The following is a 48,562-nucleotide window of genomic DNA, read 5'->3' as shown; positions in this document are numbered from 1 at the left end:
GTTGCGTGGCGATACGTTGACGTTTGCTCAGGCGCTCGCGATGGGCGATGCGGTGGAGGATTTGGGGTTCGCGGCCGGGTCGGTGCGTCAGGCGACGGATCGCATCATGGCGGTCGTGGCTGCGGCGCAGTCGTTTCGGTCCGACTCGGGTGGTCGTGGGGTGGGGTTCGCACGTGCGCGTGGGCATCGCAATGCGGTCGCGATGGTGGAGAAACAGGCGGGGGTGTCTGGGCCGGAGGCGCGTCGTCTCCTTGAGCTTGGTGAGACGCTCGCGGATGCGGAGCGGGCGGCGAAGGCTGCTGAGGAGGCGGCGCGTGAGGCGGCCGAGTCTTCGAGTCCACCCGATCCACACGACCGTGACGTCAACGGGAGCGATGGCAGCCCGAGCGAGAGTGACCAGCCTGATGTCGGCGGCGACGTCGGGTCTGATGGTTCTCTCTTTTCCACCGGCGACGCTCCCGCTGCTCCCGGACCCTCGCAGCATCCCGTCGCACCCGCACCCGCACCGCGGCCGGCGCCGTCGGGTCCGGTGTTTGCGCATGTGGCGGCCGCGTCGGCTGCCGGACAGTTAGGTGCGGAGGCGGCGACGGCGATCACCAGGATGCTGCGTAGCGTCGCCGATCGCGCGGACGTGGGTCTCATGGTCGAGGCTGAGAAGGATTTGGTGTTCAAGGCCCGTCACATGACGTCCTACCGGCTGGGGCAGGTCATCAGCCGGTGGAGGGATCGTCTCGACGCCGAGCATCTGGAGGAGCTCGCCGCCGGGCGACGTCAACGCAGGTTCTTGAATATCGGTGAGAACGCGGACGGGATGATCCGTATCAACGGGCAACTTGATCCTGAGAACGGTGCCCCCTTGGTAGCGGTCATGGATGCCATGGTCAATCAGCACTTTCGCACCAAGAAACGCGCCCAGGACGCCGAAAGACAAGGCTTCGTGGTGACGATTGATGAACGCACCCCGGGACAGGTGTGTGCCGATGCGATGGGAGAGTTCGCCCGCCACCTGTCCGGCTGCAACGTCAAGAATCTTCCCCATGCCAGTGCCAAAGTCATTGTGACGATGGACTACGACACGATGCTCGCTGCCGCGAACGGTGACAGCGTCCTGGGTGCCACGATCGAGGGGCTCTCGACCACGCCGGACGCGGGAGAGCTTCGCCGCATGATGGCTCGCGCCGGTCTAGTGCCCGTGGTCTTGGGGAAGCGTTCACGCAAACTTGATGTGGGCTACAGTGGCCGCTATTTCAACCCCGGACAGCGCACCGCGATGTTGATCCGTGATGGCGGATGCGCGAAATGCTCGCTGCCGGTGTCGGCAGACGACGGCCACCACATCGTCCCCAACGAGTTCGGCGGAAAGTCGGAGACGAACAACGGTGTCACGTTGTGTGTGAGGTGTCACCACGACGTCCACCGTGAAGGCTGGATCATCGTCGCCACCCACACTGAGGTGTGGTTTATCCCGCCCGCGCACTTGGACCCGGAACGCACACCCCAACCCGGAGGCCGGCGTCTGTTCGACGCGACCGCCGTGTACGGCGACCATCTGCCCGACCCCGCCGACGTCATCGCCCGCACCCCCATCGCCGCCACCACAGTCGGTGACCACAGGCGACGACGGACGTCTCCGACGGGACCAGAGCCGGACCGGCCGTCCACGGGTCGGGCATCAGGCACCTCAGCATGTGCCATGGCTCCCGACCCCAGGAGCCGCGTACTCGTTGAGTCCGTGATCGCCGCAAGCGAGCGTGAAGGGAGCGCGACTTCCCGCCACGAGCGCGGTGCCGATGACTCAAGCTGCGTGACTGGTGCGATGAGCCGGGCGCTCGGCGTCGCTCGCCGCCAACCGCCCCACGCTCGAGCCGAGTGTCATACGGGTCCGCGCGGACGACATCCGAGCATTCGAGATCAGTCAGTGCCGCACGGCTTGAGACTCAGTTCCGCCGTGCTCGCTCGTGGACCCGGGTGAGCGGGACGAAGACGACGGAAATGGTGTGCGAGCGGAGTGAGGGCTTCGGAGGGGCGGTCATACGCCCGAACGGGCTCTCTAGCGCATCCTGAGTGCGACAACGCCGGAAAGAGCCTGTCGAAGCCCGGCGGAGTCCTGCAACAGCGGTTAGAGGATGCTCGAGGCTCGCTCGAAGAAGGCCGCCGTGGCCTCGCGCGTCACATCGGCCGAGGGGCGGAAGGTGCCGTCCGAGAAGCCCGTGGTGATGCCCGTGCTGCGCAGCCACACCACCTCGCGGTAGAACTGGTCGCCCGTGCTCATGTCCTTGAACGGAGAGCGGTTCGGAACCGAGATCTTCGGCTCTCCCGAGTACCGGTACAGGAACGCCGCCATCGCCTCACGGGAGATCTCCTGCTTGGGGCGGAACGTGCCATCCGACCAGCCGGTCGTCATGCCCGTCGAAGCCAGCCACGAGATCTCCTTGTAGAACTGCGACGACGACGGCACGTCCTTGAACGGCGAACGGCTCGGGGCCGTGAACCGAGGCTCTCCCGCGTAGCGGTAGAGGAAGGCCGCAAAGGCCTCGCGGGTCACGTCGTTCGACGGACGGAACGTGCCATCCGAGTAGCCGGTAGTGATCTCCTCGGTGGCCAGCCACTCGATCTCGTCGTGGAACTGGTGGCTCGCCGGCACGTCCCAGAACATCGAGCCAGCGGCCGACGTGGAGGCGGTGTAGCGGCCGAAGTCCTGCACGGCCCACACGCAGTCGCGACCCGAGTCATACGCGACACCGATGCCGATGTCGGTGAAGGTCGAGCGCAGCATGTTGGCCCGGTGGCCCGAGGAGTTCTTCCAGCCTTTGATGATCGCGTCCACGTTGGCGTTCACGCCGCCGTAGCCGCACGCGTAGCCCACGTTCTCGCCCCAGCTCGACAGGCCCCGCTGCGGCATCTGCGAACCGAACTTGGGGTTGTGGGCCAGGGTCCGAGTGGAGCGCATGTGCTCCGCCCACGTCTGAGCGACAGAGTCCACGCCGCCGTTGCGGCCCAGGTCGTCGACACCGTGGGAGGCGCGGTAGGCGTTCGTCGCGGTCTCGATACGGTCGTCGCCGCTCGTCGCCGCGGTGGCGGGAACAGCGGCGCCCACCGTAAGGGTGGCGACAAATGCGAGTGCGATCGTGGCGCGGGTGAGAACTGCCTTCATGAGGCGTGAAGTTATCCGCGCGCGACACGCGAAGGGAATCTGGTGTGAACAATCCCACTTCTGCTCAGGTATTTCCGGAATGTGCCGACGCTACCGTCGCGGCTCCCGGTCGCGAGGGGGGAATGGCGTCCCCCGACGAGTGGAACTGGCTTCCCGCGGCTAGCGGAACACGATGGTGCGGTGCCCGTCCAAGAGCACCCGGTGCTCGGCATGCCAGCGCACCGCCCGGGCGAGCGCGCGGCGCTCCACATCGGCGCCCACGGCGGTCAGCGACTCAGGGGTGTGCGAGTGGTCCACCCGCTCCACCTCCTGCTCGATGATCGGTCCCTCGTCGAGGTCGCTCGTGACGTAGTGAGCCGTCGCGCCAATCAGCTTCACCCCGCGGTCGTGCGCCTGAAAGTACGGCCTCGCCCCCTTGAAGGACGGCAGGAACGAGTGGTGGATGTTGATCGCGCGCCCGCGCAGAGCCTCGGACAGCTCGGGGGAGAGGATCTGCATGTAGCGCGCGAGCACCACGAGCTCAACATCGAGTTCATCGACGAGGGCCAACAACCGAGCCTCCGCATCGGCCTTGGTGTCTGCCGTCACCGGCACGTGGTGGAACTGCTTGCCGTAGAACGACGCGAGCGGCTCAAGTGTGGTGTGATTGCCCGCCATCGCCACGATGTCGATGGGCAGCGTCTTGGCGCGCTCACGGAACAGCAGGTCGTTGGCACAGTGTGCGGCCTTCGACACCAGCACCAGGGTCCGCATACGGCGTCCCGCAACGTCGAGGTTCCAGGTCATCCCGAAGCGTGCCGCAAGGCCAGCGACCGCACTCTCCATGACGGGGCGCTCTGCGGGGCTCGTGACCTCGACGCGCATGAAAAACAGTCCCGTGTCCGGGTCCCCGAACTGCTGGGATTCCGTGATGTTGCCGTCAAGCTCGGCCAGGGCGCCGGAGACGGCGTGCACGATGCCGGGGCCGTCGGGGCAGGACAGGCTCAGCACATAGCGGGTGTCGGTCTGCGTCATGGCGCCCAGCGTACTGACGCCTAGCGCACTGATCTGAACGGCCGCAATTCCGACGTGAGACATCGGCGCCGTCGGATTCCTCTCACCCCCTTGACGCAGAGTTCACAGGTGTCACACTAGTCACTTGTGTCACGAAGTGGACTTGGTGTGAGCGAGAACGTAGCAATGGCAATGACCCCCCGTGCCGTCAAGCGGAGAGGCCTCGCGGCAGCCTTTGTCGCCGTCATGGGCGTCGCGCTGACCCTCCTCGTGGCGCCCGCGACCCCCGCGACCGCGGCGACCACGTTTTCCGACGTGCCTGCTACCCACCAGTTCGCCAAAGAAATCTCCTGGCTGGCGGGCGAGGGCATTACGACGGGCTACGCCGACGGCACGTTCAAGCCCAAGGCCGAGGTCTCTCGCGAGGCCTTTGCGGCATTCCTCTACCGCCTGAGCGGGCGTCCGTCGGTGTCGCTTCCCTCGAAGTCGCCCTTTATGGACGTGCCGACGAGCTCGCAGTTCTATAGGGAGATCGTCTGGCTGTCCAAGCAGGGGATCACCACGGGCTGGGCGGACGGCACCTTCCGCCCTAAGAACACCATCGACCGTGACGCGATGGCGGCTTTCCTGTACCGCTACGAGGGCAGCCCCTCGTTCAGCTCCCCGAAGACGTCGCCGTTCAAGGACATGTCCACCTCCTCGAAGTTCTACAAGGAGGTCACGTGGCTGCGCTCAACGGGCATCACCACCGGCTACGCGGACGGCACCTTCCGCCCCAAGTCGGGCGTCTCGCGCGAGGCCACGGCGGCCTTCCTCTACCGTCTGAGCGGCAGTCCGAGCGTCAAGCCGCTGATCCCGACGAGCTTCACGGTCAAGGGCGCCGGCTACGGCCACGGCGTCGGTATGTCCCAGTATGGCGCGCAGGCGATGGCTCTCGACGGCAAGAGCGCGAGCGACATCCTGAAGTACTACTACAAGGGCACCTCGGTGTCTCAGGTCGAGGCATCCAAGGACCTCGCCGTACAGGTGTACGGCAAGGGCACCGACTGGACCAGTTCGGTGACGCTCGTGGTGCGCTCGCCCGGCTCGGACACCACCGACGACGGTCAGTGGGTCATGCGTTTCTACAATTCGGGTAGCTCCAGCCCGCACACCACATGGACCGGCAAGAACAACGAGTACCTTCACATCACGCGATCGGGCACCTCGATCACCGTCGAGCGCGACGGCGGCCAGAAGGTCACCGCGACGAAGGACATCTCCCTTCAGTGGGAGAGCACCTCGTACTACCAGTCCGGATCCTCCGAAGACGTGTACGTCGACATCTACAAGGGCACCGGCGCCTCCAAGATCCCCGCCACGCACGGCACGTACCGCCACGGGAAGATGCTGATCTCGGTGCCCGCGAGCCGGCTGAACATCGTCAACGTCCTCGATCTCAACACGGAGTACATGTACGGGATCGCCGAGATGCCCTCGTCGTGGGACACGGACGCCCTCCAGGCTCAGGCCATCGTCGCGCGTGGCTACGCGGTGCGGGCCCTCAACGGCGGCATCGATTCGTCGTGCGACTGCAACATCGTCGATGACACGAGCGACCAGAACTTCGCCGGCTGGAGCAAGGAGAACGAGGGCACCAACGCGTACTACGGCAAGCGCTGGGTGAGCGCAGTCAACGCGACGGTGAGCGGCACCAAGGGCAAGGTGCTCACCAGTGGCGGCTCCATCGCGCGGACCTACTACTTCTCATCGTCGGGCGGGCAGACCGAGAACAGCGAGGACATCTGGAGCGCGACGCTGTCGTATCTGCGCTCCACGGATGACCCCTGGTCCGAGACCTCGATCAACCCCAACCGCTCCTGGACCCAAACGCTCAGCCAGACCACCGCGAAGTCGGTGTTTGGGCTATCGGACGTGGTGTCGATCAAGGTCACCGGCCGCACCGCCGGCGGCTCGGACGCGGCCGCGACCAAGGTGACCGCGACATCGTCCGCCGGCAAGACCTCGACGATCACGGGCGCCGAAAGCATCCGCAGCAAGCTTGCCAACGGCAAGTCGCCGTGGCTGTGGTCGTTTACCGCGAACTACTAGGGACGGCCGATGCCGTGGCCGGCCTAGGAGGCCGGCGGCGCCTTGAGCTGTGCCGAGGTGAGGATCGCCAACGTGTGGCCGGCGATGACGAACGGCGCCGCGACGAGGAGCACCGCGACAGCGACGGCCACGCCGTTGAAACCCGCGAGGGTGCCGACGATCGCGAAGGCGAGCATCACGAGGGTCTGCTCGACCGAGTGATACGCGCGGTGAATGGGCACCAGGTTCGCCGCGCGGCGTGCACGGGCGACCCAGCCGACCGTGGGCACCTTGATGCCGGTGTCCTCCTTGGCCAGCGGTAGCCCGCCCTGGACCCGCGCCAAACGCGACCCGTCGTTGAGCGACTTGTTCCACAACACCAGCATGCCGAGCAGCGCGCCGGCGAAGGCCCACCGCCAGTCGACGGGGGCGGACTCGAGCGCAATGCGCAGGCCCGCCGCCATGGGTACGAGGGACTCCGTGGTGGTGTGAGCGATACGGTCAAGGAAGATGCCGCGCGGGCCCATCTTGCGGGTCCAGCGCGCGACCTCGCCGTCAGAGGCGTCCAGGAGCATCTGGCCCATCGCCAAGACGGCGGCCAGCAGGGGACCCCACCAGCCGGGAATGAGCAGAGCCGCGGCCGCCGCCCAACCGCACAGAATCATGCCGACGGTCACCGCGTTCGCGCTGAGTCCCGCGCTCACGAAGAAGCGCGTCAGGTAGGGCGAGAGGGACCGGGTGAAGACGTCGCCGGTCCAGTGCTCGGAGTTCTTGCGGCCGCGAATCTCGGGCGGCTGGCAGACCTCGCGGATCTGCTCGATGGTGGGGTGCGACGGGCGATCGTCAGGACGGTGCATGACCGGATTGTTTCACGGCCCGTTCACGGTCCCGCTGCGCGGCGGCCTCGCGGCACTCGCGCACAAACGCTTCCGTCGCCTGCGCCGCATCGAATCCGCCCAGGTAATGCTCCGCGAGCGATGCGATGGTGGCGAGGTGCTCGGGGTCCGCGACGGTCTGGCGCACCAGTTCGCCGGTGCCGTGCGCCTGGTCCGCCGTGATGCGCGGCACCTGCGCGTGAAGGCGAGACGGGCCGGCCGGAACCGCCTGCGGTGTCACCGGCACGGTGACGAGCAGCGGCTTGCGCTGGCCCAGCCAATCGGAACTCATGGCCGAGATATCGGTGACCAACACATCGGCCCGTTGCATCGCGTCGGTCTGATCGGCCGTGACGTCGACCTCGCCGCGCTCGCCGGCGGCCGTGACGATGGCACGCACGGCCTGGTCGGCCTCGCGGTAGCGGCGGTCGGAGACTCCCAGGCGCGGGTGCGGGCGGTACAGCACCGTGTAGCCGGCCGCGAGGAGCGACCGCACGATGGCCTCGCCGTGTGAACTCACCGAGGAATAGGCGTTGGTCTCCTGCGATCCCTCCCAGGTGGGGGCGTACAGGACCACGCGGGCCTCGTCTCGCGAGACCCGCGACGGCAGCTGGGGGCGCCCCACCACGCGCAGGTGGCGTTCGGCGTCGAAGAACAGCACCTCGGCCGCGTAGCGTTCGATCGCGGCCGGGCCCGCCACAAACGTGTAGTCGAAGCCCTTGACCTGGTTGGACACCGAGACGGACTTATCGGAGTCACCGTGCGCAAGGAAGATGTGCGCGAGGCCGGTCGAGCGCAGTCCCACCATGTTGTTATTGGCGTGGCCCACATAGATCGCGATCTTGGCGTTGCCGCGGTCCACCAGCCCGGCAAAGGTCCGGTTGCGCGCGACCACGAGCACCTCGAAGTCGGTCTCGTCGCGCACCGCGCGTGCCGTACGGCTGTCCTGGGTGACGACGCTGACGCCGCCGAACTTGTCGAGCTCCGCGAGGGCGCCGTACCACTGGCGCAACTGGTATAGGTTTTCCGGCGGGTCGGGGAAAAAGACCAGCGACTCGGAGCGAATGACGTAGTCGCCGAGCTTGTCGTCGTCGCCGCGCCCGTCCGGCACCCCGCCGGGCAGCAGGCCAAGGCGACGAATCGCGGCCCCGGCGAGCGAGCGCAACGGCGCTAGCAACGCCCACCGCGTTCGACGGTGAATTGGGCTGACAGGGACGCCGGGTAGAGGGGACGCACCAGGCAAGCGTACCCGGCAGGCGTGCGCGGTCCCGGGCCCGCGCGTCATGGCTGTGGTCGCGCAGCCTTCCGTGCCAGGATGGACGCATGGCTGAGACCGAGAGCGTCCGCATCGATGTCGTGGGAACCGACCACGCCGGCGAACTGTTGACTGTGCGACGTGCCGCCTTTGTCACGGAAGCGCAGTTGTACGGCGACCCCCACATTCCGGCGCTGACGCAGACGCTCGAGGAGCTCATCGTCGACCTGGAGTCGGAGGATGTCGTCACTCTGGGGGCTTGGGAGGGCCACCGCCTCATCGGGTCCATCCGTGTGGGGCTCGAGGGCGACAAGGCGACCATTGGGCGCCTCGCGGTGGTGCCCGACCAGCAGGGTCACGGCATCGGCACGCAGTTGCTGTTCGCGGTGCTCGGGTACCTGCCCGACACCACGCGTGAGGTCTGGGTCTTTACCGGCCAGAACTCCAAGCACAACATCTCGCTGTACAACAAGGCGGGCTACGAGCACCAGTTCGACCAGGTCAACGGCGATCTCACCTACGCCTATCTGCGCAAGGTGCTCGAGTCGGGGGCCATCGTCGACGACGATGCCGACCCCGGCGTGGTGAGGGGCGATAACTAGCCCTCCCTTCGTCAACGTCGGCCACCTGAGAATTTCCACAGATTCGGGCGATTGACAATGAAGGAATGATGAACACCGCTACTCCGGCGCGCCCGCAGGCGTCCGGAAATCCGGCGCCGTCGAGGGATCGCTCCATCGATACGGCCGTGGGGCTCCTGATCGTCCTGGTGGTCTGGGGGCACGCGATCGCGCCCCTGTCGGGCCCCTACGCCGAGACTCTCGAGCAGTGGCTGTACATGTTCCACATGCCGGCGTTCGTGTTCCTGTCCGGGTACCTCACGCGCAAGTCATCCCACTGGTCGCCGGGCAAGATTGCGGCGCGGCTGCTGTTTCCCTACGTGGTGTTTCAGGTCTTGCATGCGGTGGTGCAGTCCGCGGTGACGGGCACGTGGCACTGGCCCAGCCTGGTCCAGCCGGCCTGGACCACGTGGTACCTGCTGTCCCTGCTGGTGTGGCGCCTGGCCGCCCCATGGCTCGAGCGTGTGCGCTACCTGGTGCCCATCACGTTCGCGGTGGCGCTGGGAGCGGGGGTCATCGCCGTCATCGGCCCCGACCTCTCGCTCGCCCGCACCCTGGGCTTCCTGCCCTTCTTCGCGCTGGGCCTGACCTGGAAGGACGAGTGGTTCGCGCGGCTGCGCCACCTCCCCGTGCGCCTCGTGGCCTTCGCGGCCTTCGTCGCCGCCGGCGTCTACGCGTTCATCACCGAGGACCATGTCAGCCGGCGCATCTTCTTCCTGCACGAGGACTACGCGGACCTCGACTACTCGGACACCGACGGGATCCTGGTGCGCGCCGGGGTTCTTGCGGCGGGATTCATTCTCACCCTGGCGTTCGTGTCGCTCACGGGCTGGACGCGCGGATGGCTGGCACAGGCCGGGGCGGCCTCGCTCGTGATCTATCTCCTGCACCCGCTGGTGCTCTACCCCGGGCGCGAGTACGGCTACTCCACGGTGATCGGCGAGGGAGCCTGGCTCCTCATCATGACGATCGCCGCGCCCCTCTTCGCGTATGCGGTGTCGCGGCCGGCGGTGATCCGCGCCACGCGGCCGCTCATGGACTACCGGTTCTGGGTGGGGCGCGGTCACGTCAAAGGCGGCCGCCACGCCGGTGGCGACCGCTAGAGCCACTCACTGCTAGAGCCACTCCCTGATGCGCGACGCCAGGCGCTCGGTGGCGCCGCCGTCGTCATGCCCGTTGTAGCGCGTCCTCCACGTCTCGTAGCGCGGTGACACAGCGGCCCGCTCTCGCCACGCGCGCCGCACCTCATAGGCCAACTGGCTTTCGCGGCGCACCACGGGACCCGGGGCGGTGGATTCCAGGTCGAAGTACACCCCGCGCCCGTCCTGAGCGTAGGCATCCATGTCCGGCGTGAAGAACACGACGGGGCGACCAGTCGCGGTGAAGTCGAACATCACGGACGAGTAGTCGGTGACGAGGACATCGGCGACGGCAAGGATGTGCGAGGACTCCGGGTACGTGCTGACGTCGAGCGCGTGAGATCCGTGGTGGTGCGTGCCGGGACGTAGGGCGGCGCTGTGGCCGCGCACGAGCAACTGGAAGCCGGGACCTAGTGCGCGGCCCAAGGCCTCCACGTCGCAAAACACGCTGCGCCCCTGTTGCGACTCGCGAAACGTCGGGGCGTAGACCACCACCACCGTGTCCGCGGCGATGCCGAGCGACGCGCGCACCCGGGAGCGCACGCCATCGTCTGCAACCAGAACGTCGTTGCGGGGGTAGCCCACTTGGGCGATCTCACCGTCATAGGTGTAGGCGCGGCGCAGAATCTCCGTCGAGTAGTCGTTGGGGGAGACCAGCAGGTCCCACTTCGAGCTTCCCCACCTGAAGCTCTGCGGCGTGGAGGGCCTGCCCTCGTGCTGCGAGCGGTCATAGCCCAGCTTCTTCAGCGGGGTGCCGTGCCAGGTCTGGACCACCTTCTGCCCGGGCCTGCGCTTGAACTCCTTGGGTGTCCAGCTGTTGTCGACCACCACGCGGGCGGAGGTCATGGCTTCCCACCATGCCCGCGAGCCAACGATGACCGGAGTGACGTGGTCGGGCACCTCGACCGAGAAGTCGCGCACGCCGACGAGCACCTCCCGGCAGTGATGGCGAAGCGCGTCCGCCAGGGGAGCGGGGCTGTCGGAAAAGGTCTTACCAAACCACGACTGTAGGAAGACGGCGTCCTTCACCACAGGGGTGGGCCTCTTGACGGAGGTGACAGCAGCGCGGCCCTGGACACCCGATTCTTCGGATGTGAGGGGTGGGGCAAGCGTCACCGTGATCTGGCCCAGCGCCGCGCGGCCCACCTTGATGTGCGCGAAGGGTGCCTGGTGCTTGATCGGCAGCGTCTGTCGCAGGCTCGCCGGTGCCACTACCATGCGCGCCGCCGAGCGGCCGTCGTCCACCTGGATCACGTAGGTGCCGCAGGGGACTACCCGGTCCTGGCCCAACCAACCCTCGGCATGCAGGGGCAGGCGGCATTCGAAGCGGCTGTCCTCGAGCATGGTGAGGTCCGCGCGGGTGTCGACCCGCGCGCCGCGCAGCACCAAAGCGCGGGGTGTCCGGCCTCGCCACCGGCCCTCGATGACGAGCGCGCGTTCGCCCTCACTGATGCTGATCGAGTCGATGGCGCAGCGGCCCTCGACCCGCGTCATGGAACGCCGGCCGGCCGGGTCGCGTGAGACGACGAGGTCGGCGCCGGGGACCCGCGGCGCCCGCAGGTCCGCCACGCGCAGCGCGCGCCTCGCCGCTCGCCGGTCCATCCGAGCCGTCATGCGCCCGCGCAAGGCACGGGCCCTCAGCCTCGGGTTCATCAACGGCGGCACATCCTCAGCGCTTCGCGGCAACATCATCGGCGTTTGGGGCCACATCGTACTGGGGTCGTGCGCGGCGATCCCCATTGACCACGACGCGCCGCTTCGTGGACCATGCGGTGAACCCGTGCCGATGGTGGCCGCGGCCCGACAGCGCAAGGAGGGCGGATGCCCGGCTCCACCGCCGTGCCCGGGATGGGGGACCGTGATCGTCGCCTCGATTCGCTCGCGGGCGTGCTGATCGTGCTCGTCGTCTACGGCCACGTGATGCTGCTCGTACCGGGCGAGGGTGCCCGTGCGGTCGAGCTTTTCATCTACCTGTTCCACATGCCGGCCTTCGTGTGGCTCAGCGGCTACCTCACGCGCATGTCGCGCACGTGGTCGGTGGGGCGCTTGGTGGCGCGGCTGCTCTTCCCGTTCCTGGTGTTTCAGATCCTGCACCGGGTGCTGATTGCGCACCTGACCGACAACGCCTTCTCGCTCGGCTTTCCGGGAGTCAGTTGGACCCTCTGGTACCTGCTGGCCCTCTTCGTGTGGCGCATGGCCGCGATCCTGCTGGCGCGCTCGCCGTGGTCGATCGCGATTGCTGTCCTCCTGGCGCTCGCGGCGGGGGCGGCTCCGTTCATTGGCTATGACTACTCGCTGTCGCGCATCCTCGGCTTTTTGCCGTTCTTCGTGGCGGGGCTGTTCTGGAAGCAGGAGTGGCTCGAGCGGCTCGCGCGGTGGTGGTGGGCCGGGGCCGCGCTTCTCCTGGCGGCGGCCGCCTGGGCCGTCGCCGTGGTGGGCGAGCAAAGTATCCGGCCTTTCCACATGGCGCGTTCGTACGACAGGCTCGGTCTGGAGACGGTCGAGGGGGTCGTGGGACGCGCCGTCATCCTTGCCGCCTCCGCGGTCCTGGTACTTGCCGTGATCGCGCTGTCGTATCGGCACCTTCCCGTGCTCGACTCGATCGGACGCGGCACCCTCACGGTGTATCTCCTGCACCCGATCGTGCTGATGCCCTGGTACGTCGCCGGTGACGGCATCGGCGTGACGGGGCTGGCGGCGGCCGCGCTTGGAGCCCTTGGAGCCCTCGGCTTCGCGTACCTCGCGTCGAGGCCCGTCGTCGCCACCACGCTCGCGCCGCTGACGGATTTCACGTGGTGGTCGAGCCGCTGGCGCATCGGTTCGCCTCGTGAGCGCGAGTGGACCTGGAGGTAGGTCGCGAAGGTGCCACGGCATCGGCCCGTTGCTAGACTGGCGCGCGTCGCGACTGGCGCAGTGGGTCACCACGAGGGAGCGGCACGCATTCGCCGACTGTTGGTCGTACGCCTGGGCCAAGGTCACCGGACAACCGGCGGCCCCGCGCCGCCCTGACGTTAAGGGAATGACATGACGACCGACTCCAGCGCCACGCACGAGGTCATGAACGCCTCGCTGCAGGATTTCGACCCCGAGATCGCCCAGGTCCTCGACCGCGAGCTTGGTCGCCAGCGCACCTACCTCGAGATGATCGCCTCGGAGAACTTCGTTCCCCGCGCCGTCCTCCAGGCGCAGGGCTCCGTCCTCACCAACAAGTACGCCGAGGGCTACCCCGGGCGCCGCTACTACGGCGGCTGCGAGGAGGTCGACGTCGCCGAGACCATCGCGATCGAGCGCGCCAAGAGCCTCTTCGGCGCCGAGTACGCCAACGTCCAGCCCCACTCCGGCGCGACCGCCAATGCCGCCGTGCTGCACGCCCTCGTCAACGCCGGCGACAAGATCATGGGCCTCTCGCTCGCCCATGGCGGTCACCTCACGCACGGCATGAAGCTGAACTTCTCGGGCAAGCTCTACGAGGTCGCCGCGTACGGGCTCGACGAGACCACCCACCGCATCGAGATGGACCAGGTCCGCGAGCAGGCACTCGCCGAGCGTCCCGATGTGATCATCGCCGGCTGGTCCGCCTACCCCCGCCACCTCGACTTCGAGGCCTTCCGCTCGATCGCCGACGAGGTCGGCGCCGCGCTGTGGACCGACATGGCGCACTTCGCCGGGCTCGTCGCCGCGGGCCTGCACCCCAGCCCCGTGCCGCACTCGGACGTCGTGTCCACGACGATTCACAAGACCATCGGCGGCCCCCGCTCGGGCATGATCCTCTCGCGCGACACCGTGCTCGCCAAGAAGCTCAACTCCGCGGTCTTCCCCGGCCAGCAGGGCGGCCCGCTCATGCACGTGATCGCCGCCAAGGCTGTGGCTCTGAAGGCCGCAGCCCAGGACGAGTTCAAGGAGCGCCAGGCGCGCGTCTTGGAAGGCGCTCGCATCATCGCGGAGCGCCTCACGGCCGCCGACGCGATCGAGGCCGGGGTCAACGTCGTCACCGGTGGCACCGACGTGCACCTGGTGCTCGCCGACCTGCGCCACTCCGAGCTCACCGGTCAGGACGCCGAGGACCTGCTGCACGAGGTTGGCATCACCGTCAACCGCAATGCGGTGCCCTTCGACCCCCGTCCCCCGATGGTCACCTCCGGGCTGCGCATCGGCACCCCGGCGCTCGCGAGCCGCGGCTTCGGCGCCGAGAAGTTCACCGAGGTTGCCGAGGTCATCGCCCAGGCACTCATCGGCGGCAAGACGGCCGACCTCGAGGGCCTGCGCGCGCGCGTCAAGCGCCTCGCGGACGACTTCCCGCTGTACGAGGGCCTCGCCCAGTAATGGCTCCCCAGAAGCTCGACGGCACCGCCACCGCAGCGGCCATCAAGGCCGAGCTCACCGAGAGGGTCGCCGCGCTCGCCGAGCGCGGCGTCGCCCCCGGTCTGGGCACGCTGCTCGTGGGCGAGGACCCGGGGTCCACCTGGTATGTGGCCGGTAAGCACCGCGACTGTGCGGAGGTGGGCATCGCCTCGATCCGCGAGGATCTTCCCGAGACCGCGACGCAAGAGGAGATCGAGGCCGCCGTCGCGCGCCTCAACGAGGACCCCGCGTGCACCGGATTCATCGTCCAGCTGCCGCTGCCGAAGGGCATCGACACCCACCGGGTGCTCGAGCTCATCGACCCCGACAAGGACGCCGACGGACTGCACCCGACCAACCTGGGCCGCCTGGTGCTGCGCATCGCCGAGCCCGTCGAGTCGAGCCTCCCGTGCACGCCCAAGGGCATCATCGAGCTCATCGAGCGCCACGGGATCGACCTGAATGGCAAGCACGTCGTCGTGGTGGGCCGCGGTACGACCGTGGGCCGGAGCATCGGCCTGCTGCTCACCCGCAAGGACGTCAACGCCACCGTGACGCTGTGCCACACCGGCACCGCGGATCTGGCATCGCACACGCGCGAGGCCGACGTCATCGTCGCCGCCGCCGGCGTCCCGGGCATCATCGCGGGCGACATGGTCAAGGACGGCGCCGTGCTGATCGACGTGGGCGTGTCCCGCGTGACCGACCCCGAGACGGGCAAGTCCAAGGTGGCGGGCGATATTGCGGCCGATGCCGTGGCCACGTCGTCGTGGTTCTCGCCTAACCCCGGGGGCGTGGGCCCCATGACGCGGGCCATGCTGCTCGCGAACGTCGTCGAAGCAAGCGAGAGGAAGGCGGGGATTCGCTGATGCGGATCGTGTCGGTCAACGTCAACGGGGTGCGCGCCGCCCTGCGCAAGGGCATGCTGCCGTGGCTCGACGAGGTCGGGGCGGACGTGGTGTGCCTGCAAGAGGTGCGCGCACCGCAGGACCTGCTGGCCGGCGAACTGGGCGAGGCCTGGCACGTGGCCGACCACATCTCGGAGCAGAAGGGGCGCAACGGCGTCGCGATCCTGTCGCGCGCCGCGCTGTCGGATGTGCACGTGGGCGCGGCGGCGCTCGGCGAGTCCGCCACCGCCGCCACGCACACGGGTCGGTGGGTCGAGGCGACCGTGCCGTCACCTGCGGGTGACGTGCGGATCGTGTCGGTGTATGTCCACTCGGGCAACGTCGACAAGCCCGAGTCGATGGCCGACAAGTACGCCTTCCTTGAGCTCATGACCGCGCGGCTTGAGGCGCTCGCGGGCGCCCATGAGCGGGTCGTGGTGATGGGTGACATCAATATCGCCCACACCAACAACGACATCAAGAACTGGAAGGGCAATCTCAAGTCCGCGGGGTTCCTGCCCGAGGAGCGCGCCTACATCGACCGCTGGATCGAGGCAGGCTGGGTGGACGTGCACCGCGTGCACGCCGGCGATCGACCCGGCCCGTACACGTGGTGGTCGCAGCGCGGCAAGGCCTTCGACAACGACGCGGGCTGGCGGATCGACTACCAGCTCACCTCGCCCGCGCTTGCGGCCGCGGTGACGGACGTGCGCGTGGACCGCGCGCCGTCGTACGACACGCGGTGGTCGGACCACGCGCCGCTCATCGTCGACTACGACCTGTAGCTCTTCGTCGCGCGGGCGGTCAGACCAGGGCGAAGCTGGGCTCCGGGTCGCCCGCGCTGAGCAGCGTCTCGCGGATGCGTTCCGCGGTGCGTTCGGCCTCGATCCGTCGCACGAGCGCCAGGCAGGAGCCGCCGCGGCCCGCGCCGAACATGCGCGCGCCCAGGGCTCCCGCCGCATAGGCGGCGTCGACGGCACGGTTGAGCGCGGGCGTGGAGACCTCGAAGAGCGTCTCGAGCGACGCGTGGGAGCGGTACAGGTGCAGGCCGATGGCCGTGAATCGATCGTGCGCGGGGCCCGTGCCGGCCAACTCCTGCTCGACTGCCGCGACGCGCTCGATCTCGGACACGATGTGTCGCGCCCGCTTGCGCAGCGTGGGGTCCTCGAGTGCGGCGATACGGTCGTGGGCGTCGGGCTGGTCCGTGACCTGGCCGACCCACCTCACGCCGAGCGCTCGCGCCGCCGCGTCGCACTCGCGCTGGCGCTGCAGAAACACGGGATCTGCCATGGGGTAGATGTCCGCGGTGCGCACCACCAGAAGCCCGAGGCCGTACTCGCGAAACGGCAGGTCGAAGCGCTCCGCGGTGGGTGGCGGTGAGGAAAAATCAAGCGAGATCGCCTCGCCCTCGCGACAGCGGAGCGACGTGTGCTGATCGGTGCCGCCGAACGGTGAACCGATGAAGTCGCGTTGGGCCTCAAAACAGGTCTGCGCCAACTCGGTGCGTCCCTCTTCGGTGGAGCCGAGAGCGAGACCCCAGAGTGCATCGGCCGCCATCACGGTCGCTGCCTCCAAGGCAGCCCACCCCGCGAGTCCCCCGCCCACGGGGATGCAACTGGTCGCGGCGATATCGAGCCCCGGGCCGTCGTACCCGCGCTCTTGGAGGGCCCACAGCGCGGCGGCGATGTAGAGGGGCCACCCAGGCGTCTCGCCGGGGCGCAGGTGGTCCATGTCCGCCTCCCACATCCCCTGAGGGCCGGGAAGTTCGTCTGCTTGGCCCTCGACGGCGCGGAGGCGGCGGTCACTGCGTACGCGCGCCGCGACATAGAGACGATGCGGCGTCGCGGTGGCGAGCGTACGGCCGGCGTTGTAGTCCAGGTGCTCGCCGATGATCAGCACACGGCCTGGGGCGCTCCACACCCCGTCTGGCTCGCCCCCGTAGGTGCGCGTGAAGAGCTCGCGCACCGCGTACTCGCCGTGGCCGCGTGCCCAGGCGGGCATCCACGTGGGCGCGCCGCCCGGACCAGGGACTGTCACGGGGTTCATTATCGGATACCGTCGTGCCTGATGCATAGAGGGATGCGGACGGTATCCCGAGGAATGCGAAGGAGCCCCATCATGGCCGAGCACACGAGCCCCGGCGGCGAGACGGCGACGCCGGCGGGCGAGTCCACCGCATCCGTGTCGGCGCTTGAGCGTGTGCGTCGTGTGCCGATGGCGCCCGCCGCTGTGGCGCTCGGCCTGTCCCTCGTGCTCGGGTTGCTGCTGTCGTTCATGGTGCCGGACGATCCCGGAGCGCTCGCTCTGATGGTGCTCGGCGCGGCCGTCGCGGCCGCCGCGGGGTTCACGGTGCGCACCCTGTCACGGAACGCAGACGGGTGGACCCTGGCGACCGCGGCGATCGCCGCGGCCTTCGGCGCTCACGTCATGGCCGTCACCGGCGCCGTGGGCGGCGAGAACGAGGTGCTCAGCATGATCGGCGCGGAAGGGCCGTCCTTCAACGACGCCCTCCTTGCGGCGCTCGCGACCCCGCCCTTCAGTGCGGGCACCCTGCTCGCCGGCGTCGTCGCGGCGCTGATCACGGGCTGGGGCCGTCCGTGGGGCTAAGACCCTTCCGCGGATCTGAGCTGACCCGGGACTTACACCCGCCCACGGGGCCCAACTACGGCATCGGCCCCTGGAAAGCTGCCTAACGCTTGATGGGCGTGACGCCCAGCGAGCGTCCCGCGAGGCCGCGCTGGCGGCTCGCGAGCGAGCGGGCGACGGCCGTGAGGGCCTCGGCCGCGGGCGAGGCGGGGTCGGAGATGACCACGGGCGTGCCCGCGTCGCCCGCCTCGCGTGCCGTGATGTCGAGCGGGACCTGGCCCAGGACGGGCACCGAGGTGCCTAGCGTCTTGGTGAGGCGGTCCGCGACCACCTGGCCGCCGCCCTCACCGAAGACGTGCAGGCGCGAGCCGTCGGCCTGCTCGAGCCACGCCATGTTTTCGACCACACCCACGACGTTCTGGGACGTCTGGGTTGCGATCGAGCCGGCGCGCTCCGCGACGCCCGCGGCCGCCGACTGCGGGGTCGTGACGACCACCAGCTCGGCGTGCGGCAGCAGCTGTGCCACCGAGATGGCGATGTCGCCGGTGCCGGGCGGCAAGTCCAGCAGGAGGACGTCGAGGTCGCCCCAATACACGTCGGCGAGGAACTGCTCGATGGCGCGGTGAAGCATGGGGCCGCGCCACACCACTGGCTGGCCCGCGGGCACGAACATCCCGATCGAGACCGCCTTGACCTCGTGCGCGATGGGCGGCAGCAGCATGTCGTCCAGGCGCGTGGGCTGGCCGGTCACGCCGAGCATGCCGGGGATCGAGAAGCCGAAGATGTCCGCGTCGAGCACGCCCACCTTGAGGCCGTCCTTCGCCATCGCGGCCGCGAGGTTCGCGGTGACTGTCGACTTGCCGACGCCGCCCTTGCCCGAGGCGATCGCGTACACGCGCGTCATGTTGCCCGGCTGGGTGAACTGGATGACGGGCTCGGGCTTGCCGCCGCGCAGCTTGGAGCGCAGCTCGAGGCGCTGCTCCTCGCTCATCACACCCAGTTCGATCTTCACGTCGGTGACGCCCGCGACCTTCGCCGCGGCGTCCGTGACGTCTCCCGTGATGCGCTCCTTCATGGGGCAGCCTTGGGTGGTGAGGTCGATCCCCACCGTGGCCACTCCGGCGTCGTCGACGTCGATCGAGCGGACCATGCCGATCTCGGTGATGGGGCGGCGGATTTCGGGATCGATGACCTTGCTAAGGGCGTCGCGGACGAGCTCGACGGTAGGCATGGCATCCATCGTAGGCGCTCGTCGTGGTGCCCCCCGACGGGGCGGATCGTGGGGCTTTGTCCCGTTCGCGGTGTGATCTGCGTCACACGGCGCGGCGCCTCTCTTGCCGCGTCGCTGGTCGCTGTGCCACGTTGAAGTCGCATCGCGAGGGGGCACGGGGCCTCCGCATGAGGGATGAGGGGGCGCGGTGAGTCACGTCGATGGTGCGCGCGCGGCGCATTTCACCCCCACCCCGGATGAGCACGTTGCCGGCACCGGCGCGCCCGACTGGATGTCGAGGCTTCCCCCGCCGCCGCTAGGACCCCGCACGGACCCGACGCCCATTGTCCGCCGAGCCTCGTGGTTGCGTGCCCTCGCGTCGGGGCTGGGCTTTGGGGTGATGGGAGCCGTCCTGTACGCCTCGCTCTACATTCTGGTGGGCCAGGAGATTCAGGCGGCGGCTCCGGTGGTAGGCATCCTGGTGGGCTCGGGGCTGAGGCTCGCGGGTCGTCCCACGGGCTGGGCGACGGGCACGGTTGCCGTGGCGATGGGCGTCGCGTTCCTATTGGTCGGCGTGGCCGTGGGCCAATCCTGTCTCGATTCCATCGCGCTTCCGGCGCCCCTGGGTGCCACGATGGCCGATGCGTTTGCCGACCCCGTGCAGACCGTCGCCCACTACCTGTCGACCCCGCTGTCGTCCGTCCTCGCGATCGCGTTGGCGGCCGCCGGCGCGCTGCTCGCGACGCTGGCGTTTCGGCCGCGGCGAGGGGACGAGGGCGCCTCTTAGGGAGACGGCGACCGTGCGCCCTAGCGCGAGGCCTCGCGGTCGTCGTCCTCGCGCTGGAGCTCCTCGAGCAGCGCCCTGAGCTCGGAGCGCACGAAGTCACGCGTTGCGGTCTCGTTGACTGCGTGGCGCAGCGCCGCCACCTCGCGGGCGAGATACTCGGTGTCCGCGAGCGAGCGCTCGGCGCGCTGGCGGTCCTGCTCGGCCGCGACGCGGTCGCGGTCATCCTGACGGTTCTGCGCGAGCAGGATCAGGGGAGCGGCGTACGACGCCTGGAGCGACAGCATGAGGGTCAGCGCCGTGAAGCCGTTCGCCGCGGAATCGAAGCGCACCGACTCGGGCGCCCAGGTGTTCCACACGAGCCACACGATGCAGAACACCGTGAGGTAGATGAGGAACCGGGTGGTGCCCAGGAAGCGCGCGATGCCCTCGGTGGCGGCGCCCATGCGGTCGGGGTCAGAGCGGCGCGACTTGCGCGGCAGAAAGCCGAACCGGCGCTTGTCCGCCTGCGGGCGGTCGAGGCGCTCGCTCATGAGGCGGCCTCCTCGTCGTCTTCGTCATCGAGGTGCTCGCGCCAGTCGCTGGGCAGCAGGTGGTCAAGGACGTCGTCGATCGAGACCGCGCCCAACAGGCGGTGGGCGTCGTCGACGACGGGCAGCGCGAGGATGTCGTAGGCCGCCATGCGGCGTGAGACCTCTTGCAGCGAGTCGTCGGGGTCGAGCGACTCGATCGCGGGGTCAACGTACGAGCCCACCGAGTCGTGCGGGGGCTCGCGCAGGAGGCGCTGCAGGTGGACCAGGCCGATGTACCGTCCCGTGGGGACGTCCGTCGGGGGTCGCACGACGAACACCATCGAGGCGAGCGCGGGCGGCAGTTTCTCTTTGCGCACCATGGCAAGACAGGTGGCAACCGTGGTCTCGGGGCTCACGATGACCGGCTCGGTGGTCATGAGGCCGCCGGCCGTGTCGTCCTCGTAGTGCAGCAGCTGGCGCACCTGGTCGGCGTCGTCTGGCTCCATGAGCTCGAGCAGCGCCTGGGCCTGCTCATCGGGCATGTCGCCCAAGAGGTCGGCCGCGTCGTCGGGGTCCATGGCCTCGAGGACGTCCGCCGCGCGCTCCGAACGAAGGGTGCCCAGCAGCGCGATCTGATCCTCCTCGGGCAGCTCCTCGAGCACGTCCGCGAGGCGCTCGTCGTCGAGGGCCGCGGCGATCTCGGCCGAGCGCGAGGGGGACATCTCCATGAGTGCCGCCGCGAGGTCGGCCGGCTTGTGGTCCGCGAAGGACTGGATGACCAGCTGCGCGCCCTGGAGCTCGTCGCGCTTCCACACCCCGGTGACCTCGTCGAGGCCCACCACCACGGCCTCCCCACGGCGGGAGAAGCCCAACACGCCCTTGCGGCGCTCGGCCTTGCGCACGTATAGGCGCGTCACCTGCCACGTGCCGTCGCGCGTGGGCTCGATGGCGAGGTCCTCGATGAACGCGGGCTCGCGGCCGGACTTGATGGTCACGGAGCGCTCCAGGAGTTCCGCGATCGCGAGGGTCTCCGACGTGCGCGCCTTGAAGCGGCGCAGGTTCAACACGCCCGTGCAGATGATCTGACCGGGCGCGATGGACGTGACGCGGGTGAGCGGCAGGAACACGCGGCGCCGCCCGGGCACCTCGACCACGAGGCCCACGGCGACGGGTGCGTTGCCGCGACGCATCAGCAACACCACGTCGCGGGCGCGGCCCACCGCGTCGCCGATGGGGTCGAAGACGGTGGTGCCCGCCAGGCGAGCGACGTAGACCCTCTCCGCAGGCAGACTCATGGGCTCAGCCTAAAGCCTGGTGCGCTCCCAGCAGTCGAGGATCGCGGCCGCCGCCGCGTCCACATCGTCGCTGGTGGTCGCGGCGTCGGAGACCGACAGTCGCATCGCCCGGCGCCCGTGCCACACGGTGGGGCTCGTCCACGTGGTGCCCTCGGCCTGGACGGCGGCAATGACGGCATCGGTAGCGGCATCGTTCACGGCGTCAGTGGTGCCGTCTTCCCCAAACGCCACGAGCACCTGGTTGAGCACCACGGGCGCGAGGATTTCGGCACCGCCGGCAGCCAACGCATCGGCCAAGCGCCGTGCGAGCGCACACGATCCCTCGATGAGCTCCGCGAGCCCGGTGCGGCCGTGGGACGCGAGCATCGCCCAGGCCTCGATGCCGCGTGCACGCTGGGAGATCTGAATGCCCCGGTTGCGCGGCGCCGCCGGGTCGGGCGGGAGGTAGGGCGCGTCCGACGTCATGGCACGGCCGAGCGCCTCGCCGTCGCGCACGATCACGATGCCGCTGTCATAGGGGAGGTTCAGCCACTTGTGGCCGTCGGTCGCCCACGAGTCGGCGAGCTCGACGCCCGCCACCTGGTCGCGCAGCGAGGGCGCGGCCGCGGCCCACAGCCCGAACGCGCCGTCCACGTGTACCCACCCGCCACGCTCGCGCACGGCGGGGATGATCGCGGCGAAGGGATCGGAGGCGCCCGTATTCACGTTGCCCGCCTGCAGCAGGACCAGCGTGAGGTCGTCGGTGTCGGTAGGGAACGCGGAGGCGTCGATCGCGCCGACGCTGTCGGTTGCCACGCGCTCGATCTGTGCCTCGCCGACGCCCGCGAGCCGCAGCGCCTTGAGCGCGGAGATGTGGACCTCGTCGCCCACGACGACCCGCAGCCGAGGCGCGCCCGCGAGCCCCTCGCGCGCCACGTCCCAGCCCGCGCGCCCCAGGAGGGCGTCGCGCGCCGCGATGATGCCCGTGAGGTTGGCAATGGTCGCTCCGCCGTTGAAGGAGGCGACGGCGCCGGACGGCAGCCCCAGCGACTCGACGATCCACTCGCACGCGACGGCGTCGAGCGTCTCAGCCACCGGCGACGCCCCGCCGGGGTTCTGGTCCCATGCTCCCGCGAGGATGGCCGCCGCCCCCGCGGCGGGGTCGGTGCCGCCGGTGACGAAGCCGAAGTGGCGCCCGTGCGTGACGACGGTCGTCGCGGGCGAGCCGAACGCGTCGAGCTCCGCGAGCACCTCGCGCGCCGGGCGAGGCGAGTCGGGCAACGGGCGACGGAAGGCGCTGAGGCCCGCCACGGCATCGGCCGTCGGAGCGACGGGCCGGTACGCAGCGCCCGCCACATACGCCCCAGCGCGGCGCGCAGCCTCGGTGATAAGGCCGATGCGCTCGCGGGTACGCGCCAGCGACGCCGGGTTGGTGTGGACTCGCTCGAGGGGGCTCAGGGTGCTCATGCGGCAAGCCTCGCGCGACTGGCACCGTCACAACAGGGCCACTTGCCATCGCGCTGGCACTGGTGATAGGGGGCCAGTTTGCGCTGGAATGGCCCCATGCGCACCACTGCCGACCAACTTCGCGACGTCCTTGACCACTGGCAGTCGGGCACGGGCCCGCTGTATCAGCAGCTGGCCGATGCCATCGTGTCGCTCGCGGAGGCCGGCTCGCTCGAGCACGGCACCCGCCTGCCGTCGGAGCGCGCGCTCGCCACCAGCCTGCACCTGTCGCGCAACACCGTGACGGCCGCCTACCAGCGCCTCCGTGATGAGGAGTGGCTCGACGTGCGCCCGGGCGCGGTGCCTCGGCTGGGATCGCGCGCCCGCGGGCTCGACGGCATGAGTCACCAGGACCGCTTCGCGAAGATCCTGCCCGGCACGCAGGTGCCCCTGGTGGGCCTGTCGTCGGCCTGTCCGGGGCCGGCGCCCGTGGTGGCGAGCGCCTTCGCCGACCCCAGTGCGCTGCTCGACGCCACCCCCACCCTCGGCACGGGCTACGCGGCGCTAGGCGATCCCGATCTGGTCAGCGCGATCGTCGACCGCCTGCGCCTCCAGGGCATCCCGGCGCGCCCCGACGAGGTCGTGGTGACCTCGGGCGGCCAGCAGGCGCTGTGGCTTGCCGTGACGGGACTGGCGAGCGCGGGGGGCACCGTCGCGATGGAGGCCGTGACCTATCCGGGGGTCTTCGACGCGGTGGCCTCGGCGGGGTCGCGGCCCCTCGCGCTGCCCATGGGCCCCGACGGGCTCGACGTCGCCGCCGCGGCCAAATTGCTCCGCGCCGCCCGCCCCACCGCCGCCTACGTGACGACCTTCCACAACCCCACCGGCACCGCGCTGTCGGAGCCCGACGCGCTTCATCTCGCCGAGGCCGCCGCCTCGGTGGGCGTCACCCTCATCGACGACCGCATCACGGGTGAGCTGGCACTTGCGGGACCGGCCGCCCGCCCGTTCGCGACCCTCGGCACCGGCGCGTCGGTGGTGACCATTGGCGGGCTCAGCAAGATTTTCTGGGGCGGCATGCGCATCGGCTGGCTGCACACCAACCCCACGCTCGCCGCCCAGCTGCGTCAGCGCAAGGCCGCGATGGACCTGGGTAGCCCCGCGTTCCTGCAGCGCCTGGCGCGCGTGTTCCTCGAGGACCATTACGACGAGACGCTTGCCTGGCGGATCGCCTCCATGCGCGAGTCCCTTGCCGCGACCGTCGACGCCCTCGCAGAGTTCGCCCCCGAGTGGCAGTACCGGATGCCCGTGGGCGGGCCGTGCCTGTGGGTCAAGGTGCCCGGTGCTAACGCCGACCGCTTCGCGGCCAGGGCGGCCGATGCCGGCGTGCCCGTCGCTCCCGGCTCTGCCTTCGAGGTGGTACCGGGTGGGGGCGCGGCGCGCTTCCGGCTTCCGTTTTACCTTCCACCCGAGCAGATGCGGCTGGGCGTCAAGACGCTCGCCGAGCACGCGGCCTAGCCCGCGGCGGTCAGCTCCACCGACGCCACGCGAGCGGCCGGGGTAAGTGCCCCGTGAGCCGTGATGATCTCGTCGGCGCCGGTCTGTACGGCGAGGTCGTCGAGCCACGCGCGCACCTCGGCGCCCGTGCCCACGCCGGTGACGCGCATCATGTCCGCGAGCTGTGCACCCTGGGGCGAGGCGAGGAAGGCGTCGATCTCGCCGTCCGAGTACTCGGGGGTCGACGGCCCGCGCTTCATCATCATCCGCACGCGCGAGCGCCGGGCGGCAGCGAACTGCTCTTGCGCCTCGGCGGTCGAGGCGGCCGCGAACGCGTTGGCGGCCACGATCAGGTAGGGCGAGGAGAGTTGGGCGGAGGGCTGGAATCCCTCGCGGTAGACGGCAATTGCCTGCTCCAACGCGGCGGGTGCGAAGTGCGAGGCGAACGCGTACGGCAGCCCCAGCTGCGCCGCGAGCTGCGCGCCGAACAGCGACGAGCCCAGGATGTACAGGGGAACCTCGGTGCCCTTGCCCGGCACGGCCTCGACCCCATGCACGCGCGTCTCCTCGCCCAGGTACGCCTGCAGTTCGAGCACGTCCTGCGGGAACGCGTCGGACGACGACGGCTCGCGACGCAGCGCCACGAACACCGCGCGGTCGCCGCCGGGTGCCCGCCCCAGCCCCAGGTCGATGCGTCCAGGGTGCAGCGACGCGAGCGTGCCGAACTGCTCGGCGATGGTCAGCGGCGAGTGGTTGGGCAGCATCACGCCGCCGGCGCCCAGCCGAATGGACGACGTATGCGCCGCGACGTGCGCGATCAGCACCGAGGTGGCCGAGGATGCGATCCGGGCCATGTTGTGGTGCTCGGCGTACCAGACGCGCGTGTATCCCGAGCGCTCGGCGGCGCGGGCCAGGTCCACGGAATGAGCGAGCGCCTCACGGGGCGTCTCGTCGGGGGCGATGGGGGCAAGGTCAAGGACGGAAAGCGGAACGGTCACGGTTTTCCAACGTACCGGCCTGCGCGTTCATGCCCGACCACGGTCCTCGATGGCTGCTGCACCAGACGGCCGATGCCGTGGCGAGCCTCCGTACGGAGCCCCGCCACGGCATCGGCCGTGGGACATCCTTAACGCGAGTGGCGAGCCATCCAGGCCTCGATGGCGTCGGGTTCGCGCGGGAGGGCGGCCGAGAGGTTCTCGACGCCGTCGGCAGTCACGAGCACGTCGTCCTCGATGCGGATGCCGATGCCGCGCAGCTCTGCGGGCACCGCGAGGTCGTCGGCCTTGAAGTACAGGCCGGGCTCGATGGTGAACACCATGCCGGGGGCGAGCTCGCCGTCGAGGTGGGTCTCGCGCTTTGCTGCGGCGCAGTCGTGCACGTCGAGGCCCAGGTGGTGCGACGTGGAGTGCACCATCCAGCGGCGGAACAGCTTGGACTCGGCGGCCTGGGCCTCGGGGACGATGCCCCACTCGGTCAGGCGCGCCTCGATGACGTCCATCGCGGCCTCGTGGACCTGGCGCAGCGTGGCGCCGGGGCGGGCGACGGCGAAGGCGGCGTCGGCGGCCTCGAGGACCACCTCGTAGACGCGGCGCTGCACGGGGGTGTACTCGCCGGTAATCGGCATGGTGCGGGTGATGTCCGCCGTGTAGAGGCTCTCGACCTCGACGCCCGCGTCCAGTAGCAGCAGGTCGCCGGCGCGCACCTGGCCGTGGTTGGTGATCCAGTGCAGCGTGGTGGCGTGGTCGCCCGCGGCGGCGATGGTCTCGTAGCCCACCGCGTTGCCCTCCTCGCGCGCGTGGCCGTCGAAGGTCGCCTCGATGACGCGCTCGCCGCGCTTGTGCTCGATGGCGCGGGGCAGCTCGCCCACCACGCGCTCGAAGCCGGCAATCGTGGCGTCGACGGCGTCGCGCAGCTGCTGCACCTCCCACTCGTCCTTGACCAGGCGCATCTGGTGCAGCGCGGCGCGCACCTTCTTCTTGGGGTGCTTGGCGAGGTCGATGCCGCCGGGGAGGTCGGACAGGGGAGCGGTGGCGATGCCCGTGAGGGCCGCGAACTCGGCCAGGCCAGGGCGGCGGCCGATCCAGAACTCGCCGGTGCGCGGGTCGGTGTAGAAGCCGTCCTGGTCCTTGCCTGCCGGGGGCTCGAGGAACAGCGTGGCCTCGTGACCGTCGGCGGTGGGCTCCATCACCAGCACGGCGCCGGGCTCGCGGTCGGTGCCGAGTCCGGTCAGGTACGCGAAGTCGCGGTCGGGGGAGAAGCGGTAGTCGGTGTCGTTCGAGCGCACCTTGAGGTCGCCCGCGGGGGCGACGATGCGCTTGCCGGGGAACTGGGCGGACAGGCGCGCGCGGCGCTCGGCGGCGAAGGGGGCGGAGGCCATCGCGGTGGTCTCGAGGTCCTCGGGCTCGGCCCAGTTCGAGCCGATCCACGCCTTGAACTCGTCGTTGTCGGGGCGCAGAGCGCGGGCCTTGTTGGTGTTCTCGGGAGTGTCGTCAGTCACGCGACCATGGTCGCATGGCCCGTGCGGGACCGACGGCAGTCGCGAGGCGGCCGCGCCGTAGGCTGGCGGACATGCGCATCGACCTCCACACGCACTCGACCGTTTCCGACGGGACGGGTAGCCCCGCGCGGGTGATGCGCGAGGCGGCCGAGGCCGGGCTGGACGTGGTCGCGCTGACCGATCACGACTCGATCATGGGCTGGGACGAGGCTGCCGCGGTGGCGGCCGATGCGGGGGTCGCCTTCGTCCCCGGGGTCGAGGTCTCGTGCAAGCACCGGGGCATCTCGATCCACCTCTTGTCCTATTGGCACGACCGCACGGATGCGGACGTGCGCGACATGCTCGCGCTCACCCGCGAGGCCCGCGTGCACCGCGCCCAGGCGATCGTGGGGGTGCTCGCCGCCGACTTCCCGCTGTCGTGGGACGCGGTCGCCGCACGCGCCGGGGTGGGCACCACGGTGGGCCGGCCCCACATCGCCGATGCGCTCGTGGACCTGGGGGTGGTGCCCACCCGCGACGCGGCGTTCGACCGCATCCTCGCGCCCGGCTCGCGCTACTACGTGCCGCACTTCGCCCCCGAGGTGACCGCCGCGATCGCGACGCTGCGCCGGGCGGGCGGCGTGACCGTTTTCGCTCACCCCGGCGCCGTCGCGCGCGGCCGCGTGGTGGCCGATGCCGTGGTTGCCGAGATGGCCCGCGCTGGCCTCGTCGGACTCGAGGTCGATCACCGCGACCACGACGACGCGGCGCGCTCGCGGCTCACGGGGCTGGCGAACTCGCTGCGGCTCGTGCGCACGGGCGCGAGCGACTATCACGGCACCGGCAAGCGCAACCGGCTGGGCGAGAACCTCACCTCTCCCGAGGCGTTCGCGGCGCTCGAGGCGGCGCGGGGGGAACTGCGGCCGGCGACGCGGGAGCGATAGCCGGCCACGGCATCGGGAACGACGCGGTGATCGCCCTCGCTCTGCAAGGGTCGCGTGCCTCTGACACAATGCCAAGTGGCAGACACGGGCGCCGGGGGGTGTCCCGCGACCGGGGGGTCTTCACATGTCGACGTCAGCAAGCCCGTTTCGAGGAATGTCGCCCGTCGCCAGGGCGAAGCGGAAGCCGGGGATGCTGTGGTCGGGCATCATCATCCTGGCGATATGGTTCGTGCTGTCGGCGGGCGTTGCCTGGATGGCGTCGGGGGAGACGTCTGGGCAGAACTTCACGGGGGCCTTCATCGGCTCCCAGCTCCTCTTCGGGCTTCCCCTGCTCGTGGGTGGGATCCTGTTCACCATCGGCTTGGTCGCGGCATTGTCTGCGCGGGCCTTCGACGTCAGGGACCGCGCTGCCGCGGCGGCTCTGACGGGCGCCATCAGCGAGTTGCTCGGCGTGGATCCCCAGGTCGCTTACGCCGACGATGGCTCTCTCGCTCACGTGTCCGGAGCGACCCTGGTCGAGGTCGAACGCCATTTCGATCGGGACACCGCCGGGCAGATGGTGACGACGGTGAATCACCACATGAGCCTGTCCGGTACCCACAGCTCGATGACACACGCGAACACCACCTACGGCCGCGACTGGAGCGACTCGACATACGCCACATCGGTGGGCAGCCTGAACGCCAGCGGGCAGATCACCGGCACCGAAGTAAGCGCGATGAGCCAGACCACGCGCGACAACCTGATGGGCGACGCGTTGTTCTCGATCTTCGAGCACGAAACTGAGCGTGGCCACCGCGACACGCAGCGCGTGGTGGCGATGTCGCGCCCTGCCGCCGAGGGCTGGATTCGAGACCTGGCCGGCTCAGTGTGCTACCAGGTCGGCGGGCCGAATACTCACGCGGGCGGTGCAGTGTGGGCTCTTGCTGGACATCTTGTCGCCCATTTTGGGCCTCGTGACGTTTCGTATGTCACGGACAGACTCAAGGCGCAGGAAAAGCGGTCGGACCGTGACCGTGACATCGTGAGGATCGAAGGTGTGCCGATGGAGCGCGGCGCGATGATCGCGACGACGATGAGCATCGGTTCTTCGGAGGCTCTGCGGCTCTATCCTGTGCACTTTCCGGTTCTTTTTGCCGGTGCGATCAATGCCGCTGCGCGGCGCAGAGTTCACGTCGAGACCGATCGCCGTGCCGCCCTGGAGAACTGACGCCCTCTCCCATCCGGGAACGCGCCGAGGGGCGGCACCGTCGCTCGACGATGCCGCCCCTCGGGACGTGAAGCAGGCTTAGGCCTCCTGTGCGGGGGCCGCCGGGGCGCCGTTGCCGCCCTGGCCGGAGCCACCGGAGCGGCGACGACGGCGGTTGCGGCTGCGGCGGGGCTTGGCCTCGCCGTCGGGGGCGCCGCCCTCTGCGCGCGGCTGGCGCTCGCCCTGGGCGCCCTGCGACTGGCCCTCGCCGGACGAGCCGGAGCCGCCCTTGCCCGAGCCGCGACGGTTGCGGTTGCCGCCCGAGCGCTGCCCATCACGGCCGCCGCCACGACCATCACGGCCGCCGCTTCCGCCGTCACGCCCACCGCGACCGCCCTGGCCGCCGGTGTGCTTGCCGGTCTCGCCGAGGTCCTCGAGCTTCTCGCCCTCGAGGCCCTCGAGCGTGCGCTTGTCACGCGGCAGGCGGCCCTTGGTACCCGCGGGAATCTCGAGATCCGTGAAGAGGTGCTCCGACGAGGAGTACGTCTCGACGGGCTCGGGGAAGCCCAGGTCGAGCGCCTTGTCGATGAGGCCCCACCGGGGGACGTCGTCCCAGTCCACGAACGTGACGGCGGTGCCGGTCTTGCCCGCGCGGCCCGTACGGCCAATGCGGTGCAGGTAGGTCTTCTCGTCCTCGGGGCATTGGTAGTTGATGACGTGCGTGACGTCCTCGACGTCGATGCCGCGAGCCGCGACATCCGTCGCGACCAGCACGTCGATCTTCGAGTGACGGAACGCGCGCAGGGCCTGCTCGCGTGCGCCCTGGCCCAGGTCGCCGTGGATGGCGCCGGCCGCGAAGCCGCGGTCGCGCAGCTCGTCCGAGACCTTCGCGGCGGTGCGCTTGGTGCGCGCGAACACCACAGTGCGGCCGCGGCCGTCGGCCTGCAGGATGCGGGCCAGGACCTCGATTTTGTCGAGCGCGTGGGCACGGTAGACCACCTGCTTGATGGCCTTCACGGTGGCGCCGTCGTCGTCGGGATCGGCGGCGCGGATGTGGGTGGGCTGCGTCATGTAGCGACGGGCGAGCGAGACGACCGCGCCGGGCATGGTCGCGGAGAAGAGCATGGTGTGACGAGACGCGGGGGTCGCGGCCAGCAGACGTTCGACGTCGGGAAGGAAGCCCAGGTCCAGCATCTCGTCGGCCTCGTCGAGCACCACGGTCTTGATGAAGCGCAGGTCGAGGTGGCCCTGGTTCAGCAGGTCGATCATGCGGCCGGGGGTGCCGACCACGACCTCGGCGCCCTTGACGAGCGCCTCGATCTGGGGCTCGTAGGCGCGACCACCGTAGATCTGCACAATGCGGGTGGAGCGCTTCTTGGACGCGGTCTCAAGGTCGCCGGCAACCTGCACCGCGAGCTCGCGGGTCGGGGCGACGACGAGCGCCTGCGGCTTGCCGGGCTCCGCGAGGGACTCGAAGCCCTCCTCGCCTGGCGAGACAGTGCGGTGCAGCAGCGGCACGCCGAAGCCGAGCGTCTTGCCGGTACCGGTCTTGGCCTGGCCGATGATGTCGTGGCCGGCAAGGGCCACCGGGAGCGTCATCGCCTGGATGGGGAACGGCGCGACGATGCCGTGGTTCGCGAGCGCCTCGACGATCGCGGGGTTGACGTCGAAATCGGCGAAAGTCTGGTCGGGCGTCTGCACGCTGGCATGCGTGTCTGTCATGTGTCCTCTTTGAGTGTGTGCACGTGGGTTCGCGCTGAATCGGCGGGCAGCCGATCGCGAATCATCCTCTCGCGCGGCCAGCGCTCTCTTCAGCGGCGCCGCGCAACACATGACGACCGGTCAGCCCCGGGTCGAGGCTCATTCTACGCGTACGCCGCGAGGTGAGGCCAGAAGCGGCCGATGCCGTGGCCGGGCTGGGTGGTCAGGACCCCTGATCGAAGGGGGAGGGGCGCGGGTCCAGCGCCTGCAGCGCGATCGCCTCGATCGCGAAGGCGCTCGTCTCGGCAAGCTCGACCTGGGTGGGGTCGAGGAGCCACTGCACCTGCAGGCCGTCCATGACGGCGAGGATGGAGGCCGCGGCCCTGTCGACCTGTGCGGGCTCCTCGAGTCCTCGTTCGGCGCACATGGCACGGAACGCCGCGACGACCTCCCCGCGCAGCACCCGGTAGCGGTCCTCAAAGTATTCGCGGCCGGGGTTGGCGTTGGTGACCGACTCGGCCGACAGCACCGCGTAGGCCTGGACGATGCCGGGACGCTGCTCATTGGCGAACGCCGTACGAATGAGATGGCGGAACAGTTCGATGCCGTCGGGGATGTGCTGGCCCTCGATCCCCTCGACGTCGGACTCGTCGCGGTAGCGCAGCACCTCGACCAGCAGCCGGTCCTTCGAGCCGAAGTGGTGGAGGATCCCGGCGTGGGTCATGCCCACCTGCTCGGCGATCTCGGCCAGCGGGCCGTTGTTATAGCCCTTGGCGCCAAAGGTTTCGAGTGCAGCGGCGAGGATCTCCCGTCGTCGAGCGGCCGTCTCCGGTCGCGGGGGGAGCTGTCGTCTGGTCGTCGCCATCGTCGTCCTCGTCGCGGTGGTCCTTGGCCGGGCGCGGATGCGGCCGGGCACAAAAGCCGAGTCTAGGTGGCGTGACGCATGCCACAGGCACGCGCCACGTTCAGGTCACGAAACGGTATCGATCCTCGTTTCGGCGTTGCTACTTACTGACAGCATTGTAAGTTACTGCTCAGCGGGGCCGCGAGGTCCCATCCCCGATGACGAGGAGCCCATCCGTGACGACGACGTCCGCGCCGACGAGCATGACGCTCGACGGCTGCCGCACCCTCGTGGGCCGCCTTCCCCTGGCGCGCAAGGTCGAGCTCGTGACGGGAGCGACCATGTGGCGGCTCATCGCGCTCCCCGAACTGGGCATGCGCTCGGTGTCCTTCTCCGATGGCCCCGTCGGCGTGCGCGGCCTGGGCGAGGTCGAGGGCGAGACGTCGGTCCTCCTGCCCACGCCCTCGGGCATCGCCGCCACCTGGGACCTGGACCTCGCGCGCGAGGTAGGGGCGGCGTTCGCGCAAGAGGCACGCGCCCACGGAGTGGATGTGGTGCTCGCCCCCCAGGTCAACATCCAACGCACCCCGGTGGGAGGCCGGCACTTCGAGTGCTTCTCCGAGGACCCGGCGCTCACCGCGCAGATCGGTGTCGCCCTCGTGGAAGGCGTCCAGGACGGCGGCGTCGCGGCGTGCATGAAGCACTACGTGGCCAACGACTCCGAGACGGAACGGACCTCGATGGTGTCGCGGGTGGGCGAACGAGCCCTGCGCGAGGTCTACCTGGCCCCCTTCGCCGCGGCCGTCGAGGCGGGCGTGTGGTCGCTCATGGCCGCGTACAACGGCGTGGACGACGGCGTCGAGCGCTCGCCCATGACCGAGCACCGCCACCTGAACGTCGACGTCCTGAAGGGCGAGCTGGGGTTCGACGGGGTGCTCGTGTCCGACTGGGAGGCCACCCGCAACGCCGCGGCGGCGGCCACGGGAGGGCTCGACCTCGTGATGCCCGGCCCCGGCGGGCCATGGGCCGAGGGGCTGCTTGCGGCGGTGCGTGATGGCCGGGTGGCCGAGTCCGAGCTCGACGACAAGGTCGCGCGCGTCCTTCTCCTCGCTCACCGCGTGGGGGCGTTCGAGGGCTCTCCCCGTGCCGTGGAGGCGCGCGACCTCAACGCACTCGCACGCCGCGCCGCCGCGCGCGGCACCGTGGTGCTGCGCGCGCCCGACACGGGCGCGCCATGGGATCGCACCGCCCCGGCCTCGATCGCCCTGCTCGGAGCGAACGCCGAGCGCCCCCACGTCTTGGGCGGAGGCTCGTCGACGGTGCACCCCGAGCATGTGGTGACGCCGGTCGAGGGACTCGCCGCACGCTGGCCCCAGGCCGCGATCGTCGTGGAGCGCGGCGGGGATCCGCGCGTGTTCGCGCCCCGGCTCAAGCTCGCTGCGCGCGTCCCCGGGGGCCTCACCGTCACCTGGCTCGATAGCGCGGGCGCGACGGTGCGCGAGGACGTCCTCACGGCGCACGACGGCTGGGTGCGCGACATCCCCGAGCGCGCCGTCGAGGTGGTCATCGACTGCGACGTGACCCTGACCGAGGAGGGCATCCACCGCCTGTCCGTCGGCACGGTGGGCATCCACCGCACCGAGATCGACGGGGTCCTCGCCTCCGTGGGCGAGCGCCGCGTGGGTGTGGACTGTGTGCTCGACTCGTCGGTGAACACGCCCCACGGCGTGGCCGTCGACGTGGAGATCGCGCACCCCCGCACGGTGCGCGTGACCACCCGCCACCAGGTGATCGACGCCGCGGGCTACGGGCGCTTGGTGCGCGCCGAGCTGCGCCACGCCCTCCCGCGCCGCAGCGACGAGCAGGAGATCGCGGACGCTGTGGCGGCGGCGAAGGCGGCGGACCTCGCCGTCGTGGTGGTGGGCACCAACGAGGAGTGCGAGTCCGAGGGGTGGGACCGCACCACCCTTGCCCTGCCCGGGCGTCAGGACGAGCTCGTGAGCCGGGTCCTCGCGGAGGTCCCCGACGCCGTCATCGTCGTCAACGCCGGCGCCCCCGTGCTGTTGCCGTGGCTTGACGAGGCGCGCACGGTGCTGTGGGCGTGGTTCCCCGGCCAAGAGGCGGGCCACGCGCTCGCGGACGTGCTCGCCGGCGACGTCGAGCCCGCCGGACGCCTGCCGTGGACCCTTCCGGCGCGCGATGAGGACGTTCCCGTGCCCCACGCGATCCCCGTCGAGGGCGTCGTCGACTACGACGACGGAGTCGACGTGGGCTACCGCGCGTGGGAGCGCTCGGGCTCAAGGCCGGCGGCGCCGTTCGGCCATGGCCTGGGGTGGACCCGGTGGGAGCACCGCTCGGGCGAGGCGCGCGTGACGCAGCGCGGCATCGAGCTTGACGTCACGGTCCGCAATGGAGGCGCACGCGCCGGACGCGAGGTGGTGCAGGTCTACCTCGAGGCGCTGGACGACGAGCACGACCGCCCGGTGCGGTGGCTCGGCGGCTTCGCGGCGGCCACCGTGGCCCCGGGCGAGGAGGCGAGCGTTGCGGTGCGGATCCCGCGCCGCTCGCTCGAGATCTGGGATGTGCGGCAGGGCGCTTGGGTCCTGCCGGAGGGCGTCTATCGCCTGCACACGGGACGGTCGGTGCGCGATATCCGGGAGGTCTCAGACGTCCCCGTGGGAAGCGCGCCCTAGCCGGCCCAGGAGGTTCAGCCAGCACGGCTCATCGGCAACGGTGGGTCACCACACCACGGCACCGGCACCGGCCGGTCCGCTCTTCAAGGAGGAAGACATGAGGATGAGGAAGTCCTCGATCGTGGCGCTCAGCATGGCCACCGCGCTCACGCTCACCGCGTGCAGCGGCAACGACAGCCCCGAGACCGACCCGAGCGCGAGCGGCTCCGGCGGGACCGACGCCACCGGGGCATCGGGCGCCCCGCTCACGATCGCCAAGCCGGACGGCGCGATCACCACGGAGTCCAACAACCCCTGGATCGGCGACTCGTCCGCCCTCAAGTTGGGCTACGTGAACGCGATCTACGAGCCCCTCGCGATCGTCAACCTCGTGGACCCCTCGGCCGAGGTGGAGCCGTGGCTCGCCGACACCATCGAGTGGTCGGATGACTACACCCAGCTGACCCTTACCGCCAAGGACGGCGTCACCTGGAACGACGGTGAGCCGTTTACCGTCGAGGACATCGCCTTCACGTTCCAGCTGTTCATCGACTACCCCGAGCTCGACGGGGCCGCGATCGGCCTCGACTCGGTGGCCGTGGACGGCGACGCGGTCACGCTGAACTTCCAGGCGCCCATGTTCGTCAAGCAGGACAAGGTGCTCCACAAGCTCATCGTCCCCCAGCACATCTGGGAGGGCGTGGCCGATCCCGTCGCGGAGGTGAACCTGGAGCCCGTGGGCACCGGCCCCTACACCCTCACCCAGTTCACGTCGCAGTCGGTGCAGCTGGACGAGCGCGAGGACTACTGGGGCGGCGACGTCGCCGTGCCGACGCTGTTCTACGTCTCGTACAACGACAACACAGCCCTCACGACGGCGCTCGCGAACGGCGATGCCGACTGGGCGCAGGCGTTCATCCCCAACGTCCAGTCCGCCTACCTCGACAAGGACGAGAACAACGTCTACTGGGCCCCCGCGGGCCTGGGCATCGACACGATGTTCGTCAACACGACCACCGCGCCGTTCGACGACGTCGCGTTCCGTCAGGCCGTCAACATGGTGCTCGACCGCACCCAGCACCAGGCCATCGCCCGCGAGGGTGGCGTGCCCGAGCTCACGTCCGTCACCGGACTGCCCACCCCCGCCGGTGACGCCTTCATCAACGACGAATACCAGGGCATGAACTACACGGTCGACGTCGAGGGCGCCAAGGCCGTGCTCGAGGGCGCCGGCTACGCGTGGGACGGCGACGCGCTCGTGAGTCCCGACGGCGAGGCCGTCACGTTCACCATCCAGGTCCCCCAGGGATGGAACGACTACGTCACGGGCATCTCGCTCATCGCGGACGAGGTCGCGGCGCTCGGCGTCGAGGCCACCGTCCAGACACCGGACGTCGACACGTGGTGGGCCGACCGCTCCAACGGCGACTTCCAGGCCGTCCTTAACTGGACCGACACGGGTGCCACGCCGTACGACATCTACAGCAACATCATGGATGGACGCTGGCTGCTGCCGATCGGGGAGGCCGCGAACTACAACTTCGGCCGCTACGACAACCCCGCGGCCACGGAGGCGCTCAACGCCTACGCGACGGCCACCGACGACGCCTCTCGCGCCACCGCGCTCGAGGAGGTCCAGCGGATCTTCGTCGAGGACGTGCCCGCCATGCCCATCGGCACCCGCCCGTTCATCAGCGAGTTCAACACCCGCAACTACGTGGGATGGCCGTCGGACGAGGACCCGTACGTCAACGCCGACCCCACCCAGCCCACCACCGTCAAGATCCTCACGAGCCTCACGCCCGCGAGCTAGCTGACGCCCCAGCGGTGGGGCCGGGGATGGCGCCCGGCCCCACCGCGCTTAACCGACTGGGAGACCTGCGTGACCCCCGACCCCCTGCTCACCATCGAGCGATTCTCCGTCGTCTACGACGTGGATCCGCCCGTCGAGGCCGTGCGTGACGTGTCCCTCACGCTCGCGCGCGGCGAGATTCTTGGCCTCGCCGGCGAGTCCGGCTGTGGCAAGACCACCCTCGCGTACGGCATTCAGCGCCTGCTCAAGCCTCCGGCCGTCATCACGTCAGGTACGGCGGTCTTTCACGACGCCGGCGGCGACGATATCGAGATCAACGCGCTCGACGAGGAGCAGATGCGCGCGTTCCGCTGGGACAAGGTCTCCATGGTGTTCCAGGGCGCCATGAACGCGCTGAATCCCGTCCTCGCGATCGGCCGCCAGCTCGACGACGTCTTCACTACACATCGGCCCCGCATGACCAAGGCCGAGCGGCGCGAGGAGTGCGCCCGCCTGCTCGATGTGGTGGGCGTGGGCCGCGATCGCCTGCGCTCCTACCCCCACGAGCTGTCGGGCGGCATGCGCCAGCGCGTCATGATCGCGATGGCCATGGCGCTCAGGCCCCAACTGATGATCATGGACGAGCCCACCACCGCGCTCGACGTGCTGGTCCAGCGCGAGATCCTCGAACAGATCAGCGAGCTGCGTCACGAGCTGGGCTTCTCCGTCATCTTCATCACCCACGACCTCCCGCTGCTGCTGGAGATCTCCGACCGCATCGCCGTCATGAAGGACGGGCGGCTCGTCGAGATCGACACCGCGCACAGGATCTACTCCGATCCTCAGCACGCCTACACCAAGCGGCTGTTGGGGTCCTTCCCGAGCCTCACGGGCGATCGCGGCGACTTCGTACGCGGCGCAGGGGACGCAGGCCACGCGGCCGGAGCGGACGCCGCCCACCCAGCCACGGCATCGGCCGCTACCGAGGAGGACGCGTCATGACGATCCTCGAGTTCAAGGGCGTCACCAAGCGCTATCACGTGCGCGGCGCGGGCGACATGCTCGCTCTCGACGACGTGAGCTTCACGCTCACGTCGGGGCAGACGATGGCGCTCGTGGGCCAATCCGGATCGGGCAAGTCCACGATCGCGAAGATCCTCACTCAGCTGGAGCGTGCGACGAGCGGCGAGGTGCTGCTGGACGGCAAGCCCATCCCGCACCGTGGTCCCGGGCTGCGCCGCTACCGCCAGCGCGTCCGGATGGTCTTCCAGGACCCCTTCGCCTCCCTGAATCCGTATCACACCATCCGCCACCACCTGGCGCGGCCCCTGGCCCTTGACAACGTGGTGCCCAAGGACCAGATCGAGGACGAGGTGCGCGCCTTGCTCACGCGCGTGCGACTCGACCCCGATGCGACCATCGACCGGCGCCCCCACGAGCTCTCCGGCGGCCAACGCCAGCGCGTCGCCATCGCCCGTGCCCTGGCCTCACGGCCCGAGCTGCTCATCGCCGACGAGCCGGTGTCGATGTTGGACGTCTCGATCCGTCTGGGCGTCCTCAACCTCCTGGCGGACCTGCAGCGCGAGTCCAATCTGGGCGTCCTGTACATCACGCACGACCTCGCGACCGCGCGGCACTTTTCGGACCAGATCATGGTGCTGCACCACGGAGTGGTGGTGGAGCGCGGCTCCGCAGACGACGTGATCCTGAACCCCCAACACGAGTACACCAGGGCGTTGCGCGACGCGTCGCCCGACCCCGACAAGCACTTCGCCGGCCCCACGGGCGAGGCGACCACGAGGAGCGATGCGTCGTGAGATTCCTCCTGCGCCGCCTGGCGTTCTACCTGTTCACCGCGTGGGCGGCGATCACCATCAACTTCTTCCTGCCTCGCATGCTCAAGGGCGACCCCGTCACGGCGTACCTGCAGAAGAACCAGGGCAAGGTCAGCCCCGAGGCGATCGACTCCCTGCGCACCCTCTTTGGGCTCGACTCCGACGCGTCGCTGTGGCAGCAGTACCTGGACTACTGGGGTCAGCTGCTCAGCGGCGACCTGGGCGTGTCCTTCTCGAACGGACTCGCGCCCGTGTCCCAGGTCATCACCGCGGCGATCCCGTGGACCGTGGGATTGGTGGGGCTCGCGACCATCATCAGCTTCCTGCTGGGCACCTCCGCGGGCGCCGTCATCGGCTGGCGGCGCGGATCGCGCGCCGACTACGCGGTGCCCTTCGCGACGTTCTTCTCGACCGTGCCGTACTTCTGGATGGCGCTCGTGGTGATCGCGATCTTCTCGACCACCCTCGGGTGGCTGCCGGCCTCGCACGCGTACGACAAGGGATCCGTGCCGGGCTGGTCATGGGACTTCGCGGGCGAGGTGATCGCCCACGGCACCCTGCCGGCGCTGACCATCATCGTGTCGTCGCTGGGCGGCTGGATCCTGGGCATGCGCAACATGATGGTGACCGTCCTCGACGACGACTACGTGACGGTCGCGCAGGCGAAGGGCCTGAGGCCCCGGCGCGTCCTCACCCAGTACGCGTCGCGCAATGCGGTGCTGCCGCAGTTGCAGTCGTTCGCGTTGTCGCTGGGTTTCATCGTGGGAGGCACGCTCGTCATGGAGATGGTGTTCTCCTACCCGGGCCTCGGCAAGCTTCTGCTCGACGCGACCAACGCGAAGGACTACCCCCTGATGCAGGGGCTGTTCCTCGTCATCACCCTCGCGGTCCTGGTCGCCAACATCCTCGCGGACGTCGCGTACGCCGTGCTCGATCCCCGCACCCGGCAGATGGAGTCCTGACATGACCTTCACCTCCGTTCCCGACGCCTCCGACGGCGCCCTTCCCACCGAACCGCGGCGTCCCACGATGGCGAGCCGCGTGAGCGCGTCGTTCGCGATGTTCCGCAACGGCAAGTCCATCGCGGGGTTGATCATCGTCGGATTCTTCGTGGTGCTCGCGGTCTTTGCCGACTGGATCGCGCCCTACGACCCGCTCGAGAAGGACTTCCAGGCGCTGCGTCAGGGGCCTACCGCTCAGCACTGGCTCGGCACCACCCATATGGGTGAGGACGTCTTCAGCCAGATCGTCTACGGCACCAGGGGAGTGCTCATCGTGGGCCTCGTCGCGGGCGTGCTCGCCACGCTGGTCGCCGTGATCGTGGGCGTCACCGCGGGCTACGTGTCCGGGTGGAAGTCCGAGTCGCTGTCGGCGCTCACCAACGTCTTCCTCGTGATCCCCGGCCTGCCGCTGATCATCATCGTCGCCTCGCAGTACGAGGACCCGTCGATCGTGCTGATCTCCGCCGTCATCGCCATCACGGGCTGGGCGTGGGGTGCGCGCGTGCTGAGGGCGCAGACCATGTCGCTGCGCCACCGCGACTTCGTCCAGGCGGCCAAGGCCAACGGCGAGCGGCTGCACCGCATCATCGCGGTCGAGATGCTGCCCAACCTCACGGCGATCATCGCCTCGAGCTTCGTGGGCACCGTCACCGCGGCCGTGTTGGGTCTCACCACGCTCGCGTTCATCGGCGTGATCCCCATCACCAACCTCAACTGGGGCACCATCTTGTTCTGGGCCCAGCAAAACGGCGCGTTCCCGGACTACTGGTGGTGGTACATCCCCGCGGGCGTGTGCATCGCGCTGCTGGGCATGGCGCTGTCGCTGATCAACTTCGGCATCGACGAGTACGTCAACCCGCGCCTGCGCTCCGCCGGCGAGCGGGCGCGTGCCATGCGCAAGAAGGGCCTGTCGGCGTCCTCCGGGGTCACCGCGGTGCGGACGGCGCCCGCGGACGACTAGGGCCGCTACGGTGACACCCATGCGCGTAGTAGTCATGGGTGTCACCGGGTGCGGGAAGACGACGGTCGGCATGCGGCTGGCCGATGCCGTGAAGGCCGAGTTCAAGGACGCCGACGACCTTCATACGGCCGATGCGGTGGCACAGATGGCGGCAGGGGTTGCCCTCACGGACGACGACAGATGGCCATGGCTCGCCCGGGTGGGCGAGTGGTTGGCTGAGGGCGAGGACCGGGTCATCGCCTGCTCGGCGCTGCGCCGCGTCTACCGTGACTGCATCCGCGACATCGCGGGCGAGGACGTGGTGTTCGTGCACCTCGCGGCCCCGCAGAGCGTCCTCGAGCCGCGCGTGCGCGCGCGATCGAAGAAGGACGGCCACTTCGCCGGGGCGGGTCTACTCGACTCGCAGTACGCGACCCTCGAGCCGCTCGAGGACGACGAGGTGGGCGGCACCGTGCGGATCGAAAACTACGACCCGGCCGGCGCGGCGTTGGTGGCCCGCTCGATCGCGGAGTCCGCGGGCCGGTGAGCGGCCGTCGGTGGCGTTAGGCGCCGAAGCCCACGCGGCGCTTGGACTCCTCGCCGATCTCGACGTAGCCGAGCGAACCGGCGGGCACCACGACCCGGCGACCCTTCGCATCGGTGAGGTCGAGCGTGGCGCCGGCTACGGCATCGGCCACCTTGGCGGCGACCTCGTCGCCGGACATGTCCGTCTCGATGACGATCTCTCGTGCCACGTTCTGCACGCCGATGCGAATCTCCACGGTGTCCTCCAAAGGTCGGGGCAATGAACTCTGATGACTATCGTAGGGGCGTGACCGAGCCACAGAAGCGCCTGTTCGCGGGCAGGGGAATCAGCGCGCGCGGGCTCGCCGTGACCGCCGGCGTGGTGCTCGGCTGCTTCGCGCTCGGCATCGGCGTGGGGTGGGGAACCTCTCTGGTGGGCGGCGAATTGGCGGCCCCGGAGCCGTCCGTCACCCCCAGCGCGAGCGCGACGCCGACTCCCGAGGCTTCCGTATCGATCCCCGCGCTCGAGCCGATCGATCGCGAGCTCGACGACGACGACCTCGCGGCGGGAGTCGCGTCCCTCGACGTGCCCGCCCAAGCGGGAGGCGACTTCCAGATCGTCTCCTCAGACGCGCAGCCCTCGGGCACGGGCGCCTCGGTCAAGTGGGTGCGTGTCGAGTACGAGAACGGGTTGGCAATCGACGGCGACGCGCTCACCGCGTTTGTCCTCGAGACCCTCAACGACCCGCGCGGGTGGGGCGCACGCGGACGCTACGAGTTTGTGCCCACGTCGGGTGCGCCCGACATGCGGGTCGTGATCGCGAGTCCCGTGAGGGCCGCGGAGCGCTGCCCCGATCCCCACACTCCGGCCTCGATCGGTGCGGTGACGGACACGTCGACGTCTCCGTCGCCCGAGGCCTCCGCCTCCGCGCAGGCGCGCACCAGCTGCGCAGACGAGGGGCTCATGGTGGTCTCCGCCTACGACTGGGCGGCAGGTCTCGACTCCTATGGCGACGACCGCCTGGGTGCGCGGGACTACCTGCTGAACCACGGCATCGGTCACCTGCTGGGCGAGGAGGACGGTGTCTGCGCCTCGGGCGAGGCGCTCGTCATGACCGATCAGGTGGATCTGCCCGAGGACTGCTCGCCCAACCCCTGGCCCTGGCCGGACGAGCCGCTGCCCTCGCCCACGCCGACCCCCGCCGCATCCGCCACCCGCGACGAGGAGTAGCTCGCGTGGCCGTGGCCGCGATGTCGGGGCCCTGTGTTGGGGTGGGGGCATGACCTTCCGTGGCGCGCCGAGCCTGAGCGACGAGCAGCGGGCCGCCATCGCGGCGGCCGATGCGGGCCACGCGGTGGTGGTGGGTCCGCCAGGGTCGGGCAAGACCACGGTGGTCGCGGCGGCGGCCGCGCGGGCCGTCGCCCAGGGGATGGCACCCGAGCGGCTGCTCGTGTTGGCGCCCACGAGGACGGCCGCGGCCGACCTCCGTGACGTGGTGTCCGCGACGGTCGACCGCGCGACGGGCGTGCCGGTGGTGCGCACCGCGGCGTCGGTGGCGCACACGGTGCTCGCGGCGAGGGCCGAGGCCTTAGGGGACCCCGCGCCGACCCTCATCACCGGCGCCGACCAGGACGCGATCCTGCGCGACCTGTTGGCCGGTCACGCGCGCGGCGAGGGGGCCGCACCCGACTGGAGCGGGGTGGTTCCCGCTGAGGCGACGGCGCTGCCGGGATTTCGCGCCGAATTGCGCGACCTGCTCATGCGGGCGACGGAGGCGGGGCTCGACCCGGAGGCCATGCGGGAGCTGGGCGAGCGCACCGGTAGGCGCGAGTGGGTCGCGGGTGCCGAGGTGCTCGCGGAGTACCTGGACAACGTGATGTGGCGCAGCCTGCTGGAGGATCAGGGCCTGCGCTATGACCCCGCGGGCGTGGCGCGCGAGGCCGCCGTCGCGCTCGACGACTGGGACGGGGCGTGGGGCGTCGCGCCCTCGTGGGACCTGGTGATCGTCGACGACTACCAGGACGCCACCGCCGCGGTGATCGCACTGCTCGAGGCCCTTGCGGAGCGCGGCTCCCGCCTGCTGCTGGTCGGCAACGCCGACGAGTCCGTGCAGGGCTACCGTGGCGCCGTCCCCTCCGCCCTCGCCCAGGCGACGGCACCCTCGGGCAGGCACGCGTTGGGTGCGTCCCTGGTGAGGCTGACCCAGCAGCACCGCCAAGGGGCCGCGCTCGCGGCCGTCGTGGGGGCGCTCACGCAGCGCATCGGCACGGTGGGTGCGGGGTCGGCGCGGGGTGCGGTGGCGGAGTCGGGCGACGGCGCTCCCGATGCGGTCGAGATCCTGGTGGCGCCGCACCGCTACGCCCAGTCGCGCGCGATCGCCGCGGCCTTGCGACGGGCTCATCACGGGGTGGACGGCGGCGGAACCCCGTGGGGGCGGATGGCGGTCATCGCGCGCTCCAACGGGCAACTGCGGGCGTTGCATGCGGACCTGCTCGGGGCCGAGATCCCGTGCGAGTCGCTGGGCGACGGCGTCGCCCTGCACGAGCAGCCGGTGGTCGCGCCCCTGCTGACCATGATGCTGATCGCGGTGGGCGAGCGCGAGTGGACGGAGGAGGACGCGACGCAGGTGCTCGCGTCGCGCCTGGTGGGGCTCGACCCGGTGGAGCTCAGACGGCTGAGGCGCGCCCTGGTGCGCGAGGACCGCGGGGGCGGCGGCCACGCTGCGGCGGGCGAGTTGCTTGCCCAGGCGATGGAGGACCCGGCGCGCCTGGCGAGCCTCGGCGGCGAGGAGGCGCGCGCGGCGCGCAAGGCCAGCGCCGCCGTCGCGAGCGCCGCCCATGCGGCGCGCGACGGGCAGGACACGCCGCGCCGGCTGCTGTGGGTGCTGTGGGAGTCGTTGGAGGTCGCGGAGCCGTGGCGCAAGGCGGCGCTGGCCGGCTCCGCGCGCGACGACGCCGACCTCGACGCGGTCATCGCGCTGCTGCGCGAGGCTCAGAACGTCGAGGAGCGTATGCGTGGCGCCACCGCGGCGGGATTCGCGGCGCACCTGACCTCGCAGGAGTTCGCGATCGATTCGCTCGGCGCGCGCGCGACGGGGGGCGACACGGTGACGTTTGCGACGCCGGCCTCCGCGGCGGGCCGCGAGTGGGACGTGGTCGTGGTGGCGGGGGTCGAGGAGGGTGTGTGGCCCAATGTGCGCCTGCGCGACTCCGTGCTGGGTGCCCAGCATCTTGCCGACATCCTCGCGTTCAGGGCGGATCCCGAGCCGCTCGACGCCGACAGGCGGTCGGCGCTCGCGGCATCGTCTCGCAAGGCCGTGCTGGACGACGAGACCCGTGCGTTGGTGGTGGCGTTGTCGCGAGCCAGGCGCTCTGTGGTGGTGACGGCGGTCGAGGACGACGACACCCGGCCCTCCCGCTATGTCGACTGGCTCGAGGCTGCCGCTTCTGTGACGCGCCGCGACACCGGTACCGTGCCGCGCGTGTCCGACCTGCGCCACGCCGTGGCGGCCCTGCGTGCCGAGGGGGCGGCCGCGTCCGGCGAGGACCGAGCGGGCTATGCGACCGCTCTCGCGCGGCTGGCCGAGGCCCGCGTCGCGGGCGCGGATCCGCGGGCATGGAACGGCGTCGCCTCGCCGTCGACCGAGGCGGGATTCTTCGCCGAGGACGCCCCGGTGCGGGTGTCGCCCTCGCGCGTCGAGGGAGTCGAGCGATGCGCGCTGAGATGGGCCCTTGAGAGCTCCGGGGGAGTGGGCCTCGACAGCGACAAGCAGCAGCTTGGCACCCTGGTGCACGAGATCGCGCAGCTCCATCCCGACGGCGACCGTGCCACCTTGCAGGCGGCGCTCGATGAGCGCTGGCACGAGATCGCGGGCGATGACACGCTGCCGAACCGCGTGTTGCGCGCGAAGGCAGAGGCGATGATCGATCGACTCGCGGGCTACTTCGTGTCGCACCCGGTGGATGCCGTCGAGCTGGAGCAACGCTTCGAGGTGGGTATCGATCGCGCCGTCCTCACCGGCAGCGCCGACCGCGTGGAGCACCGCGGAGACGCCACGCGCATCGTGGATCTCAAGACCGGTAACCCCGACTACGCGGGCGATCCTTCTACTCACGCCCAGCTCGCGATGTACCAGCTTGCCGCCGCCCACGGCGCCTTCCCCGGCGTTGAACGGGCCGCGGGCGCGGACCTGGTGTTCGTGGGCGGCAGCAATCGCTCCGCATCCGTGAAACCGCAAGGCGCCATCGATGTCGACGAGCAGCGCGCGCGGCTGGGAGCCGTCGTCGAGACCATGACCTCGGCCCGTTTCCTCGCGACCGAGAACGACATGTGCGGGCAGTGCCCCGTGCGACGCTCGTGCCCCGTGCAGGTCGAGGGACGGCAGGTGAGCGAGGCATGACGGACGCGAACGTTGCCGGCGGCGGCTGGGGGTCAGTGGTGCCCGACGGCGCCGACGCAGGACGCGTGGCGGGTCAGGCGCGCTCCGTGGTTGAGCTCGCGGCGCTGATTGACGCCTCCACCACCCCCACGCCCGAGCAGGCGGCGGTCATCGGTGCGGGGCTGGAGCCCGCCCTGGTGGTCGCCGGTGCGGGATCGGGCAAGACCGAGACGCTCTCCCTGCGCATGGCCTACCTCTTGGACCATGGTGAGCGCCTGTGGGGCCGCGACCTCAGCCCCGACCAGATCCTGTGCCTCACGTTCACGCGCAAGGCGGCCGCAGAGATCGCCGAGCGCGCCGAGGTGCGGCTCGATGCGGTGTTTGGCGAGGACCCCGCCCGCCCGCCCGTCACGGTCGCGACCTACAACGGCTACGCGGCCTCGCTCGTCGCGGAGCACGGCCTGCGCCTGGGCGTCGACCCTGACGCCGCGACGCTCACGGACGCGGCGCTGTGGCAGATTGCCGACGACATCGTGCAGCGCTGGCCCGACCCCGTCGACACCGACGCCTCGGTGTCGACCCTCACTCAAGCCGTGATGCGGCTCGCGGGCCAGGTGCGTGAGCACCTGACGGAGCCCGCCGCCGTCGCCGACTGGGCGCGGCGCACCCTCGCGTCGCTCGCGGACCTGCCCGGCACGCGCGGCGGTACGGCGCTCGTCAACAGCAACGGCAACCCGACCGAGGAGGCCAAGGACCTCCGGCACCTGGTCACCCTGCAGGACCTCGCGCCCCTCGTATCGCGTTTCCTGGCGCGCAAGCGCGAGGGCTCATACCTCGACTTCGCCGACCAGGTGGCGTACGGGGTGGCGCTCGCGGATCTCGAGGCCGTGCAGGCGATCGAACGATCGCGCTACCGCGTGGTGCTGCTCGACGAGTTCCAGGACACCTCGCCCGCGCAGCTGCGGCTGTTCGCGCGCATGTTCGGTGCCGACCACCCCGTGATGGCCGTGGGCGACCCCAACCAGGCGATCTACGGATTCCGCGGGGCGTCGGCGAGTGCGCTGTCCCAGTTCGTCACCGAATTTGGTGGCCGCGACCACGTGGTGAGCCACACGCTGTCGGTGTCGTGGCGCAACGAGGCCTCGATCCTCGCGGCCGCCAACGCCGTCGCCGGCTCGCTGCCCGCGCATCCGAGCGTGCACGTGGAGCCGCTGAAGTCGACCGGGCAGTACCTCGGAAGGCCCGAGCCCGTCCGCGTGGCGCCGGGGCTCACCGCCCATATGGCGGCCGACCTCGAGGCGGAGGCCGATGCCGCGGCGGGCTTCATCTCCGCCCGTCGCCTGGAGCTGGGTCCGGGCCGCGAGGGCGCGCCCGCGACGGCCGCCATCCTGTGCCGGCGCCGCGCACAGTTTCCCGCGCTGATCGACGCGCTCACCCGCGCGGGAATCGACTACGAGGTGGTGGGGCTCGGCGGGCTACTCGACACGCCCGAGGTCACCGAGCTGGTGGCACTGCTCGAGGTGGCCCACGACCCGTCGCGAGGCGACTCCCTGATGCGGCTTCTCACGGGCGAGCGGCTCGCCCTGGGGCCTGCCGACCTCGCCGCTTTGCACGACTGGTCACGGCACGACCGCGACAGGCACGACCACGGCGATCTCGATGCGCGGCTGGAGTCGGCGACCATCGTCGACGGTGTCGACGCGCTGCCGCCGGCCGGGTGGGTCTCGCGCGAGGGACGCAGCCTCACCGGGGAAGCCCACGCGCGCCTCGAGGTCCTGCGCGCCGTGATCCGCGCCGTGCGCGAGCGCACGTATCTGTCGCTGACCGAACTCATCGTGTTCGCAGAGCGCGCCTGGGGGCTGGACATCGAGGCCGAGGTGGCGCGTCCCGACGGGCGGGCCGCGCGCAATGTGGACGCGTTCCTCGATGCCGCGCGTTCGTTCGCGGCGGGAGCAGAGCGCGCGACGCTGGGCGCCTTCCTCGCGTGGCTTCACGCCGCGCGTTCCGAGGAGCGCGGCCTCGCGACCCCCGTGAAGGAACCCGAGCCTGGGGCGGTACAGATCCTCACGTGCCACAGCGCGAAGGGGCTCGAGTGGGACATCGTCGTCATCCCCGGCGTGACCCAGGGCTCGTCGACCCGTGGGGGAAGCCAGTTTCCCTCGCTGCGATCCACACCCAAGGCGACGGATGACGGCCTGGCCGTGAACGCGAGCGGGTGGATGGGGGAGGCAGGGGCGTTGCCCTATGCGCTGCGGCTCGACCGCGACGACCTGCCGGTGTGGGACCAGGGAGACGTGGGCGACCGTGCCTCGCTCAAGGAATCGATCGCAGGGTTCAAGGCCGAGGCCGGCCTGCACGCGCTCGAGGAGGAACGCCGCCTGTTCTACGTGGCCCTGACCCGTGCGCGTGCACATGTGATGGTGTCGGGATCGTGGTGGGGCACGTCGACGTCCGCGCTGGTGCCGTCGGTGTTCTTGCAAGACCTCCTCGACCGCGGCGTGATCGCCTCCGCGGGATGGGCGCCGCGACCGGACGACGATGCGGTCCGCCCCGAGCGGCCGGCAGCGTCCGCGCTGTGGCCTCCCGCCCCCACGCCGGAGCAGGAGCGGCGCCGCGCATTCGCCGCGGACGTCGTCGCGGCCGCACGCGACGACGACCCGCAGTCCGGCTGGGCTCACCTGCCGTGGGGCCGCGACCTCGAGGCCATGCTCGCCGAGCGAGACAGCCGCCGCGAGCGTGGGAGCGAGGTGGCCCTGCTCGGCCACCTCACCACGTCGCAGTTGGTGTGGCTGCACCGCGACCGCGAAGGCTTCACCGAGCAGCTGCGCCGGCCCCTGCCGCAGGAGCCCACGCTGGCCTCGGCACGCGGCACGGCCCTGCACGGCTGGATCGAGGCTCACTTTGGCCACCCCTCGCTGCTGAGCGCCGAGGACCTCGCGCCCGAGGATGCCCTCGCCGACGGCGTTGCCGACGACGGCGTGCAGTCGCTGCGCGACACGTTCGCGGCCTCGCCATGGGCGCGCCGCCGGCCCAGCGACATCGAGGTGCGCGTCGAGCTGCCCGTCGCGGGTGTGACGATCCGCTCCAGGATCGACGCGGTCTTCCCCGCGGGCGACGGGCTCGACAGGGTCACCGTGGTGGACTGGAAGTCAGGGGCGCCCCCGCGCGATGACGCGGAGCGCGCCGCGCGCGAGGTACAGCTCGCGGTGTACCGGCTCGCGTGGTCGGAATGGAAGGGGATCCCCCTGTCCGACGTCGACGCCGCGTTCTACTACGTGGGCGCCGACCAGACCGTGTGGCCCGAGAGGCTCATGGAGCGCGACGAGATCGTCTCACTGCTGCGCGGGGACGAGGGGTAAGTGCCCGGTCAGTCCTCGTCGGGTTGGTCGAACAGCATGGTCTCGAGGTCGGCGAGCATGCCCTCGCCGTCCGCGACCACATCGGCGTTGTCGGTGCGCACGCCGTACATGAGCCAGCGCAGCAGCGCCATCTCCGACGACAGCCTCGCCCGGTCGAGCAGATGCGGGTCACGCGTCTCGCGCCGGCCCATGCGGTAGGCCTCGACGATCGAGTCGAGGATGTCGTCGGGTGCCGCCGCCACGAGCCACGCGAGATCGTCGG

General features: G+C 70.2%; 39 protein-coding genes and 1 riboswitch (1 of these 40 cut by a window edge). Of the genes, 23 read left to right on the top strand and 16 right to left on the bottom strand.

Annotated elements, in window-relative coordinates:
• Positions 1–1,972: HNH endonuclease signature motif containing protein (locus B7K20_RS04745; protein ID WP_144018536.1), on the top strand; the 1,972-nt coding region annotated here is incomplete at its 5' end.
• A 147-nt stretch (positions 1,973–2,119) separates the two neighbouring features.
• Here the strand turns inward: B7K20_RS04745 and B7K20_RS04740 are convergent.
• On the bottom strand, positions 2,120–3,154 hold the full coding sequence (locus B7K20_RS04740) for an S-layer homology domain-containing protein (RefSeq protein WP_084101048.1): 1,035 nt from the start codon (positions 3,152–3,154) through the stop codon (positions 2,120–2,122).
• Between the two features lie 159 nt (positions 3,155–3,313).
• On the bottom strand, positions 3,314–4,168 hold the full coding sequence (gene purU, locus B7K20_RS04735; RefSeq protein ID WP_084101097.1) for a formyltetrahydrofolate deformylase: 855 nt from the start codon (positions 4,166–4,168) through the stop codon (positions 3,314–3,316).
• 165 nt (positions 4,169–4,333) lie between these two features.
• Between purU and B7K20_RS04730 the strand changes: the two genes are divergently transcribed.
• Positions 4,334–6,238 (top strand): SpoIID/LytB domain-containing protein, encoded by a 1,905-nt coding sequence (locus B7K20_RS04730; RefSeq protein ID WP_084101046.1) that lies wholly within the window; start codon positions 4,334–4,336, stop codon positions 6,236–6,238.
• Between the two features lie 23 nt (positions 6,239–6,261).
• Here the strand turns inward: B7K20_RS04730 and B7K20_RS04725 are convergent, their stop codons facing one another.
• Together B7K20_RS04725 and B7K20_RS04720 are read right to left on the bottom strand one after the other, a co-directional pair.
• Entirely contained in the window at positions 6,262–7,074 is an 813-nt protein-coding gene (locus B7K20_RS04725; protein WP_084101044.1) for a CDP-alcohol phosphatidyltransferase family protein, read from the bottom strand.
• Complete coding sequence (locus B7K20_RS04720) at positions 7,061–8,269, bottom strand: CDP-glycerol glycerophosphotransferase family protein (protein WP_159449325.1); 1,209 nt, start codon at positions 8,267–8,269, stop codon at positions 7,061–7,063. Before B7K20_RS04720 ends, B7K20_RS04725 begins: the two co-directional genes overlap by 14 nt.
• Before the next feature lie 146 nt (positions 8,270–8,415).
• Between B7K20_RS04720 and B7K20_RS04715 the strand changes: the two genes are divergently transcribed.
• Together B7K20_RS04715 and B7K20_RS04710 are read left to right on the top strand one after the other, a co-directional pair.
• Positions 8,416–8,949, top strand: coding sequence for a GNAT family N-acetyltransferase (locus B7K20_RS04715; RefSeq protein WP_084101040.1), 534 nt, complete (start codon positions 8,416–8,418; stop codon positions 8,947–8,949).
• A 65-nt stretch (positions 8,950–9,014) separates the two neighbouring features.
• Positions 9,015–10,070: an acyltransferase family protein gene (locus tag B7K20_RS04710; protein ID WP_084101039.1), complete on the top strand. Its 1,056-nt coding sequence runs from the start codon at positions 9,015–9,017 to the stop codon at positions 10,068–10,070.
• A 12-nt stretch (positions 10,071–10,082) separates the two neighbouring features.
• Here B7K20_RS04710 and B7K20_RS04705 read toward each other — a convergent pair whose 3' ends face one another.
• The gene (locus tag B7K20_RS04705) at positions 10,083–11,675 is read right to left on the bottom strand and encodes a CDP-glycerol glycerophosphotransferase family protein (RefSeq protein WP_159449324.1); all 1,593 of its coding nucleotides are present in this window, start codon (positions 11,673–11,675) and stop codon (positions 10,083–10,085) included.
• Between the two features lie 252 nt (positions 11,676–11,927).
• On the opposite strand from B7K20_RS04705, the gene B7K20_RS04700 reads away from it, so the two are divergent.
• The 4 genes from B7K20_RS04700 to B7K20_RS04685 all read left to right on the top strand — a co-directional run bounded on the left by B7K20_RS04700 (position 11,928) and on the right by B7K20_RS04685 (position 16,119).
• The gene (locus tag B7K20_RS04700; RefSeq protein WP_084101035.1) at positions 11,928–12,959 is read left to right on the top strand and encodes an acyltransferase family protein; all 1,032 of its coding nucleotides are present in this window, start codon (positions 11,928–11,930) and stop codon (positions 12,957–12,959) included.
• A 38-nt stretch (positions 12,960–12,997) separates the two neighbouring features.
• Positions 12,998–13,083: riboswitch (ZMP/ZTP riboswitch) on the top strand.
• A gap of 47 nt (positions 13,084–13,130) precedes the next feature.
• A complete protein-coding gene (gene glyA, locus B7K20_RS04695; RefSeq protein ID WP_084101033.1) occupies positions 13,131–14,429 on the top strand; it encodes a serine hydroxymethyltransferase in 1,299 nt (432 codons plus the stop codon).
• On the top strand, positions 14,429–15,316 hold the full coding sequence (locus B7K20_RS04690) for a bifunctional methylenetetrahydrofolate dehydrogenase/methenyltetrahydrofolate cyclohydrolase (RefSeq protein ID WP_084101031.1): 888 nt from the start codon (positions 14,429–14,431) through the stop codon (positions 15,314–15,316). The genes glyA and B7K20_RS04690 overlap by 1 nt, the downstream gene beginning before the upstream one ends.
• Positions 15,316–16,119, top strand: a complete 804-nt coding sequence (locus tag B7K20_RS04685; protein ID WP_084101029.1) for an exodeoxyribonuclease III — start codon at positions 15,316–15,318, stop codon at positions 16,117–16,119. Before B7K20_RS04690 ends, B7K20_RS04685 begins: the two co-directional genes overlap by 1 nt.
• Positions 16,120–16,138: 19 nt before the next feature.
• Here B7K20_RS04685 and B7K20_RS04680 read toward each other — a convergent pair whose 3' ends face one another.
• Positions 16,139–17,371 carry a galactokinase family protein gene (locus tag B7K20_RS04680; protein ID WP_159449323.1) on the bottom strand — a complete coding sequence of 411 codons (1,233 nt, stop codon included), beginning with the start codon at positions 17,369–17,371 and terminating at the stop codon, positions 16,139–16,141.
• 81 nt (positions 17,372–17,452) lie between these two features.
• Here B7K20_RS04680 and B7K20_RS04675 point away from each other — a divergent pair, with 81 nt between their 5' ends.
• Positions 17,453–17,941 (top strand): hypothetical protein, encoded by a 489-nt coding sequence (locus tag B7K20_RS04675; RefSeq protein ID WP_084101025.1) that lies wholly within the window; start codon positions 17,453–17,455, stop codon positions 17,939–17,941.
• Between the two features lie 82 nt (positions 17,942–18,023).
• On the opposite strand, the gene B7K20_RS04670 is transcribed toward B7K20_RS04675, so the two are convergent.
• A complete protein-coding gene (locus B7K20_RS04670) occupies positions 18,024–19,151 on the bottom strand; it encodes an Mrp/NBP35 family ATP-binding protein (protein ID WP_084101095.1) in 1,128 nt (375 codons plus the stop codon).
• 187 nt (positions 19,152–19,338) lie between these two features.
• Here B7K20_RS04670 and B7K20_RS04665 point away from each other — a divergent pair, with 187 nt between their 5' ends.
• Entirely contained in the window at positions 19,339–19,917 is a 579-nt protein-coding gene (locus tag B7K20_RS04665; RefSeq protein WP_144018534.1) for a hypothetical protein, read from the top strand.
• A gap of 20 nt (positions 19,918–19,937) precedes the next feature.
• Here the strand turns inward: B7K20_RS04665 and B7K20_RS04660 are convergent, their stop codons facing one another.
• From B7K20_RS04660 to B7K20_RS04650, 3 genes are read right to left on the bottom strand one after another with little or no spacing between them, the layout of a single operon-like run.
• Complete coding sequence (locus tag B7K20_RS04660; protein ID WP_084101021.1) at positions 19,938–20,447, bottom strand: DUF1003 domain-containing protein; 510 nt, start codon at positions 20,445–20,447, stop codon at positions 19,938–19,940.
• Complete coding sequence (locus B7K20_RS04655) at positions 20,444–21,721, bottom strand: magnesium transporter MgtE N-terminal domain-containing protein (protein ID WP_084101019.1); 1,278 nt, start codon at positions 21,719–21,721, stop codon at positions 20,444–20,446. The genes B7K20_RS04660 and B7K20_RS04655 overlap by 4 nt, the downstream gene beginning before the upstream one ends.
• Positions 21,722–21,730: 9 nt before the next feature.
• Entirely contained in the window at positions 21,731–23,167 is a 1,437-nt protein-coding gene (locus tag B7K20_RS04650; protein ID WP_084101017.1) for a pyridoxal-dependent decarboxylase, read from the bottom strand.
• 96 nt (positions 23,168–23,263) lie between these two features.
• Between B7K20_RS04650 and B7K20_RS04645 the strand changes: the two genes are divergently transcribed.
• Entirely contained in the window at positions 23,264–24,664 is a 1,401-nt protein-coding gene (locus B7K20_RS04645; protein ID WP_084101016.1) for a PLP-dependent aminotransferase family protein, read from the top strand.
• On the opposite strand, the gene B7K20_RS04640 is transcribed toward B7K20_RS04645, so the two are convergent.
• Together B7K20_RS04640 and B7K20_RS04635 are read right to left on the bottom strand one after the other, a co-directional pair.
• Positions 24,661–25,641 carry an LLM class flavin-dependent oxidoreductase gene (locus B7K20_RS04640; RefSeq protein WP_084101014.1) on the bottom strand — a complete coding sequence of 327 codons (981 nt, stop codon included), beginning with the start codon at positions 25,639–25,641 and terminating at the stop codon, positions 24,661–24,663. The genes B7K20_RS04645 and B7K20_RS04640 overlap by 4 nt on opposite strands.
• A gap of 128 nt (positions 25,642–25,769) precedes the next feature.
• Complete coding sequence (locus B7K20_RS04635) at positions 25,770–27,140, bottom strand: aminopeptidase P family protein (protein WP_234985716.1); 1,371 nt, start codon at positions 27,138–27,140, stop codon at positions 25,770–25,772.
• A gap of 71 nt (positions 27,141–27,211) precedes the next feature.
• Between B7K20_RS04635 and B7K20_RS04630 the strand changes: the two genes are divergently transcribed.
• Together B7K20_RS04630 and B7K20_RS04625 are read left to right on the top strand one after the other, a co-directional pair.
• Positions 27,212–28,063, top strand: coding sequence for a PHP domain-containing protein (locus B7K20_RS04630; protein ID WP_084101012.1), 852 nt, complete (start codon positions 27,212–27,214; stop codon positions 28,061–28,063).
• Between the two features lie 124 nt (positions 28,064–28,187).
• Positions 28,188–29,273: a divalent metal cation transporter gene (locus B7K20_RS04625; RefSeq protein ID WP_144018533.1), complete on the top strand. Its 1,086-nt coding sequence runs from the start codon at positions 28,188–28,190 to the stop codon at positions 29,271–29,273.
• A 78-nt stretch (positions 29,274–29,351) separates the two neighbouring features.
• On the opposite strand, the gene B7K20_RS04620 is transcribed toward B7K20_RS04625, so the two are convergent.
• The gene (locus B7K20_RS04620) at positions 29,352–30,974 is read right to left on the bottom strand and encodes a DEAD/DEAH box helicase (protein ID WP_084101008.1); all 1,623 of its coding nucleotides are present in this window, start codon (positions 30,972–30,974) and stop codon (positions 29,352–29,354) included.
• Between the two features lie 202 nt (positions 30,975–31,176).
• Positions 31,177–31,818, bottom strand: coding sequence for a TetR/AcrR family transcriptional regulator (locus tag B7K20_RS04615; protein ID WP_084101006.1), 642 nt, complete (start codon positions 31,816–31,818; stop codon positions 31,177–31,179).
• A gap of 215 nt (positions 31,819–32,033) precedes the next feature.
• Between B7K20_RS04615 and B7K20_RS04610 the strand changes: the two genes are divergently transcribed.
• The 7 genes from B7K20_RS04610 to B7K20_RS04580 all read left to right on the top strand — a co-directional run bounded on the left by B7K20_RS04610 (position 32,034) and on the right by B7K20_RS04580 (position 40,584).
• Positions 32,034–34,490: a glycoside hydrolase family 3 protein gene (locus B7K20_RS04610; protein WP_200809023.1), complete on the top strand. Its 2,457-nt coding sequence runs from the start codon at positions 32,034–32,036 to the stop codon at positions 34,488–34,490.
• Positions 34,491–34,587: 97 nt separating this feature from the next.
• Entirely contained in the window at positions 34,588–36,282 is a 1,695-nt protein-coding gene (locus B7K20_RS04605) for an ABC transporter substrate-binding protein (RefSeq protein ID WP_084101002.1), read from the top strand.
• A gap of 69 nt (positions 36,283–36,351) precedes the next feature.
• On the top strand, positions 36,352–37,263 hold the full coding sequence (locus B7K20_RS04600) for an ABC transporter ATP-binding protein (RefSeq protein ID WP_084101000.1): 912 nt from the start codon (positions 36,352–36,354) through the stop codon (positions 37,261–37,263).
• Positions 37,260–38,078 carry an ABC transporter ATP-binding protein gene (locus tag B7K20_RS04595; protein ID WP_084100999.1) on the top strand — a complete coding sequence of 273 codons (819 nt, stop codon included), beginning with the start codon at positions 37,260–37,262 and terminating at the stop codon, positions 38,076–38,078. Before B7K20_RS04600 ends, B7K20_RS04595 begins: the two co-directional genes overlap by 4 nt.
• Positions 38,075–39,058: an ABC transporter permease gene (locus B7K20_RS04590; protein WP_234985715.1), complete on the top strand. Its 984-nt coding sequence runs from the start codon at positions 38,075–38,077 to the stop codon at positions 39,056–39,058. Before B7K20_RS04595 ends, B7K20_RS04590 begins: the two co-directional genes overlap by 4 nt.
• Before the next feature lies 1 nt (position 39,059).
• Positions 39,060–40,058 carry an ABC transporter permease gene (locus tag B7K20_RS04585; protein WP_084100997.1) on the top strand — a complete coding sequence of 333 codons (999 nt, stop codon included), beginning with the start codon at positions 39,060–39,062 and terminating at the stop codon, positions 40,056–40,058.
• A gap of 19 nt (positions 40,059–40,077) precedes the next feature.
• Entirely contained in the window at positions 40,078–40,584 is a 507-nt protein-coding gene (locus B7K20_RS04580; RefSeq protein WP_084100995.1) for a gluconokinase, read from the top strand.
• Positions 40,585–40,600: 16 nt separating this feature from the next.
• Here the strand turns inward: B7K20_RS04580 and B7K20_RS04575 are convergent, their stop codons facing one another.
• Positions 40,601–40,819 carry a DUF3107 domain-containing protein gene (locus B7K20_RS04575; RefSeq protein ID WP_084101089.1) on the bottom strand — a complete coding sequence of 73 codons (219 nt, stop codon included), beginning with the start codon at positions 40,817–40,819 and terminating at the stop codon, positions 40,601–40,603.
• Positions 40,820–40,869: 50 nt separating this feature from the next.
• On the opposite strand from B7K20_RS04575, the gene B7K20_RS04570 reads away from it, so the two are divergent.
• From B7K20_RS04570 to B7K20_RS04560, 3 genes are read left to right on the top strand one after another with little or no spacing between them, the layout of a single operon-like run.
• Positions 40,870–41,793, top strand: a complete 924-nt coding sequence (locus B7K20_RS04570; protein ID WP_159449322.1) for a DUF3152 domain-containing protein — start codon at positions 40,870–40,872, stop codon at positions 41,791–41,793.
• A 49-nt stretch (positions 41,794–41,842) separates the two neighbouring features.
• A complete protein-coding gene (locus B7K20_RS04565; protein WP_084100991.1) occupies positions 41,843–44,962 on the top strand; it encodes a UrvD/REP family ATP-dependent DNA helicase in 3,120 nt (1,039 codons plus the stop codon).
• Positions 44,959–48,300 (top strand): ATP-dependent DNA helicase, encoded by a 3,342-nt coding sequence (locus tag B7K20_RS04560; RefSeq protein WP_084100989.1) that lies wholly within the window; start codon positions 44,959–44,961, stop codon positions 48,298–48,300. Before B7K20_RS04565 ends, B7K20_RS04560 begins: the two co-directional genes overlap by 4 nt.
• A gap of 8 nt (positions 48,301–48,308) precedes the next feature.
• On the opposite strand, the gene B7K20_RS04555 is transcribed toward B7K20_RS04560, so the two are convergent.
• Positions 48,309–48,562, bottom strand: partial view of a phosphotransferase gene (locus tag B7K20_RS04555; RefSeq protein ID WP_084100987.1) — the 3' end only. It continues 682 nt past the right edge of the window; the window shows 254 of its 936 coding nt (coding positions 683–936); its start codon lies beyond the right edge, outside the window; the stop codon is at positions 48,309–48,311.

The sequence above is a fragment of the Demequina sp. NBRC 110051 genome, assembly GCF_002090055.1.
GTDB lineage: Bacteria > Actinomycetota > Actinomycetes > Actinomycetales > Demequinaceae > Demequina.
The sequence above is the reverse complement of the archived record's forward strand: the minus strand, read 5'-3'. Positions and strand labels throughout refer to the sequence as shown.

Excerpts from the sequence above, each read along its gene's own strand:
- B7K20_RS04730 (WP_084101046.1), top strand. The coding sequence starts at position 4,334 with ATGGCAATGACCCCCCGTGCCGTCAAGCGGAGAGGCCTCGCGGCAGCC.
- B7K20_RS04605 (WP_084101002.1), top strand. The coding sequence starts at position 34,588 with ATGAGGATGAGGAAGTCCTCGATCGTGGCGCTCAGCATGGCCACCGCG.
- purU (WP_084101097.1), bottom strand. The coding sequence starts at position 4,168 with ATGACGCAGACCGACACCCGCTATGTGCTGAGCCTGTCCTGCCCCGAC.
- B7K20_RS04580 (WP_084100995.1), top strand. The coding sequence starts at position 40,078 with ATGCGCGTAGTAGTCATGGGTGTCACCGGGTGCGGGAAGACGACGGTC.
- B7K20_RS04585 (WP_084100997.1), top strand. The coding sequence starts at position 39,060 with ATGACCTTCACCTCCGTTCCCGACGCCTCCGACGGCGCCCTTCCCACC.
- B7K20_RS04685 (WP_084101029.1), top strand. The coding sequence starts at position 15,316 with ATGCGGATCGTGTCGGTCAACGTCAACGGGGTGCGCGCCGCCCTGCGC.
- B7K20_RS04560 (WP_084100989.1), top strand. The coding sequence starts at position 44,959 with ATGACGGACGCGAACGTTGCCGGCGGCGGCTGGGGGTCAGTGGTGCCC.
- B7K20_RS04615 (WP_084101006.1), bottom strand. The coding sequence starts at position 31,818 with ATGGCGACGACCAGACGACAGCTCCCCCCGCGACCGGAGACGGCCGCT.
- B7K20_RS04740 (WP_084101048.1), bottom strand. The coding sequence starts at position 3,154 with ATGAAGGCAGTTCTCACCCGCGCCACGATCGCACTCGCATTTGTCGCC.
- B7K20_RS04645 (WP_084101016.1), top strand. The coding sequence starts at position 23,264 with ATGCGCACCACTGCCGACCAACTTCGCGACGTCCTTGACCACTGGCAG.
- B7K20_RS04715 (WP_084101040.1), top strand. The coding sequence starts at position 8,416 with ATGGCTGAGACCGAGAGCGTCCGCATCGATGTCGTGGGAACCGACCAC.
- B7K20_RS04675 (WP_084101025.1), top strand. The coding sequence starts at position 17,453 with ATGGCCGAGCACACGAGCCCCGGCGGCGAGACGGCGACGCCGGCGGGC.
- B7K20_RS04625 (WP_144018533.1), top strand. The coding sequence starts at position 28,188 with ATGTCGACGTCAGCAAGCCCGTTTCGAGGAATGTCGCCCGTCGCCAGG.
- B7K20_RS04620 (WP_084101008.1), bottom strand. The coding sequence starts at position 30,974 with ATGACAGACACGCATGCCAGCGTGCAGACGCCCGACCAGACTTTCGCC.
- B7K20_RS04630 (WP_084101012.1), top strand. The coding sequence starts at position 27,212 with ATGCGCATCGACCTCCACACGCACTCGACCGTTTCCGACGGGACGGGT.
- B7K20_RS04690 (WP_084101031.1), top strand. The coding sequence starts at position 14,429 with ATGGCTCCCCAGAAGCTCGACGGCACCGCCACCGCAGCGGCCATCAAG.
- B7K20_RS04565 (WP_084100991.1), top strand. The coding sequence starts at position 41,843 with ATGACCTTCCGTGGCGCGCCGAGCCTGAGCGACGAGCAGCGGGCCGCC.
- B7K20_RS04725 (WP_084101044.1), bottom strand. The coding sequence starts at position 7,074 with ATGCACCGTCCTGACGATCGCCCGTCGCACCCCACCATCGAGCAGATC.
- B7K20_RS04655 (WP_084101019.1), bottom strand. The coding sequence starts at position 21,721 with ATGAGTCTGCCTGCGGAGAGGGTCTACGTCGCTCGCCTGGCGGGCACC.
- B7K20_RS04670 (WP_084101095.1), bottom strand. The coding sequence starts at position 19,151 with ATGCCTACCGTCGAGCTCGTCCGCGACGCCCTTAGCAAGGTCATCGAT.
- B7K20_RS04595 (WP_084100999.1), top strand. The coding sequence starts at position 37,260 with ATGACGATCCTCGAGTTCAAGGGCGTCACCAAGCGCTATCACGTGCGC.
- B7K20_RS04710 (WP_084101039.1), top strand. The coding sequence starts at position 9,015 with ATGATGAACACCGCTACTCCGGCGCGCCCGCAGGCGTCCGGAAATCCG.
- B7K20_RS04700 (WP_084101035.1), top strand. The coding sequence starts at position 11,928 with ATGCCCGGCTCCACCGCCGTGCCCGGGATGGGGGACCGTGATCGTCGC.
- glyA (WP_084101033.1), top strand. The coding sequence starts at position 13,131 with ATGACGACCGACTCCAGCGCCACGCACGAGGTCATGAACGCCTCGCTG.
- B7K20_RS04660 (WP_084101021.1), bottom strand. The coding sequence starts at position 20,447 with ATGAGCGAGCGCCTCGACCGCCCGCAGGCGGACAAGCGCCGGTTCGGC.
- B7K20_RS04650 (WP_084101017.1), bottom strand. The coding sequence starts at position 23,167 with ATGAGCACCCTGAGCCCCCTCGAGCGAGTCCACACCAACCCGGCGTCG.